At 65.6% G+C, this 56,623-nt stretch carries 52 protein-coding genes (2 of these 52 running past the window's edge); 29 read left to right on the forward strand and 23 right to left on the reverse strand.

Annotated elements, in window-relative coordinates:
• On the reverse strand, window positions 1–41 hold the 5' portion of the coding sequence (locus tag ACO055_RS12520; protein WP_422059215.1) for a CoA-acylating methylmalonate-semialdehyde dehydrogenase. Its footprint begins 1,453 nt before the window's first position; only the first 41 of its 1,494 coding nucleotides appear in the window; its start codon is at window positions 39–41; the stop codon falls past the left edge of the window.
• Window positions 42–138: 97 nt separating this feature from the next.
• On the opposite strand from ACO055_RS12520, the gene ACO055_RS12525 reads away from it, so the two are divergent.
• Window positions 139–1,026 (forward strand): LysR family transcriptional regulator, encoded by an 888-nt coding sequence (locus tag ACO055_RS12525; RefSeq protein ID WP_422062461.1) that lies wholly within the window; start codon window positions 139–141, stop codon window positions 1,024–1,026.
• Window positions 1,027–1,138: 112 nt separating this feature from the next.
• On the opposite strand, the gene ACO055_RS12530 is transcribed toward ACO055_RS12525, so the two are convergent.
• The 4 genes from ACO055_RS12530 to ACO055_RS12545 are packed head-to-tail and all read right to left on the reverse strand — an operon-like array spanning window position 1,139 to window position 5,991.
• Complete coding sequence (locus tag ACO055_RS12530; RefSeq protein WP_422059216.1) at window positions 1,139–2,461, reverse strand: mannitol dehydrogenase family protein; 1,323 nt, start codon at window positions 2,459–2,461, stop codon at window positions 1,139–1,141.
• Window positions 2,458–3,870: a glucuronate isomerase gene (gene uxaC, locus ACO055_RS12535; protein ID WP_422059217.1), complete on the reverse strand. Its 1,413-nt coding sequence runs from the start codon at window positions 3,868–3,870 to the stop codon at window positions 2,458–2,460. Before uxaC ends, ACO055_RS12530 begins: the two co-directional genes overlap by 4 nt.
• Before the next feature lie 5 nt (window positions 3,871–3,875).
• The gene (locus ACO055_RS12540; RefSeq protein WP_422059218.1) at window positions 3,876–5,183 is read right to left on the reverse strand and encodes an MFS transporter; all 1,308 of its coding nucleotides are present in this window, start codon (window positions 5,181–5,183) and stop codon (window positions 3,876–3,878) included.
• 19 nt (window positions 5,184–5,202) lie between these two features.
• Complete coding sequence (locus ACO055_RS12545; RefSeq protein WP_422059219.1) at window positions 5,203–5,991, reverse strand: 2-keto-4-pentenoate hydratase; 789 nt, start codon at window positions 5,989–5,991, stop codon at window positions 5,203–5,205.
• 173 nt (window positions 5,992–6,164) lie between these two features.
• On the opposite strand from ACO055_RS12545, the gene ACO055_RS12550 reads away from it, so the two are divergent.
• A complete protein-coding gene (locus tag ACO055_RS12550) occupies window positions 6,165–7,217 on the forward strand; it encodes a LacI family DNA-binding transcriptional regulator (protein ID WP_422059220.1) in 1,053 nt (350 codons plus the stop codon).
• Window positions 7,218–7,221: 4 nt separating this feature from the next.
• Complete coding sequence (locus tag ACO055_RS12555; protein WP_422059221.1) at window positions 7,222–8,751, forward strand: UxaA family hydrolase; 1,530 nt, start codon at window positions 7,222–7,224, stop codon at window positions 8,749–8,751.
• 7 nt (window positions 8,752–8,758) lie between these two features.
• On the opposite strand, the gene ACO055_RS12560 is transcribed toward ACO055_RS12555, so the two are convergent.
• Both ACO055_RS12560 and ACO055_RS12565 read right to left on the reverse strand, forming a co-directional pair.
• Window positions 8,759–10,336 carry a family 43 glycosylhydrolase gene (locus ACO055_RS12560; RefSeq protein ID WP_422062462.1) on the reverse strand — a complete coding sequence of 526 codons (1,578 nt, stop codon included), beginning with the start codon at window positions 10,334–10,336 and terminating at the stop codon, window positions 8,759–8,761.
• Between the two features lie 110 nt (window positions 10,337–10,446).
• Window positions 10,447–13,296 carry a TonB-dependent receptor gene (locus tag ACO055_RS12565; RefSeq protein WP_422059222.1) on the reverse strand — a complete coding sequence of 950 codons (2,850 nt, stop codon included), beginning with the start codon at window positions 13,294–13,296 and terminating at the stop codon, window positions 10,447–10,449.
• 254 nt (window positions 13,297–13,550) lie between these two features.
• Between ACO055_RS12565 and ACO055_RS12570 the strand changes: the two genes are divergently transcribed.
• The 3 genes from ACO055_RS12570 to ACO055_RS12580 are packed head-to-tail and all read left to right on the forward strand — an operon-like array spanning window position 13,551 to window position 16,320.
• Window positions 13,551–14,930, forward strand: a complete 1,380-nt coding sequence (locus ACO055_RS12570; protein WP_422059223.1) for a pectate lyase family protein — start codon at window positions 13,551–13,553, stop codon at window positions 14,928–14,930.
• Entirely contained in the window at window positions 14,927–15,352 is a 426-nt protein-coding gene (locus ACO055_RS12575; RefSeq protein WP_422059224.1) for a cupin domain-containing protein, read from the forward strand. Before ACO055_RS12570 ends, ACO055_RS12575 begins: the two co-directional genes overlap by 4 nt.
• Window positions 15,349–16,320, forward strand: coding sequence for an alpha/beta hydrolase (locus tag ACO055_RS12580; RefSeq protein ID WP_422059225.1), 972 nt, complete (start codon window positions 15,349–15,351; stop codon window positions 16,318–16,320). The genes ACO055_RS12575 and ACO055_RS12580 overlap by 4 nt, the downstream gene beginning before the upstream one ends.
• Here ACO055_RS12580 and ACO055_RS12585 read toward each other — a convergent pair.
• The 4 genes from ACO055_RS12585 to kduI form a co-directional block, all read right to left on the reverse strand.
• Window positions 16,317–17,888 carry a carboxylesterase/lipase family protein gene (locus ACO055_RS12585; RefSeq protein WP_422059226.1) on the reverse strand — a complete coding sequence of 524 codons (1,572 nt, stop codon included), beginning with the start codon at window positions 17,886–17,888 and terminating at the stop codon, window positions 16,317–16,319. The genes ACO055_RS12580 and ACO055_RS12585 overlap by 4 nt on opposite strands.
• The gene (locus ACO055_RS12590; protein ID WP_422059227.1) at window positions 17,875–18,885 is read right to left on the reverse strand and encodes a sugar kinase; all 1,011 of its coding nucleotides are present in this window, start codon (window positions 18,883–18,885) and stop codon (window positions 17,875–17,877) included. Before ACO055_RS12590 ends, ACO055_RS12585 begins: the two co-directional genes overlap by 14 nt.
• Window positions 18,886–18,894: 9 nt before the next feature.
• Window positions 18,895–19,647 (reverse strand): 2-dehydro-3-deoxy-D-gluconate 5-dehydrogenase KduD, encoded by a 753-nt coding sequence (gene kduD, locus ACO055_RS12595; RefSeq protein ID WP_422059228.1) that lies wholly within the window; start codon window positions 19,645–19,647, stop codon window positions 18,895–18,897.
• A gap of 117 nt (window positions 19,648–19,764) precedes the next feature.
• Window positions 19,765–20,601 carry a 5-dehydro-4-deoxy-D-glucuronate isomerase gene (gene kduI / locus ACO055_RS12600; RefSeq protein ID WP_422059229.1) on the reverse strand — a complete coding sequence of 279 codons (837 nt, stop codon included), beginning with the start codon at window positions 20,599–20,601 and terminating at the stop codon, window positions 19,765–19,767.
• A gap of 217 nt (window positions 20,602–20,818) precedes the next feature.
• Between kduI and ACO055_RS12605 the strand changes: the two genes are divergently transcribed.
• From ACO055_RS12605 to ACO055_RS12630, 6 genes are all read left to right on the forward strand, one after another.
• Window positions 20,819–21,997: an efflux RND transporter periplasmic adaptor subunit gene (locus tag ACO055_RS12605; protein WP_422059230.1), complete on the forward strand. Its 1,179-nt coding sequence runs from the start codon at window positions 20,819–20,821 to the stop codon at window positions 21,995–21,997.
• Between the two features lie 6 nt (window positions 21,998–22,003).
• Entirely contained in the window at window positions 22,004–25,201 is a 3,198-nt protein-coding gene (locus ACO055_RS12610; RefSeq protein WP_422059231.1) for an efflux RND transporter permease subunit, read from the forward strand.
• Complete coding sequence (locus ACO055_RS12615) at window positions 25,198–26,607, forward strand: efflux transporter outer membrane subunit (RefSeq protein ID WP_422059232.1); 1,410 nt, start codon at window positions 25,198–25,200, stop codon at window positions 26,605–26,607. Before ACO055_RS12610 ends, ACO055_RS12615 begins: the two co-directional genes overlap by 4 nt.
• 229 nt (window positions 26,608–26,836) lie before the next feature.
• Window positions 26,837–27,637 carry an ImuA family protein gene (locus tag ACO055_RS12620; RefSeq protein ID WP_422059233.1) on the forward strand — a complete coding sequence of 267 codons (801 nt, stop codon included), beginning with the start codon at window positions 26,837–26,839 and terminating at the stop codon, window positions 27,635–27,637.
• A complete protein-coding gene (locus ACO055_RS12625; protein WP_422059234.1) occupies window positions 27,528–29,090 on the forward strand; it encodes a Y-family DNA polymerase in 1,563 nt (520 codons plus the stop codon). Before ACO055_RS12620 ends, ACO055_RS12625 begins: the two co-directional genes overlap by 110 nt.
• The gene (locus ACO055_RS12630) at window positions 29,087–32,392 is read left to right on the forward strand and encodes an error-prone DNA polymerase (protein WP_422059235.1); all 3,306 of its coding nucleotides are present in this window, start codon (window positions 29,087–29,089) and stop codon (window positions 32,390–32,392) included. The genes ACO055_RS12625 and ACO055_RS12630 overlap by 4 nt, the downstream gene beginning before the upstream one ends.
• Window positions 32,393–32,570: 178 nt before the next feature.
• Here ACO055_RS12630 and ACO055_RS12635 read toward each other — a convergent pair whose 3' ends face one another.
• Entirely contained in the window at window positions 32,571–33,392 is an 822-nt protein-coding gene (locus tag ACO055_RS12635; protein WP_422059236.1) for a flagellin, read from the reverse strand.
• Between the two features lie 247 nt (window positions 33,393–33,639).
• Between ACO055_RS12635 and fliE the strand changes: the two genes are divergently transcribed.
• From fliE to ACO055_RS12720, 17 genes are read left to right on the forward strand one after another with little or no spacing between them, the layout of a single operon-like run.
• The gene (gene fliE, locus ACO055_RS12640; protein WP_422059237.1) at window positions 33,640–33,981 is read left to right on the forward strand and encodes a flagellar hook-basal body complex protein FliE; all 342 of its coding nucleotides are present in this window, start codon (window positions 33,640–33,642) and stop codon (window positions 33,979–33,981) included.
• A 3-nt stretch (window positions 33,982–33,984) separates the two neighbouring features.
• The gene (fliF, locus tag ACO055_RS12645) at window positions 33,985–35,643 is read left to right on the forward strand and encodes a flagellar basal-body MS-ring/collar protein FliF (RefSeq protein WP_422059238.1); all 1,659 of its coding nucleotides are present in this window, start codon (window positions 33,985–33,987) and stop codon (window positions 35,641–35,643) included.
• Entirely contained in the window at window positions 35,636–36,679 is a 1,044-nt protein-coding gene (gene fliG, locus ACO055_RS12650; RefSeq protein ID WP_422059239.1) for a flagellar motor switch protein FliG, read from the forward strand. The genes fliF and fliG overlap by 8 nt, the downstream gene beginning before the upstream one ends.
• A complete protein-coding gene (locus ACO055_RS12655; RefSeq protein ID WP_422059240.1) occupies window positions 36,672–37,268 on the forward strand; it encodes a FliH/SctL family protein in 597 nt (198 codons plus the stop codon). The genes fliG and ACO055_RS12655 overlap by 8 nt, the downstream gene beginning before the upstream one ends.
• The gene (locus tag ACO055_RS12660; RefSeq protein WP_422059241.1) at window positions 37,265–38,596 is read left to right on the forward strand and encodes a FliI/YscN family ATPase; all 1,332 of its coding nucleotides are present in this window, start codon (window positions 37,265–37,267) and stop codon (window positions 38,594–38,596) included. The genes ACO055_RS12655 and ACO055_RS12660 overlap by 4 nt, the downstream gene beginning before the upstream one ends.
• Window positions 38,593–39,036, forward strand: coding sequence for a hypothetical protein (locus tag ACO055_RS12665; RefSeq protein WP_422059242.1), 444 nt, complete (start codon window positions 38,593–38,595; stop codon window positions 39,034–39,036). Before ACO055_RS12660 ends, ACO055_RS12665 begins: the two co-directional genes overlap by 4 nt.
• Entirely contained in the window at window positions 39,036–40,349 is a 1,314-nt protein-coding gene (locus tag ACO055_RS12670) for a flagellar hook-length control protein FliK (RefSeq protein ID WP_422059243.1), read from the forward strand. Before ACO055_RS12665 ends, ACO055_RS12670 begins: the two co-directional genes overlap by 1 nt.
• A 17-nt stretch (window positions 40,350–40,366) precedes the next feature.
• Window positions 40,367–40,987: a flagellar basal body-associated FliL family protein gene (locus ACO055_RS12675; protein ID WP_422059244.1), complete on the forward strand. Its 621-nt coding sequence runs from the start codon at window positions 40,367–40,369 to the stop codon at window positions 40,985–40,987.
• Window positions 40,984–41,898: a flagellar motor switch protein FliM gene (locus ACO055_RS12680; RefSeq protein ID WP_422059245.1), complete on the forward strand. Its 915-nt coding sequence runs from the start codon at window positions 40,984–40,986 to the stop codon at window positions 41,896–41,898. The genes ACO055_RS12675 and ACO055_RS12680 overlap by 4 nt, the downstream gene beginning before the upstream one ends.
• Window positions 41,891–42,220, forward strand: a complete 330-nt coding sequence (fliN, locus tag ACO055_RS12685) for a flagellar motor switch protein FliN (protein ID WP_422059246.1) — start codon at window positions 41,891–41,893, stop codon at window positions 42,218–42,220. Before ACO055_RS12680 ends, fliN begins: the two co-directional genes overlap by 8 nt.
• On the forward strand, window positions 42,220–42,501 hold the full coding sequence (locus ACO055_RS12690; protein WP_422059247.1) for a flagellar biosynthetic protein FliO: 282 nt from the start codon (window positions 42,220–42,222) through the stop codon (window positions 42,499–42,501). The genes fliN and ACO055_RS12690 overlap by 1 nt, the downstream gene beginning before the upstream one ends.
• Window positions 42,491–43,279 (forward strand): flagellar type III secretion system pore protein FliP, encoded by a 789-nt coding sequence (fliP, locus tag ACO055_RS12695; protein ID WP_422059248.1) that lies wholly within the window; start codon window positions 42,491–42,493, stop codon window positions 43,277–43,279. The genes ACO055_RS12690 and fliP overlap by 11 nt, the downstream gene beginning before the upstream one ends.
• 3 nt (window positions 43,280–43,282) lie before the next feature.
• Window positions 43,283–43,552, forward strand: a complete 270-nt coding sequence (locus ACO055_RS12700; RefSeq protein ID WP_237836001.1) for a flagellar biosynthetic protein FliQ — start codon at window positions 43,283–43,285, stop codon at window positions 43,550–43,552.
• Window positions 43,553–43,559: 7 nt separating this feature from the next.
• On the forward strand, window positions 43,560–44,342 hold the full coding sequence (gene fliR, locus ACO055_RS12705) for a flagellar biosynthetic protein FliR (RefSeq protein ID WP_422059250.1): 783 nt from the start codon (window positions 43,560–43,562) through the stop codon (window positions 44,340–44,342).
• 3 nt (window positions 44,343–44,345) lie between these two features.
• The gene (gene flhB, locus ACO055_RS12710) at window positions 44,346–45,485 is read left to right on the forward strand and encodes a flagellar type III secretion system protein FlhB (RefSeq protein WP_422059251.1); all 1,140 of its coding nucleotides are present in this window, start codon (window positions 44,346–44,348) and stop codon (window positions 45,483–45,485) included.
• 59 nt (window positions 45,486–45,544) lie between these two features.
• On the forward strand, window positions 45,545–46,915 hold the full coding sequence (gene fliD / locus ACO055_RS12715) for a flagellar filament capping protein FliD (RefSeq protein ID WP_422059252.1): 1,371 nt from the start codon (window positions 45,545–45,547) through the stop codon (window positions 46,913–46,915).
• Between the two features lie 2 nt (window positions 46,916–46,917).
• A complete protein-coding gene (locus tag ACO055_RS12720) occupies window positions 46,918–47,319 on the forward strand; it encodes a flagellar protein FliS (RefSeq protein ID WP_422059253.1) in 402 nt (133 codons plus the stop codon).
• A 127-nt stretch (window positions 47,320–47,446) separates the two neighbouring features.
• Here the strand turns inward: ACO055_RS12720 and ACO055_RS12725 are convergent, their stop codons facing one another.
• The 11 genes from ACO055_RS12725 to ACO055_RS12775 all read right to left on the reverse strand — a co-directional run.
• Complete coding sequence (locus tag ACO055_RS12725; protein ID WP_422059254.1) at window positions 47,447–48,511, reverse strand: sigma-54 interaction domain-containing protein; 1,065 nt, start codon at window positions 48,509–48,511, stop codon at window positions 47,447–47,449.
• Between the two features lie 179 nt (window positions 48,512–48,690).
• Entirely contained in the window at window positions 48,691–49,548 is an 858-nt protein-coding gene (locus ACO055_RS12730; RefSeq protein WP_422059255.1) for a flagellar motor protein MotB, read from the reverse strand.
• Window positions 49,549–50,412 (reverse strand): flagellar motor stator protein MotA, encoded by an 864-nt coding sequence (gene motA / locus ACO055_RS12735; RefSeq protein WP_422059256.1) that lies wholly within the window; start codon window positions 50,410–50,412, stop codon window positions 49,549–49,551.
• A gap of 90 nt (window positions 50,413–50,502) precedes the next feature.
• The gene (locus tag ACO055_RS12740; RefSeq protein ID WP_422059257.1) at window positions 50,503–51,333 is read right to left on the reverse strand and encodes a flagellin; all 831 of its coding nucleotides are present in this window, start codon (window positions 51,331–51,333) and stop codon (window positions 50,503–50,505) included.
• 16 nt (window positions 51,334–51,349) lie between these two features.
• Window positions 51,350–52,675 (reverse strand): flagellar hook-associated protein FlgK, encoded by a 1,326-nt coding sequence (gene flgK / locus ACO055_RS12745; protein WP_422059258.1) that lies wholly within the window; start codon window positions 52,673–52,675, stop codon window positions 51,350–51,352.
• Window positions 52,672–52,977, reverse strand: a complete 306-nt coding sequence (locus tag ACO055_RS12750) for a rod-binding protein (RefSeq protein WP_422059259.1) — start codon at window positions 52,975–52,977, stop codon at window positions 52,672–52,674. The genes flgK and ACO055_RS12750 overlap by 4 nt, the downstream gene beginning before the upstream one ends.
• On the reverse strand, window positions 52,974–54,083 hold the full coding sequence (locus ACO055_RS12755) for a flagellar basal body P-ring protein FlgI (protein ID WP_422059260.1): 1,110 nt from the start codon (window positions 54,081–54,083) through the stop codon (window positions 52,974–52,976). The genes ACO055_RS12750 and ACO055_RS12755 overlap by 4 nt, the downstream gene beginning before the upstream one ends.
• A 13-nt stretch (window positions 54,084–54,096) precedes the next feature.
• Entirely contained in the window at window positions 54,097–54,756 is a 660-nt protein-coding gene (locus ACO055_RS12760; RefSeq protein ID WP_422059261.1) for a flagellar basal body L-ring protein FlgH, read from the reverse strand.
• Window positions 54,737–55,522, reverse strand: coding sequence for a flagellar basal-body rod protein FlgG (gene flgG / locus ACO055_RS12765; protein WP_422059262.1), 786 nt, complete (start codon window positions 55,520–55,522; stop codon window positions 54,737–54,739). Before flgG ends, ACO055_RS12760 begins: the two co-directional genes overlap by 20 nt.
• 12 nt (window positions 55,523–55,534) lie before the next feature.
• Window positions 55,535–56,278 (reverse strand): flagellar basal body rod protein FlgF, encoded by a 744-nt coding sequence (locus ACO055_RS12770; RefSeq protein WP_422059263.1) that lies wholly within the window; start codon window positions 56,276–56,278, stop codon window positions 55,535–55,537.
• A gap of 34 nt (window positions 56,279–56,312) precedes the next feature.
• Window positions 56,313–56,623 carry the end of a flagellar hook-basal body complex protein gene (locus tag ACO055_RS12775; RefSeq protein ID WP_422059264.1) on the reverse strand. 520 nt of this gene lie beyond the right edge of the window, so only the last 311 of its 831 coding nucleotides appear in the window; its start codon lies beyond the right edge, outside the window; its stop codon occupies window positions 56,313–56,315.

Genomic DNA, 56,623 nt, shown 5'->3' on the forward strand with positions numbered 1-56,623 from the left:
CCGCCGGCACCGCCGACGATAAGATGGTCGATCTGTCGCATGTTCGAGTCTCCCGTAAAATCTTGCCGATGCCACAGACCAGTTGCAGCCTGATTGCAAGGGATAGACTTGCAGTCCGATCCTGCATATTTGCAGCTTATGGACTGGGACAAGCTGCAATATTTCCTGTTCGTCGCACGCCATGGCACGCTCGCGCGCGCCGGTGCGGCGCTGCATGTGGATGCGACGACGGTCAGCCGCCGGGTGAGTGCGCTCGAAGCTGCGCTGGGCCAGACATTGTTCGAACGCGCGCCGTCGGGTTTCGTTCTGACCGCGGCGGGCCGGGCGCTCGTTCCGCACGCCGAAGCGATGGCGGCCGCCGCGGCGCGGATCCATTCGGCGCGCGAGGGCGGTTCGGCGCTGTCGGGGCAATTGCGCGTCAGCGTCTCCGAAGGCTTTGGCTACAGCTTTATCGCGCCGCGCGTCGAAGGCTTTGCGGCGGCGCACCCCGAGCTGGAGATCGACCTTGTCGCGTCGTCGGGCTTCCTCAATCCGTCGCGGCGCGAAGCCGACATGGCGGTGCTGCTCGCACGGCCGCGCAAGGGCCCGCTGATCACGCGCAAGCTGTCGGACTACAGCTTGGGCCTTTATGCCCCCACCGACCGGCCCGACTGGCAGGAAGCGGTCGCGAGCGTTCCGCTGTCGCGCGCGGGAATCCCGGTGATCGGCTATATGCCCGACATCCTCTATGCCCCCGAACTCGATTATCTGGGCGAGATCGAACCGGGGCTGCGCGCGACGATCCGATCGTCGTCGATCCTCGCGCAGCGGCGGATGATCGCGGGCGGAGCCGGCGTCGGCGTGCTGCCCTGCTTTTTGGCGGCGGGCGATCCGGGGCTGGTGCGCGTGCGGCCCGAACAGACCGTCGCGCGCGCCTTCTGGCTCGCGCTGCACCGCGACGTCGCGCCGCAGCCGCGCATCCGGGCGTTCATCGACTGGCTCGACGCCGAGGTGCGGGAGAGTCGGGAGTTGCTGGTTCCGGGGTGACGTCCGCGCGCATTACAGATCTCCGTTTCCCCGCGAAGGCAGCGACCCATCTCCGGTCCGCGCAATCTTGAACCGTCAGGTGATGGCCCCCTGCCTTCGCAGGGGTGCAGGATCAGATTTCCGGCCGCCAGTCCGATGCGATCAAACCGCCCTCACCGAACAGCCTTTCGACCGCGTCGGGCCCCGCCACCGCCCCGCGCAACCGGTCGGCGAGCGGATCGTCGATCGGGCAGTCGCTGCGCAAGAAGGCAATCCATGCGGCTATCGCGGCTTCCAGCGATGGACAGCGCCCTCCGCGCGCCTGATGCCATGCGAGCGTTTCGAGCCAGCGCTGGGGAATCTTCTGGCTGCCGTCCATCGCGATCTGGAGCAGCCGGTGGTGCAGCGCCGGGTTGGCGAAACGCGCGATCAGCGCATCGGCATAAAGCGCCAGATCCTGACCCGGTGCCGCATCGATCGTCGGCGCGGCTTCGTCGCGCATCAACCGGTCGATCAGCGGCCGGATCGCGCGATCGGCGATCGCCTGATGCACGAAGACATGACCGGCGCCGAGGCCGATATAGGCAAGCGCCGAATGCGCGCCGTTGAGCATGCGCAGTTTCGCGGTCTCATAGGGCGCGACATCGGACACGAGTTCGGCGCCGACTGCTTCCCAGCGCGGGCGCGGGCCGGCGAAATCATTCTCGACCACCCATTGGCTGAAGCCTTCGGTGACCACCGCACCTTCGTCGCGCGCGCCGAGCGCGGCTTCGACGGCCGCGCGGTCGGCCTCGGTCGTCGCGGGGACGATGCGGTCGATCATCGTCGCGGGGCAACGGCATGCCGCGTCGAACCAGCCGACGAGACCGGGATGCTCGGCGGCCAGATATTGACGCATCAGCGCCTTCAGCGCCGCGCCATTGCCCGCAAGATTGTCACAGCTGAGCAAGGTCAGCCCGGGCAGCCCGGCCGCCTTTCGCGCGGCGAGTCCGGCGCCGACGAAGCGATAGAGGCTGGGCGATTCCCTGGCGGCCGCCAGATCGAGCGCGCCGTCGGGGCCTCGCAAATAGCCCTTTTCGGTCACCGTAAAGCTGATGATATGCGTCGTCGGCGCGGCGATCGCATCGATCACCGCCTGCGGATCGTCGGGCGCGACCAGCACGCGTTGCACCGCACCGATCAGCCGCAGTTCGCTGCCCGCTGCGCTGCGCACGCCGACCGTGTAAAGCCCGTCCTGCGCGTTCAGTTGCGCCGCGACATCGCCCGACCGCAGCGACACGCCGACGATCCTCCAGTCGCGGTCCCCCGCCCCCATCGCATCGTCGGTGTAAACCGCCTGATGCGCGCGGTGGAAAGCGCCGATACCGATGTGGACGATCCCCGCGGCCTGCGCCGAGCGGTCGTAGGCCGGCTGCGGGATCGACGATGGAAGCGGCGTTTCCGCGGTCAGCCTCACAGCCGGTAGGCCGCCTTGGCGAGCGTATAGCTGAGGTCGGTCGCAAGCTCGGCGGCTTCCCATTCCTCGAGCCTGTGCTCGGCGACGAGCTGCGCAAGAAAGCCGCAGTCGATGCGCCGCGCGACATCGTGGCGCGCAGGGATCGACAGAAAGGCGCGCGTGTCGTCGTTGAAGCCGACACTGTTGTAGAAGCCCGCCGTCTCGGTCATTGACCCGCGAAAGCGCCGCATCCCTTCGGGGCTGTCGTGGAACCACCAGGCGGGCCCGAGCTTCAGCGCCGGATAATGGCCCGCGAGCGGCGCCAGCTCCCTCGCATAGCTCGTCTCGTCGAGCGTGAAGAGGATGATCGTCAGCCCCGCCTGATTGCCATAGCGCGCGAGCAGCGGGCGGAGCGCGTGGACATAGTCGGTGCTCATGGGAATATCCGCGCCCTTGTCGCGGCCATAATGGTCGAACAGCCAGGGGTTGTGATTGCGGAAGGCGCCGGGGTGAATCTGCATGACGAGCCCGTCGTCCAGGCTCATCCCCGCCATCACGGTCAGCATATGCGCGCGGAACAGCTCGGCATCGGCGGCGGCGACGTCGCCGCGGGTGACGCGCGCAAACAGCGCCTCGGCTTCGGTCCTGGTCAGGTCGGCGGTCGCGGCAGTCGGATGGCCATGATCGGTCGAGGTCGCACCCATTTCGGCGAAGAAGGCGCGGCGGTTGCGGTGCGCGGCCAGATAGCCGGCATAGCTGTACGCATCCTCGCCCGACAGATCGGAGAAGCGTGCAAGATTGGCATAAAAGCCTTCGAACTCGGGATCGACGACGGGGTCGGGGCGATAGGCGGTGATCACCCGCCCGCTCCATTCGCCGCTTTCGTTCGCGGTGCGGATCACGCGATGATGCTCGAGCGTATCGAGCGGGCTTTCGGTCGTCGCGATCACTTCGATCCCGAAACGGTCGAACAGCGCACGCGGGCGGAACGCATCGCTCGCCAGCTTTTCGGTGATCCGGTCATAATAAAGATCCGAGGTCGCAGCCTCGAACTGCACGTCGATCCCGAACGCCTCGGCGAACACCCAATCCATCCACATCCGCGACGGGGTGCCACGGAACAGATGGTAATTCTGTGCAAACAGCCGCCAGCTTGCCCGGGGATCGGCGTCGGGGTTGCGGATGCCGAGCGCATCGAGCGACACGCCCTGCGAATAGAGCATCCGGAACACATAATGGTCGGGATGCAGCAACATCTCGGTCGCGTTGCCGAACGGCTGATTGTCCGCGAACCAGCGGGGGTCGGTATGGCCGTGCGGGCTGATGATCGGCAGGCCTGCCACGCCCGCGTAAAGTCGGCGCGCGATGTCGCGCTGCGCCGGGTCGGAGGGAAAGAGCCGGTCGGGGGAGAGCCGCAACGGACGCGTCATGGGATTCAGGCTTCGCTTTCTACGGTCACCGGCGCGAGGCGCGGGCTCAACAGGTGGATCGCCAGAACGGCGAGGAAATAGGTGGTCGTGCACACCGCGAAGATGATCGTGTAATTGCCGCCGGTCGCGTCGAGGACGAGCCCGGTCGACTTCGCCATGATCATGCCGCCGATGCCGCCCATGAAGCCGCCGAGCCCGATCACCGAACCGACCGCGCGCTTCGGAAACATATCGGGCGGGATCGACAGGATCGTCGACGAAAAGGCCTGATGCCCGGCGAGCGCGATGCCGATGAGCACCACCGCGAGCCACATATTCTCCAGGCCGGTGACGAACAGCAAGGGCAGCACGCAACAGCCCGCACCCAGCATCGTCGCCTTGCGCGCGAAATTGACGCTGCGGCCGCTCTGGATCAGCTTCGACGACACCCAGCCACCCGCGATGCTGCCGACGTCGGAGAGCAGATACATGATGATCATCGGCAGCAGCACGATCTTGAGATCGACGTCATAGGTCGAGCTGAAATATTTCGGCAGCCAGAAAAGCATCAGGAACCAGACGGGGTCGGTCAGGAACTTGCCGACGGCAAAGGCCCAGGCCTCGCGCTTGGTGACGATCTTCGCCCAACCGAGGCGCTCGACCTGTTCGGGTGGATCATGTTCGATCCACGCGAGTTCGGCCTCGCTGACCTTCCCGCTTTCGCGCGGATTGCTATAGAGCCAGAGCCATAGCGTGAGCAGCACGACGCCGAACGCGCCGGTGTAGAAAAAGGTATCGCGCCAGTCCAGGCCGAGCACGCGCATGAACAGCGCCACCGTCGGTGCGGTCAGGATCACGCCGATCGTCGTCGCACTGTTGACCCAGCCGATCGCATAGGATCGCTCTTTCTGCGGAAACCATTCGCTCGCCGCGCGGACGACCGAGGGGAAATGCCCCGCCTCGCCGACGCCCAGGATCGACCGTGCCACCATGAACGAGGCGACCGAACCCGCGAAACCGTGCGCGACATGGCCGATCGTCCAGATCGTGATTGCCACCGCATAGCCGATCTTCGGCCCGAAACGGTCGATCAGCCAGCCCATGAACAGAAAGCCGAGCGCATAGGCCGCCTGGAATGCCGTGACGATATTGCCATAGTCATTCTCGCTCCACCGCATCTCGTCGCCGAGCACGGGCGCGAGCAGGCCAAGCATGGTGCGGTCGATATAATTGACCGTCGTCGCGGCAAACAGCAGCGCGATGATCAGCCAGCGGTAACGACCCGCCCGCGGCACGGGCGATGTCGCACCGTCCCCCGCAATTGCCTGCGCCATAGCTCTCTCCCGTATCCGTCTAATAACCCGATATTGTACAGCCGACGCGGATTTTTCCGTCGAAGAGCGCGTCTGCGCGCTGGCTGGGGCGAATTTCGTGAATGCCGGTGATCGCACCGGTCGACACCCAGGTGCCGGGCGCGATCGCGATGCCGCGCGCGCGCAAGGTGCGGATCAGAAACTGTGCGGCGCCGAACGGACCGTCGAGCATCGTTTCCATCGTCGCCGCGCCGACACTGGCGCCGTCGATGAACACCTCGACCGGCATCCGGATCAGGTCGATGTCCTGCCAGCCGACAATGGCGGGGCCAAGCACCAGCCCCTTGTTGTTGCCATAGTCCGACGCGGTAACCGCGGGGCCGTTCTGGTTGATCGCGACGAAGGGTGAACTGGCGATCTCGATCCCGGTACGCACTTCGGTGATGCACGCGCGAACGCTGTCGATGTCGTAATCGCGCGTACCGACGTCGCCGAGGCACAGCAGCACCTCGGCTTCGGCCGCAGCGAAGCCATCGGCATAGACAGGCATTGCAGGGCGCTCGCCCATGCTGGCGTCGAAAATCTCGTCGGTGAAGATCGGTCCGGCCAGGCGATTGTCGCCAAAATGGTCGACCAGGTCGGCAGCGATTCGCCCGACCTTCCATCCACCGATGCGGCGCCCGTCGAGCGCGATGGCGGCATCCTGGATCGCATAGGCGTCGGCCATCGTCTGCGGCATCACGCCGGGATAGGAGGTAAGCGGTGTCTTTTCGGTGCGCGCCGTGATCAGCGCGCGGGCCACATTTTCCTGTTCGTTCGTCGGTGGCATCTTTGTCGTTTCCCTCTTCCGCGGAATGCTCTAAAAGACACCGGTGTCAAAAGCAAGCGAATAGCCGTCGCCGGAGTTGATTTTGCCGGACCAAGTCCTCACTAGGGGCTTGACCGGCCGAACGGAGGGCATGGCGTTTCGGGCACGCGGCGCGGTGGATAGAAAGCGATAAGATGGCGGCACGCACGGGCGGACAGAGTGGCAAGCAGCCGACGATCAACGACGTCGCTGCGCTCGCGGGGGTGTCGAAGAAGACGGTCAGCCGCGTGATCAACCGATCCGAGTTCATCAGCGAAAAGACGCGCGTCGCGGTCCAGCAGGCGATCGAGACGCTGGGCTTTGTTCCCAACCCACAGGCACGCGCGCTCGCCTTTCGGCGCAATTTCCTGATCGCGCTGCTCCACGACAATCCGAACGCGCAGACGGTACTGAATTTTCAGCAGGGTGTGCTCGACGCGATCAAGGACAGCGATCTGGCGCTGCTCGTCCGTCCGGTCGACCGCGGGTCGGACAAGATGCTCGACGACGTCCGCACCTTTCTGGAAAAACAGCGGCCGATCGGCGCGATGCTGTTGCCGCCGATTTCGGAAAATGACGATCTCGCCAAACTCTGCGAGGACCTGGGCGTGCGCTATGTCCGCGTCGGCTCGGCGCCGCTCGACGATGCGGCGCATTGCGTCTCGTCGAACGACCGCGAAGTCGTTGCCGAGGCGGTCGGCAAGCTGATCGGCCTTGGCCACCGCCGCATCGGATTTGTGCGCGGCCCCGTCGGCTTCCGCTCCGCCGCCGAGCGCGAACAGGGATTCCGCGAAGCGCTGGCCGAAGCGGGGCTGTCGCTCGCCGACGAACTCTATGCGCCGGGCAATTACCGCTACACCGCAGGGGTCGAAGCCGGCGAAGCGTTGCTGTCGCTGAAGGAGCCGCCGACGGCGGTCTTTGTGTCGAACGACGAAATGGCCGCCGGCGTGATGAGCGTCGCACACGGCAAGGGCATCGCCGTGCCCGCCGACCTGTCGATCATCGGCTTCGACGATTCGCCGACCGCGACGCATATCTGGCCCGCGCTCAGTACGGTGCGCTGGCCGATCCGCGAGATGGGATCGCGCGCCGCCCGCGCGCTCGTCTCCGACTTCCTCGGTCCCAATGCCAAGCTGGCCGACGACGAGAGCCCGGTGATGCCGTCGACCTTCATCGAGCGCCAGTCGGTCGCGCCGCCGGGGCGCTGAAACGATGACCGACCACGCCGAAACAGCGCCATCGACGACACCGGTAGCGGCGGTCCGGATCCATCCGGCGGATACGGTCGCCACCGCTATCGCCGACCTTGCGGCGGGCGAACTGCTGGCGATTGGCGGAACCGGAGTCCGCCCGATCGAACCGGTCGCGCGCGGGCATAAGGTCGCGCTCGCGCCGATCGCGCGCGGCGCGGCGGTGATCAAATATGGCTTTCCGATCGGCGTCGCGACGGCCGACATCGCGGCGGGCGCGCATGTGCACAGCCATAATCTGGCGACGGCGCTGAGCGGTGCCGGCGACTATCATTATGCACCGCCAGCCCCGGCCCCGGCACCGGCACCGGCACCCGCCGCCAGCGCGCGCAGTTTCCGGGGCTATGTCCGCGCCGACGGGCGCGTCGGGACGCGCAACGAGATCTGGATCATTCCGACCGTCGGCTGCGTCGGCAACCTGGCCGCGCGCGTGGCGCGGATCGCGGGCGCGCGCCACGCGGGGCGGGTCGACGGCGTCCATGCCTTCAAGCACCCCTTCGGCTGTTCGCAACTCGGCGACGACCTGGGCCATACCCGCGCCCTGCTCGCGGCGCTGGCGCAGCATCCCAATGCGGGCGGCGTGCTGATCGTCGGGCTGGGGTGCGAAAGCAACCAGCTCGGCCCGTTGCTGGACGGCATCGCGCCCGCGCGCCGCGCGCATATTCGCACGCTGTCGGCGCAGGCTGTCGAGGACGACGAAGCTGCGTGCCTTGCGCTGGTCGACGATCTGGTCGCGGCGTGCGCCGACATGGCGCGCACCGAGGTGCCGCTGTCCAGGCTGGTGCTCGGCGTCAAGTGCGGCGGCTCCGACGGTCTGTCGGGCCTGACCGCCAACCCGCTTGTCGGGCGGATGGCCGATGCCGTCGCGGCGGTCGGCGGCAAGGTGGTGCTGACCGAAATCCCGGAGATTTTCGCCGCCGAGCAGATGCTGATGGACCGCGCGGTATCGCGCGAGGTGTTCGACGAGACAGCGCGGCTGGTGCGCGACTTCAAGGACTATTTCATCCGCAACGGCGAGCCGGTGAGCGAAAACCCGTCACCCGGCAATATCGCCGGAGGCATCACGACGCTCGAGGAAAAATCGCTCGGCGCCGTGCAGAAGGGCGGCAAGGTGCCGGTCGTCGATGTCCGGCGCTATGGCGGCGAAGCCACGATCCCGGGCCTGACCTTGCTCGAAGCGCCGGGCAACGACGCGGTGTCTTCGACCGCGCTGACCGCGGCGGGCGCGACGATCATCCTGTTCACCACCGGCCGCGGCACCCCGCTCGGCTTTCCGGCGCCGACGCTGAAGATCGCGTCGAACAGCCCGCTCGCGGCGCGCAAGTCGGGCTGGATCGATTTCGACGCGGGGCAGGTTCTGGAAGCCGGTTTCGACAGCGCAGCCGACGCGTTGCTCGGCCTGATCACGGCCACCGCCTCGGGCGGGGAGACCAAGGCCGAGACGAACGAGGAGCGCGATATCGCGATCTGGAAATCGGGCGTCACGCTCTGAAAAGTATCTAAGCGAGCGCCTCGAACCTAAAGTTACGGAAGCGCGCCTCGCGCGCCCCGGCCGAATAGAGCCCGGGCCGCAGCATCAGGAATCCGCCGCGGACATTGTGGTGATACCCCGACACCTCCATCCCGCGGTCGAAGCGGCGCCAGCTTTTTCCGCCGTCGCTGCTGGTGTCATAGGTGACGATATGCCGGTCGTTGGTGACGCGCATGCGCAGCACGCGGCCATGCGGATTTGCGGGACGGCCGCGCTCGATGCCATATTGATGCGTCACGAAATGCGTCTCGTCGAAGCCGAGCCCGCAATAGAGCCTCTCGTCATAGAAGAGGATCAGCCCCGCGGTGCCGCCGGGCGCAATCTCGATATCGCATTCGAACCGATAGGCCTGATCGCCGGCGATCAGCAGCAAGGGCGATGAATCGACCGGAGCCACCCCGCGCGCCTTCAGCACCAGCGTGCCGTCCTCGGCGCGAGCCCGGCTGCGCTCGTCGGGCGCGGGCTTGAAGAAGTTCCATTTGGCGCCGAGCGCGAGCGTCGCGAAATCGTCCGACAGCGCCATGCCGTGCGGCCCGGCCAGCCCGCCCTTCGGCTTGGCGATCGGATGCGACAGGTCGCCGCCCGTCATCTTGAACCAGCCGTCGTCGGTCCACTCGACCGGATCGAGCAATGTCTGCCGCCCGAGCGTCCAATAGCCATTCTCGAAGCCGTGATAGACGCTCCACCAGTCGCCCGCCGGACCTTCGACAAGCGTCGCATGGCCGCGCGACCACCATTTTTCGGCGATCGAGGTCGTGCGCACGATCGGGTTCGCGGGACAATTTTCCCACGGCCCGTGGATCGACTTCGACCGCGCCGCGATCACCATATGCCCGGTCGGCGGCCCCGCCGTGCCCCCCACCGCAGTGATCATGTAGAAATAGGCGCCGCGGCGGAGAATCTTGGGCCCTTCGGGAGAAAAGCCTTCGGCCACCCAGTCGGCGGGATAGCGCCACGGGTCATAGACATGCTCGGGCTCGCCGATCCGTTGCAGGCCGTCGTCCGACAATCGCACGCGGTCGCCGCCCGACAGGAACAGCCAGCGCGATCCGTCTTCGCCGACCGCATGGCCGGGGTCGATATGGCTGGGAAGCCCCAGATCGATCGGTTCGCTCCACGGCCCCTCGATCCTGTCGGCCCAGATGACCCAGCTGGTGTTCGGGCCCTTGGTCGGGATGTAGAGGAAATAGCGTCCCTGATGCTTGCAAAGCTCGGGCGCCCACACCGATCCGATATTCTTCGTGAGCGCAGGGCCGACCGGCCGCCAGTTCACCAGATCGCGCGAATGCCAGATGACCAGCCCCGGATAGGAATCGAAGGTCGAGAAGGTCATGTAATAATCGCCCCCGTCCTTCAGGATCGACGGGTCGGGATGGTCGCCCGCCATGATCGGGTTGAGGAAGCGCCCGTCGCCGAGATCGGCCTTGCGCTGGCCGTCGAGGCCTTTCGCCCACGCCGTCGGCGGCGCGGGAGGTTCGGCTGCGATGGCGCGCGGCGCGGCAGGCAGGCCGCTCGCGAACAGGCCCGCGCCCGCCAGCTTCAGCATCTCGCGGCGATCGGTCACTTTTTTCTCCTCGGGCAAAGAAAAGGCCCGGCCCTCGCATGGAAGACCGGGCCTTTTCCGGGACTGACTTCAGGGTAACACCCCCTCAGCGATCACATCTTGAAGCGCGCGCCGAACAATATGGTGCGGCCGAAATGGTTATTCTCGTAGCTGCGGTCGGCATCGAAATCGGTGAAGCGATAGCGATAGGTGTCGAGCAGATTATTGCCCTCGACCGACAGTTCGACCCACTCGGTCAGCTTGTAACGGACCGACGCATCGAGATTCCAGGTCGCGCCATAGCCTTCGAAGACGTTGCCGGTGCCGCTGTTGGCATCGATGTACCGGCTGCGATAGCTGGCCGAGACACGCGAGCTGAACGCGCCGTCGTCATAATAGAGCGTGCCGTTGTACGCCCGCTTCGAGACGCCGAACAAAGTGGCCGAACGCACCGCGTTGACCAGCGCGCCGCCCGGTAGGATCGCCGGACCCTGCACATTATAATCGGCGTCGGACTTGATGAACGTCGCATTGGCGAGGATGCCGAAGTGGCTGAAGAAGCCCTGATCGAGGAACGCCGTGAACGGGATCTGCGCCGCGAGCTCGACCCCCTTCAGCGTCGCCCCCGCGCCGTTGATGTTCGCGGTGATCGTATAGAGCTGGTTCGGATCGAAGTTGATGAAGGCCGGCGAGCTCGGCGGCAGCGCCTCCTTCGGCAGCCCCGTCGATGCGAAGGTCGCGGTAAAGGCCTGGCTGATCGGGAAGCTTTCGACCTTCTTCACGAAGGCTGCGGCCGACAGCACCGCCCCCGGCGCGAAATACCATTCGACGCCCAGGTCGAAGTTGGTCGCACGATAGGGGTCGAGCTGCGGATTGCCGTAGCTGACGCGATAGTTGAAGCCGTCGATCGTCCCGCCGGGCGTCAGGTTGCCGAGCGTCGGACGCGTGATCACCTTTGCGATCGCGCCGCGGATGATGACATCTTCCTGCGGATAGAGCGCGACGTTGAACGAAGGCAGCCAGTCGTCATAGCTGCGCTTCACGGTCACGACGCTGCCCGACAATACGCCGGTCGATGCCTGCGCGGTATGCGCGTAACGGATGCCCGCATTCCCGGCATATTCCATGCCGAACAGCTCGCCCTTGACGTCGAACTGGAGATAGCCGCCCGAGGTCGTTTCCTGAACCGCGCGGGTGTTGCCGGTGTCGGGGTTTGCGGTGCGGCTATAGAGCCGGGTGAAGTCGGTCGCGGCCGGGAAGGACGGGATCAGCCACTGGGTCGTCGTCCCCGTCGGCTGGCCGGCTTTGCCCAGCGTGAACAGTTCGGACAGCGCCGCGGTGACGGGGAAACCATAGACCGCCGTCGGGCCGAACAGGCTCGTCGCCGAACAGGCGATCGTTCCCGAGGTGCTGGTGACCAGGCTGGTGCCGCCGTTGCCGCACACGGCACTGTCGCGGGTGAAGGCGACCGAGTCGAAGTTGAAGCGGCGCCACATGCCGCCCAGCTTGACCTGGAAACCGTCGGTGACGTCCCATTCGGTGCGCAGCTGCGCCGTCTTGAACTTGTTCGTCACGTTCGACGGGCGGTCGCGGATTTCGGCGAGCTGGAACACCGCCGGATCGCTGACGCTGGTGCCGAACGTCAGCAGCGGGCTCTTCATGTCGGTATAGTCGTAGCGATAGCCCTGCGCGTCGCGGTCGTCGAAGACGATCGTCGTTTCGACAGGGATGTCGGCTTTCGATTTCGACATGCCGCCGAGCAGCGTGAAGCGGAAACTGTCGCTGATATCCTGATCCCAGGTGCCGCCGAACTGGGTGAACTGGGTTTCCGACTTGCGCAGATAATGCTCGGTGCGGACCCAGGCGTCGTTGAGCGTTGCCGAGATCATATTGTTGTTCGCGTCATAGACCGGATTGACGACATTGATCGATCGCTCGTTCGAGCGCAGCAACACTTCGCCCCACTTTTCCTCACGATCCTCGCGGAAGCGCGAGAAGAGCGCATCGAACGAGAAGCGCGTGCTCTCGGTCGGCTCGAACTGGATCGAGCCCGTCACGCCAAGACGTTCGCGGCGATGCTCGATCTCGCCATAACGGGGGATACGCGGATGAAAGGCAAGCGCGGCCTGGTTGCACGCGGTGCCGGGTACATAGGTGCCGCCGCTGTTGGCGGTGGTCCAGCAGTTTGTGCCGTTCACCGAATCGAACCGCGCCTGCGCCCAGCGCACGCTGTTGTTGCCGAGTTCGAGGGTGGTTCCCTTCGAATAGGCGGCCGATACCGAAGCGCCGAACGTTCCGGCGTCGTTACGCCAGCTGAGCAGGCCCGCGACGCGCGGCCCCAGATCCTTCGACAGGTCGTTATAGGATCCGACGACCGACACCGCGCCGCGAAGGCCCGACTTGCCGCCCAGCGGATTGCCGGTGTTGAGATCGACGACCGCACCGAGTGAGCCCTCGTCGAGCGAGGCTTCGGCGGTCTTGTGGACGACGATGCTGCTGAACAGTTCGGACGCAAAGACGTTGAAGTCGAAGGCACGGTCGCGGTTCGACGACGCGCCGTCGGTCGAGGTCGCAACGGTTTCGAGGCCGTTCAGGCGAACGCGGGTGAATTGCGCGCCCAGACCGCGCACGGTGATCGCGCGGCCCTCGCCGCCGTCGCGCTGGATCGAAATGCCGGGAATGCGCTGAAGCGATTCGGCCAGATTCTGGTCGGGAAATTTGGCGATATCTTCCGCGACGATCGCATCGACGGCCGCGACCGAGTCGCGCTTCACGTTGAGCGCCGCCTGCAGCGAGGCGCGGAAGCCGGTGACGACAATCTCGCCCTCCACCGGTGCGGCTTCGTCGGTCGCGACCTCGGCCGCATCCTGCGCCCAGACCGGCGATACCGTCAGCACCGCGAGCGACGCGCCGCAAGCGAGTCTGGTCAGCGTGCTCAAGCCCCGCGCGTTATGAATAGCCATCATCATCCTCCCTTATCGCAGTGCCTTCCCGCCTCTGGCAAGGAATGACACCGGTTACCTTTGCTGGACAGGCAAATCGCTCGATCGGCTGTCCCAAAAATTTCAGAGAGTACGCTGGCGGCCGTCGCTCTTGCGACTGGCAGGGCGCCCTCTCCCCCATGCTTGTGTCGTTGACCGGTTTAGGTAACCGGTGTCAAAAAGGATTGAAGGATTGTGGCGTCTATGTCAAGACCCCAATCACAAGGAGAGACTGGATGCTGAAAAAGCTTTGGCTGGCGGCGCTTTTGATCGCGCCGACGGTTCCCGCAGGCCCCGTATTCGCTGCCGATTCGGCGCCGATCGCCTTCCCCGGCGCTGTCGGCCCCGCAGCCCAGACGCCCGGCGGGCGCGGCGGCCAGATCATCCGCGTCACGACGCTTGCACCCGACGGCCCCGGCTCGTTCAAGGCCGCGGTCGAAGCCGCCGGGCCCAGGATCGTGGTGTTCGAGGTGGGCGGCGTGATCGACCTGGGGCGCACGACGATCACCATAGAGCATCCCTATCTGACCATCGCCGGCCAGACGGCGCCCGGACCCGGCATCACGCTGATCCGCACCGGCATCGACGTGAAGACGCACGACGTCGTGATGCGGCACTTGCGCGTCTATACCGGCGTCGACGGCCAGCCGAAGCGCAGCGGCTGGGAAGCCGACGCCTTTTCGACCGTCGGCGCGCATGATGTCGTGGTCGACCATTGCACCTTCCTGTGGGCGCTCGACGAGAATATGTCGGCGTCGGGCCCGCGCTTCAACGGCAAGGATGTCGCCGAATGGCGCGAGGGGACGAGCAAGAACGTCACCTTCTCGAACAATCTGGCCGCCGAAGGGCTCGCCGACGCGAGCCACCCGAAGGGCGAGCACAGCAAAGGCTCGCTCGTTCACGACAACACGTCGGGCATCGTCTTTTACCGCAACATCTGGGCGCATAATGTCGAGCGCGCGCCGCTGGTGAAGGGCGGCGCGCAGGTGCTGATGATCAACAATCTGATCTACAATCCCAAGCACCGCGCGGTGCACTATAATCTGATGAACCTTGAATGGGTCGGCCATCGCTATGCGACCGGACAGATCACCGCGATCGGCAATGTCATGCGCGGCGGCAACGACACCGACGAAGGCCTGCCCTTCCTGATGCTCGGCGGCGACGGCGACCTCGAATATTATGGCAAGGACAATCTGGCGGTCGACCGCCACGGCAATCCGCTGCCCGAATTCGGCCGGTATGGCGAGACGCAGGCCAAGCTGATCCGCGCCAAGGCGCCGCTCGCGCCGCTCGCGAGCTATCGCATCCTGCCGGTGCGCGATGTCGAGACGTCGGTCCTTTCGACCGCGGGCGCGCGGCCATGGGCGCGCGATGCCGAGGAAATCCGCATCCTGTTTTTCGTCGCCGAAGGCCGCGGTCAGGTGATCGACGACGAAAAGCAGGTGAGCGCCTATCCGAAGGTCGCAGCGCCGGTGCGCGCGCCGTTCGTCGACGGCGACTGGGACCTGGCGACGATGGAACCGAAATCGGGAACCTATCCGGCGCAGACCGCCCCGATGCCGCAGGAACATCTGTCGGCGCGCGACCTCGATTCGCGCGGCGGTGTAAAGTGAGCGCGCTTCTGGCGCTGCTGCTGAGCGGCGCCGCCGCGCCCGCGACTGCTCCAGCGCCTGCACCCGCGATGGTGGTCATCGACGAAGCCGCGACGGTGCGCGAGGAAGCGCCGCCGCACGGCGCGATCGGCATGTCGACCGCGTACCGGATCAGCGACAGCGTGCCCGCACCACGCAGCTTTGAATTCCGCAAGCGCGCGCTGCACGTCGGCGCCGCGATCGGTATCCACCCGATCGACCATGACGAAATCTATTATGTCCTGTCGGGCACCGGCGTCATCCATTCGGACGGCGGGGAACAGGCGCTGAAGGCGGGCACCGCGGCGTGGCTGTACAAGGGCGCGAATGTCGGCATTCGCCAGACCGGCGACGTGCCTCTGGTGCTGATCATCGCTTATCCGAACAAGGCCGCGACGCCATGACCGTCGGGCGCCGCGAACTGCTGGCGGCCAGCCTGGTCGTTCCTTTTGCGAGCGCTGCGGCGCAGTCGGCGTGGACGCGGCCTGCCGGGCTGGCGCCCGATGCGAGCATCGCCCTGTGGCCCAAAGGTCATCTCGAGCCCCCGCCGGGCCTCGTCGAGCAGGTCGTCCAGCGCAGCGACGATCCGGATGCGAGCGACCGGATGCTCCAGGGCATCACGCGTCCGCGCCTCGACATCTTCCGTCCCGCCAGGCCCAACGGCGCGGCGGTGATTCTCGCGCCGGGTGGCGGCTATCGCTATGTCGTGATCGACAAGGAAGGTTATGAGCTCGCGCGCTGGCTGAGTGCGCGCGGGGTCACCGTCTATGTGCTCTTCTATCGCCTTCCGGGTGACGGCTGGACGAACGGAGCCGACGTCCCGCTAAGCGATGCGCAGCGTGCGGTGCGGTTGGTGCGCAGCCGCGCGAAGATCGACGGCATTGATCCCGCGCGCGTCGCGTTTGGCGGCTTTTCGGCGGGCGGACAGGTTGCGACGAGCCTGCTCACGCGGTTCGATGCAACAGTGTATGACGCCGTCGATCCCGTCGATGCGCTGTCGGCGCGCCCCGATGTGTCGGCGGGCTTCTATCCGGTCGTGTCGATGGACCCGGCGATCGCGCATGCGGTGAGCCGCGAGAAACTGATCGGCACGAACCCCGACGCGGCGCGCGAGGCGCTCTATTCGCCCGAGCGCAACGTCCGCGCCGACATGCCGCCGCTGTTCCTGCTCCATGCCGAAGATGACAGCGTCGTGAAGATCGACAACAGCCTGCGGCTGCACGAGGCGACGCGCAGAATCGGCGTTTCGTGCGAGGCGCATTATTTCGCCGAGGGCGAGCATGGCTTTGGAATCCTGAAGGCAGCGGGGCTGCCCGTTGCGATCTGGCCCGAGCTGCTGTGGAACTGGCTCGCAGCGCGGAAGATGGTCTAGCTGCCGGGCTGGATGTACGGCACCCGCGCGAACAATTCGCGCTCCCACCGGCGCGGATCATTCTCGACGCGGCTTTCGACATCAAAGATCATCGTCTGCCGCTTGGCCAGATCATAGGCGGGCCAGCCGGGATTTCCCGTGCGCGCGAAGCGGACGAAAGCATCCATCACCCGCTCGCTCATCGCCTGCTGCGCCGGCGTGACATCGGAGATCATTCCGAAGGAAAGCCCAATATCATCACCATGCCCCGCCCGCTCGAAATCGACTTGATAGACAAAGCCCGGACGGCCGGCCCGTGCCCGCGCCTCGGCTTCCTCGACCTGTCCGCGCCAGCTGCGTGCCGAGGTTACGATGCGGTGGAACAGATCGGTCGGATCGGCCTTGGGATAGCGTGCCCGAAATTCGCGGACGACCCACGACGGTTCGATGTCGATCCGCATTTCGGGCGCGATCCGTGCGGCGAGATTGTCGAAATTCAGCCCCGACAATTGCTTGCCGTCAGGCGCATAAAAGGCGCGCGTTTCCAGCACCGCATTGCCGAGCATCATCGGAATGCCGAGCGACTGCGGCGCCGCGTCGGGCCAGAAAGGGTGGCGCGACAGATGCGTCATATCGAGCACCGGTCCCATATAGACGCTGCCGCCGAGGATCGGATCGGTCGCAGAGAGCGCGGCGACGATCTGTTCGACGGGCGCGATCGCCGGATCGACGGCCGAACCGAGCTTGCCCAGAAACGCCTCCGCCCGCTTGGTCGCGTTGAGCGGGCCCGAGGCCGTGACCTGTTGCCCGCTCATCGTGATCGCCTTGTGGAAAAGGCCCTCGGCTTCGGGCATCGCCATCAGTGTCGCGATCTTTGCGCCGCCGCCCGACTGGCCGAAGACGGTGACATTGCCCGGATCGCCGCCGAAGGACGCAATATTGCGTCGGACCCATTGCAGCGCGGCGATCAGGTCGAGCTGCCCCGCATTGCCGCTGTCGGGAAAGCGCGGATCGAGCCGCGCGAGATAAAGATAGCCGAGCGCGTTGAGCCGGTGGTTCACCGTCACGACGACGACATCACCCCGCGCCGCGAGCTTGGCGCCGTCGTTGATCGGGTCGGTGACCGATCCGGCCGAATAGGCGCCGCCGTGGAAATAGACCATGACGGGCCGCTGCGCAGGCTTCCCCGTATCGGGAGTCCAGACGTTGAGAAACAGGCAATCCTCGGACTGCGGGTGGTAACGGTCGCCCGTTTGCGGACACGCGGGGCCAAAGGCCGGATCGGGCCGACGGTCCTTGTCGGCCTGCCGCGCTTCCTGGTGATCGGGTCCGAACTGCTCGGCCTTCAGAACCGGTATCGGGGCCGCGAACCGCGCCGCGCGGGCATAGCGGATACCGCGAAAAGGAAACGCCGGTGGATCGATCGCGCGGATTGCGGCGCTGCGATAAAGGCCATCGAGCGACAGCAATGTTTGCGCAGTCAGCACATGCGTCGGGGCTTGATAGCTGCGGGCCAGCGCCGCCGAACTGACCGCCAGGCCGAGGCCGCCCGCGAGCAGGCTGCGTCGCGTCAGGTCAGCGCCGGACATCGAGCCCGCCGCCGTGGAAGGCATCGATGTCGGCCTGTCCAAAGCGGCTCGCATCGCCCGGCAGCGAATGTTTGAGCGCGGTGAGCGCCAGACCGCTTTCGGCCATCGCCTTTGCGCCAGCGCCCGCCAGATGCGCGTGAAGCACCCCGGCGGCAAAGGCATCGCCCGCGCCGATCCGGTCGACGATCCCGGTGACGTCGACGTCGGGCGTCTGGTGGGAGCTGCCGCGCAGGTCGACGCGCGCGGCAATGCGATGATGATCGGCGGTGACCGTATGGCGCGCGGTCGAGGCGATCAGCTTGAGGTCCGGGAAAGCGGCAAAACCCGCTTCGGCCGCCTCGCGCCGCCGGTCTTCGCCTTCGCCGCTGAAGTCCTGTCCCAATACCAGCGACAGGTCGCGGTGGTTGCCGAAGAGGATATCGGCGCTGCCGATCAGTTCGGACAGGATCGCGCGCGGATCGCTGTCCCACGCGTCCCACAGCAGCGCGCGGTAATTGCCGTCGAAACTGACCGGAATGTCGAGCCGCTTCGCCGCGCGCGCCGCCGCACGCGCCGCCTCCGCCGATCGCGGCCCGAGCGCGGGCGTGATGCCCGACAGATGGAGCAGGCCGGCGCCGGCCAGCAGCGCGTCCCAGTCATAATCGTCCGCGCCGGTCGCCGCGAAGCTCGACCCCGCGCGGTCGTAAACGATTTCGGACGAGCGCAGTCCCGCCCCGACGCTGAGGAAATAGAGCCCCATGCGCCCCGGGCCGCTGGTGACGGCGGTGCAATCGACGCCTGCGCCGCGCACCGCCGCCACTGCTCCGCGACCCAGAGCATTCGAAGGGACCGCGCTGATCATCGCGCAGTCGTGACCAAGATGCGCGAGCCCGATCGCGACATTCGCCTCGGCACCGCCGACATGCAGCGTCAGCGACGGAGACTGCATCAACAGTTCGTTGCCCGGTGCGGTGAGGCGGATCAGCAGTTCGCCGAAAAAGACAAGGCGTCCGGTCATCGCGCGATGCTAGCGCGCGAGCCAGCCGCCGTCGACGGCGAGGATATGGCCCTGAACATAGTCCGACGCGGACGAGGCAAGAAAGACGGCAGCACCGCCGATATCGCCGGGGTCGCCCCAGCGACCGGCGGGAATACGATCCATGATCTGGCGGTTGCGCGTCTCGTCGCCCTGCAGCGCGGCGGTGTTGTTCGTCGCGATATAGCCCGGCGCGATAGCGTTGACCTGAACCCCTTTCGCCGCCCACTCGTTCGCGAGCAGCTTCGTCAGCCCGCCGACGCCCGATTTCGACGCGGTATAGCTCGGCACGCGGATGCCGCCCTGAAAGGTCAGCATCGATGCGATGTTGATGATCTTCCCCGACCCGCGCGCGATCATGTGGCGGCCGACGCTCTGGCAGAGAAAGAAGAGCGTCTTGAGATTGGTGTCCATCACCGCGTCCCAGTCGGCCTCGGTGAAGTCGACGGCGTCGGCGCGGCGGATGATCCCGGCGTTGTTGACGAGGATATCGATCCGCCCGAATTCGGCGAGCACGGCGTCGACAAGCGGCTGCACCGCGCCGACGCTCGACAGGTCGGCGGCGAAGTTGTTTGCCTTGCGGCCAAGCGCCCGTACCTTGTCGACCGTCTCGTCGGCGGGCGACCGGCCCGCCGCGGCGATATCGGCACCCGCTCCGGCGAGGGCGAGGGCGATCCCCTGCCCGATGCCCGTGTTCGCGCCGGTGACCAGCGCGACCTGTCCTGTCAGGTCGAACAATTGCATCGTTCGTCTATCCTCTCGTCGCCCCGGACTGGATCCGGGGTCCATGACTTGCAGCGACATCCTTTGCCAAATGGGTCCCGGATCACGTCCGGGATGACGAAGGACGCGATGATGGAATTACTTCAACTGGCAGATGTCGAGAACGTTCATGTCGGTATAGTCGAGATTCTCGCCGCCCATCGCCCAGATGAAAGCATATTTTTTCGTCCCCGATCCCATATGGATCGACCACGGCGGGCTGATCACCGCTTCCTCGTTGGCGATCACGATGTGCCGCATGCTGTCGGGTTCGCCCATATAATGGAAGATGCGGTCATTTTCTTCGGGCAGGTCGAAATAGAGATAGATTTCGCTGCGGCGGTCGTGGAGGTGCGGCGGCATCGTGTTCCAGACGCTGCCTTCCTCGAGCACAGTCAGCCCGAGCAGCAGCTGGGCGCTTTCGCAGACGCCCGGAATGACGAGCTGGTAAATCGTGCGCTGGTTCGAATTGGCGAGGTCGCCGCGGGCGAGCGGGTTCGCCTGGTCGAGCGTGATATGCTTGATCGGGCAGACCTTGTGTGCGGGAAGCGAGGCGAGATAGAAACGCGCGCCGTCGCCTTCGAACGTGACGTCTTTCGACCCCATGGATATGTATAGACATTCCTTGTTCTTCATCTCGAAGCGCTGGCCGTCGACCGTTATCGCGCCCGCGGTGCCGATGTTCACGGCAGCCAGTTCGCGCCGTTCCAGAAAGGGACGCCCCGCGGCCGACGCGGGGACGGTCTGGTCGGGGAGCTTCAGCGCGCGGCCCTTCGGCACCGCGCCGCCGATGACGAAGCGCTCGTTGTGCGAATAGTTGAGGTTGACCTTGCCATCCTCGAACATCCCCTCGACCAGATAGCGGTCACGCAGTGCGTCATTGTCGACGCATTCCATCATGTCGGGGTGCGTGGCGTGATAGGTCTTGGCAAACATCGGGGGCATCCTCGCTCGTCGAAATCTTGGGGTGTTTGTCCTTCGCTATCGTCAATGGTAACCGGTGTCAATATCGATGCAGAGCGCGGGGTTATCGCGGGCGACCAATTGTCGTACTTTGTCGCAAGCGGCTGAAAGCGCTTGCATGGCGCTTTCCAATGGTTTGAATAGCCCAACTCCCCAGCCGCCCGGCAAAACCCCGAGACGGATCTATCGAATGATGAAGACAAGGCCGCTGCTCCTGATCGGAGCTCTGTGCATCACGACGCTTTCGCTCGGCGCCTGCTCGGGCAAGGAGGACGAAGGCCGCGGCAACCGGACGCCGCAGGTCGGCTATGTTGCCGTGAAGATCGAGCCCGTCCCGCTCACGACCTCGCTCGGCGGGCGCACGGTCGCGTTCGAGACGAGCGAAGTGCGGCCGCAGGTCAACGGCATCGTCCGCCGCCGCCTGTTCACCGAGGGCGGCTTCGTCCGCGCCGGCCAGCCGCTCTATCAGATAGACGCAAGCCTCTATCAAGCGGCGGTCGATCAGGCGGCTGCCAATCTGGCCAGCGCGCGCGCCAGCGCGCAAGCCGCCGAGGAAAAAGCCAGGCGCTTCGAACCGCTCGCCAAGATTCAGGCGGTCGCACAGCAGGATTATAGCGACGCGCTCGCGCAGGCGCGCGCCGCCCGGGCCGCGGTCGCGCAGAACGCCGCCGCGCTGGAAACCGCGCGGATCAACCTGCGCTACACGACATTGTCGGCGCCGATCAGCGGGCGCATCGGGCGCTCGCTCGTCACCCCCGGCGGGCTGGCGAGCGCAGGCCAGGCGACCCCGCTCGCGGTGATCCAGCAGACCGATCCGATGTATGTCGACATGCAGCAGTCGAGCGCCGACCTGACCCGCCTGCGCCAGGCACTAGCCAGCGGCGGCGTCACCGCAGGCAGCACGTCGGTTCGGCTAAAGCTGGAGGATGGCAGCGATTACGGCTTCACTGGCACCGTCCAATTCTCCGAAGTCACGGTGAGCGAAGAGACCGGCACCGTCACATTGCGCGCGCGCTTCCCGAACCCGCAGGGATTGCTGTTGCCCGGCATGTTCGTCACAGCGCTCTTCGACCAGGTGATCAACCCGACCGCGATCCTGGTCCCGCAAGCCGCAGTGCAGCGCGATTTTGACGGGTCGGCTTTCGTCTATCTGGTCGGCAAGGATAATAAGGCCGCGCGGCGCAAGATCGTCGCCGAGCGCACGGTCGGCGCGAACTGGGTCGTAACCGGAGGCCTTAAGCCCGGCGACAAGGTGATCACGCAAGGGGTCGGCAACCTGAAGCAGGGCGCCCCGATCAAGCCGGTTCTGGCGAGCAGTCCGCAGCGGTTGGGGGCACCCGCAGGCAAGGCTTCAGAGAAGGGTAACTAACCCCCCATGTCGCGTCTCTTCATCGACCGGCCGATCTTTGCCTGGGTGCTGGCGATCATCGTCATGCTCGGCGGCATCGGCGCGCTGCGCGCGTTGCCGATCGAGCAATATCCCGACATTGCACCGGCGCAGGTCAATATCCGCGCGACCTATCCCGGCGCCTCGGCCGAAGCGATCGAGAACAGCGTCACGCAGGTGCTCGAACAACAGCTGACCGGGATCGACGGCCTGCTCTATTTCAGCTCGCAGTCGAGTTCGCGCGGGCAAGCGAACATCACCGCAATCTTTGCCAAGGGGACCGACCCCGACATCGCGCAGGTGCAGGTGCAGAACAAGATCGCGGCGGCGCTTTCGCGCCTGCCGCAGCAGGTGCAGCAGCAGGGCGTGCGCGTCACCAAGTCGAATTCGGACGCGCTGCTGCTCGTCGGCGTCTATGACACCACCGACACGCGTTCGTTCCAGGACGTGTCCGATTTCCTCTCCTCGAACATCCAGGATCCGCTGTCGCGCGTCGAGGGCGTCGGCGACGTCAATATCTTCGGGTCGCCGCACGCGATGCGGATCTGGCTCAATCCGCGGCGGCTCGCCGCGGTGTCGCTGATGCCCGGCGACGTCGTCACCGCGATCACCGCGCAAAATGCCGAGGTCGCGGCGGGCGAGGTCGGCGGCACGCCATCGCCGCAGGGGCAGATGCTCAACGCGACGGTCACGGCGCAATCGCGGCTCCAGACCGCCGAGCAGTTCGAGAATATCGTCCTCAAGACGCTTCCCGATGGGTCGACGGTGCGGATCAGGGACATCGCGCGCGTCGAGATCGGCGCCGAAAGCTATGCCACAGTCGTTCGCATCAACGGCCATCCGGGCGCCGGCATGTCGATTTCGCTGTCGCCGGGTTCGGACGCGCTCGAAACCGCCGACCGCGTCAAGACGCGAATGAAAGAACTCGCCGCCGACTTCCCCGACGGCCTGACCTACAGCTATGCCAATGATTCGACCGCTTTCATCAAGCTGTCGGTCAGCGAAGTGCAAAAGTCTCTGTTCGAGGCCATTTTGCTCGTCGTCCTCGTGATGTTCGTCTTCCTGCAAAGCTGGCGCGCGGTGCTGATCCCGGCGATCGCGGTACCCGTCGTGCTGCTCGGCACCTTTGCGGTCTTCTATATATTGGGTTTCAGCATCAACACGATGACGCTGTTCGGGCTGACGCTCGCGATCGGCCTGCTGGTCGACGACGCGATCGTCGTCGTCGAAAATGTCGAGCGATTGATGGAAGAACATCCCGACATGACGGCGCGCGAGGCGACGATCCAGTCGATGAAGGAATTGCAGGTCGCGTTGATCGCGATCGCGATGGTGCTGTCGGCGGTGTTCCTGCCGATGGCCTTTTTCGGCGGTTCGACCGGCGTCATCTATCGCCAGTTTTCGGTCACCATCGTCTCGGCCATGGCCTTGTCGGTGCTCGTCGCCCTGATCCTCAGCCCGGCGCTGACCTCGACCTTGCTCAAGCAGAAGACGCACGGCGCCGAAGGCGCGCGCCCGCATCGCTTCCCGCGCGCGCATACGCTGATGAAGCGCGCGCAGGACGGTTTCAACACCCGCTTCGACCATATTGTCGAGCGCTATGTCGGCAGCGTCACCAAGGTCGTCGACCGCAAATGGCTGTTCCTTGGCATCTATGCGCTGATCCTTGTCCTGCTCGCAGTCCTGTTCCTCCGCCTGCCGAGCGGCTTTCTGCCGAACGAAGATCAGGGACGGGTTCAGATCCAGTTCCGCCTGCCCGCCGGCGCCACGCAGGCGCGTACGCTTCAGGTGCGCGACCAGATCGAGAAATATCTGCTGACGCAGGAGAAAGCCAATGTCGGCGCGCTGTTCCTGGTCGCGGGCGGCGGGGGCGGCGGCGGCGCGGTCGGCCAGAACACCGGCCAGGGCTTCATCAACCTGATCGATTGGGACAGCCGGCCAGGCGAGGAAAATACCGCCGATGCGATCGCCGACCGGACGCGCAAGGCCTTGTCCGGAATCCGCGACGCGCAGGTGTTCGCGCTGGTGCCGGGCGCCGTGCGCGGGCTGGGCGACGCATCGGGCTTCACGATGGAGCTGCAGAACCGCAGCGGGATGAGCCGCGATGAATTTGTCGCGGCGCGCGAGAAGCTGCTCGCGGCGGCCAACGCCAATCCGAAACTGACGTCGGTGCGCCTGTCCGATCTGCCCGACGTCGCGACCTTGAAGATCGACATCGATACCCAGCGGCTCACCGCTTACGGCCTCACCAACAGCGATGTGAACACCACGCTCGCGACCGCGTGGGGCGGGCGCTATGTCAACGACTTCATCGACAAGGGGCGCGTCAAGCGCGTCTATGTCCAGGGCGACGCCCCCTATCGCGCCAAGCCCGAAGATCTTGGCCAATGGTATGTCCGCTCGTCGGATGGCCAGATGTCGCCCTTCTCGGCTTTCGCCGATATCGGCTGGTCGACGACGCCGAGCAGCACCTCGCGTTTCCAGGGCGTTCCAGCCTTTGAAATCTCGGGCCAGCCGTCGCCGGGCACCAGTTCGGGCGAAGCGATGGACGAGATGGAGCGGATGGCGGGTGAAATATCGGGCACCAGCGTCGCCTGGTCGGGATCCTCCTATCAGGAGCGGCTGTCGTCGGGGCAGGCGCCTTTGCTCTATGGCATTTCGCTGCTCGTCGTCTTTCTCTGCCTTGCCGCGCTGTACGAAAGCTGGTCGATCCCGCTCGCGGTATTGCTCGTCATCCCGCTCGGGCTCGTCGGCGCCATCTGCGCGGTGTCGCTGCGCGGGTTCGAAAACGACGTCTATCTGCAGATCGGCCTGCTCACGACGATGGGCCTCGCGGCCAAGAATGCGATCCTGATGATCGAGTTCGCCGAGCAGGAAGAAAAAAAGGGCAAGCGGGTGATCGAGGCGGCGGTCGAAGCGGCGCGGATTCGTCTCCGTCCGATCCTGATGACGAGCTTCGCTTTCATCTTCGGCGTGTTGCCGCTCGCGATCGCGACCGGCGCCGGTGCGAACAGCCGCGCCGCGATCGGTACCGCGGTGATCGGCGGCATGCTGACCGCGGCCTTCCTCGCGATCTTCTTCATCCCGCTGTTCTTCGTGCTGGTCCGCCGCGGCGTGCGCGACGGGCTTGCGGCGCTGCGCCACCGGTTCGGCAAGGCGAAGGACGCCGGGGAGGCGGCGGCATGAAACGCGCAGCGCTCGCCCTGATCGCCGCCCCGCTGCTTCTGGCGGGCTGCTCGCTCGCTCCCAGGACCGTGCTGCCTGCGCCGCCGGTGCCGCAAAGCTGGCCGGTCGGCGACGCCTATCTGCTGCAAAGCGAAGAAGCGCTGCCCATCCTGTCGTACAAGACGGTGTTCGCCGACGCGCGGCTGCAAAGCCTGGTCGAACAGGCGCTCGCGAACAATCGCGATCTGCGCGTCGCTTACGCCAATGTCGCCGCCGCGCGCGCGCAAGCGCGCGTCAGCCGTGCCGGACAATTGCCTTCCTTCGGCGTCAGCGCGGGCGCAGGCTATTCGGATTCGGGCGGCACCGGCGGCGGCGCGGGCGATTTCTCGCTGCGCGGCGGCGTGACCGCGTTCGAGCTCGACCTGTTCGGCCGCCTCGCCAACGCCGCCGAGTCCGACCGCAACAGCGCGCTCGCGACCGAAGCGGCCTCGCGCACGGTACGCGTCGCGCTGATCGCCGACCTTGCGAACATCTGGGCGACCTATGGCGCCGACCGCGATCTGCTGAAGATCGCCGGCGACACCGCCGCCAATGCGCGCGAAAGCGTGCGGTTGACCCAGGCACGGCTCGACGGCGGCGTCGCGCCGCGCACCGACCTGCGCCAGGCCGAACAGATTTTGGCGACCGCCGAGGATGCGATCGCTCAGCAGAAGACCGCGATCGCGCAGGACGAGAATCTGATGCGGCTGCTGGTAGGCGGCGACATCGACCGCGCGCTGCTCCCCGCGAGCCTGGGCGACGTTACGCCGGGCGTCGCGGCGCTCCCCGCCGGTGTCAATTCGCAGATCCTGCTTCGCCGCCCCGACGTGATCGAGGCGGAATATCGCTTGCGGGCGGCCAATGCCGACATCGGCGTCGCGCGCGCGCGGCTGTTCCCGGCGATCTCGCTCACCGGCCTGCTCGGCTTTGCGAGCGACGCGTTGGGGAGTCTCTTCGACAGCGGGGCGTTCAATTATTCGGTCGGCGGCGATACAACCGCGACGATCTTCGACTTCGGCGGTCGCCGCGCCGGCGTCGATGTGACCAAGGCGCAGCGCGATGCGGCCGTCGCCGGCTATGAAGGCGCGATCCAGACGGCGTTCCGCGAAGTCGCCGACGCGCTCGCGGTGCAAGGCACGATATCCGAGCGCGTCCGCGCGGCGACAGCGAACACCTCGGCCGCCGCTGACACCGCCATGCTGACCGACGCGCGCTACAAGGGCGGCGTCGACAGCTTCCTCGCCAGCCTTGACGCGCAGCGCAGCCTGTATGCAGCCCGGCGGAGCGAGATCGCGACGCAGCTGTTGCTGGTCCAGACGCGAATCGCGCTGTTCCGTGCCCTCGGCGGGGATAGCGGCGCCGGAGCCGAGGCAACGGCGACGCGCTGAAATATTTCACGCGAAGGCGCAAAGACGCGAAGAGGCCGCGTTTACCGGGAAGCGGCATTCTCTATCTGGCGCTGCGATCATCGCTATGTCGATCAAATATGGGGCCTTTCGGCCCGGACTTTCTTTTTCGCGCCTTCGCGTCTTCGCGTGAAACAGAATCTCCATAGCCCTCCGATCGCTTGACAAAGGCTGTCGCGAAAGCGCTAATAGAACAAATCAGGAACAAATGATGCGCGAGTCGTCTCCCTCTCTCGCCGGGCTGCGCAAGCGTATCGCCCGGCTGGCCGCCGATGGTGGTCCCGTAAGCCGTTCGGCCGAAGGCTGGCTGGCGAGCGGAGATGCGGGATTCGATACAGCGCTTGGCGGCGGGCTTGCGATCGGGCGCGTCCATGAATTTTTCGCCGCCGACGCGCTCGACGCGACGAGCGCGGCTGCTTTTGCCGCCCTGCTCGCGCTGCGCGCACCGGGGAAAGGCCCGTTGATCTGGTTGCGCACCGCCGATGCGGCAAACCGCACCGGCCACATCTATGCGCCGGGAATCGCCGAACTCGGCGGCGATCCCGACCAGCTGCTGATCGTCGAAACTCCCGACCCCAAGATGCTGCTCGCGTGCGCGAACGATGCGATCCGCTGTGCGGGCTCGGCGGCGGTGATCGTCGAAAGCTGGGGCAAATTCCCTTTGCTCGATCTCACTGCGGGGCGCCGGCTGACGCTCGGCGCGCGCGATGCCGGAACAACGCTGCTGATGCTGCGCCTCAATGCCGCGCCCGCACCGAGCGTCGCCGAAACGCGCTGGAGCGTCGGCGGCGCGTCGTCGCACGCGATCGAGGCCAATGCCCCCGGCGCGCCTGCCTTCGACCTCGAACTGCTGCGCTGGCGCGCTGGCCCTGCCGGCGGTCGCTGGCGACTGGACTGGAACCATGACGACAAAAGCTTTGGGCATGCCCTCGGGGAGCCGACGCTATCTGGCGCTCTTCTTCCCCTGGCTGCCCGCCGAGCGGCTCTGCCGCACGGCGCCGCAGCCGCCTGACGCGCCGCTCGTCTTTGCCGAGAAACAGCGCGGCGCGCTCCGCATCGCCAGTGTCGATGCGCAAGCGCAGGCCGTCGGGCTCCGCCCCGGCATGCCGCTCGCCGACGCGCGGGCGCAGCTGCCCAGGCTGATCGTCGTCACCCACGATCCGGTCGCCGATCATGGCTGGCTCGACCGGCTCGCGCTCGGCTGCAACCGCTACACGCCGCTGGTCGCGCTCGATGCCCCCGACGGACTGATCCTCGACATCGCGGGCGCCGTCCATTTGTTCGATGGCGAGGCAGCATTGATCGCCGACATCGAGATGCGCCTCGCGCGCCTCGGCATGAGCGTGCGCTCTGCGCTTGGCCCGACCGCCGACGCCGCGCGGGCGCTCGCGCGTTACCAGACGCGCCCCGCCGCCGACGAAGCGACCGCGATCCGCCGCCTGCCCGTCGCTGCGCTCGAACTCGAGGCCGATGCGACGACCGCGTTCGTCCGCGCCGGGCTGAAGACGATCGGCGATCTGGCGAGCCGCCCGATGGCGAATATCGCCGCACGCTTTGGCGCCGGCGCCGCGATGGCACTTCGCCGCATTCTTGGCGACGCGCCCAGCCCGCTTGACCCGCGGATCGCGCTGCCCCCGGTCGTCGCCGAGCGCCGTTTCGCCGAGCCGATTGCCAGCAGCGCGCATGCGGCCAGGATCCTCGCCGAACTTGCCGACGAAGCGATCGCGACATTGCTGGAACGTGGCAAGGGCGGGCGCCATTTCCGCGCGACTTTTTTTCGCAGCGACGGACTCGCGCGGAGCATCGAGGTCGAGACCGGCCATGCGACACGCGACACGCGCCTGGTCATGCGCCTGTTCGCCGAACGGATGGACGGGCTCGCCGATCCGCTCGATCCCGGCTTCGGCTTCGACATGATCCGCTTTGCGGTACCGCGGCTCGACCCGCTCGGCGCGACGCAGCTGAAGCTAGAGGGCGGCACGGTGCGCGCTTCGGACCGGGCGGCGGCGATGGACGAGCTCGTTGACCGGATGACGACGCGGCTTGGGCGGGCGCGCGTCAAAAGGCTGCTTGCCGCCGACACACATATCCCCGAACAGGCGCAGCTCGCGCTCCCCGCAATCGACGCGCCAACACCCCTGCCCTGGCCGACACCCGACCCCGGCGAGCCCCCGACGCGTCCGTTCCACCTCTTCGACCCGCCGCAGCCGATCGAAGTGATCGCCGAAGTCCCTGACGGCCCGCCGCACCAGTTCCGCTGGCGCCGCACGATGCATGCCGTCCGCCGCTACGAAGGTCCCGAACGCATCGCCGCCGAATGGTGGCGCCGCCGCGACAATGGCGGACTGACGCGCGACTATTACCGCGTCGAGGATGTCCAGGGCCGCCGCTACTGGCTGTTCCGCCACGGTCTGTACGAGGAAAAGCCCGATCCGCGCTGGTACATCCACGGTCTGTTTGCATGAGTGCCGGACCTGCCCCCGAACCCGGCTTCGCCGAACTGGTCGCCGCCACCAACTACAGCTTCCTCCGCGGCGCCTCGCACCCTGCCGAGATGGTGGCCGAGGCAATCGCCCTCGGCATGACCGGCATCGGCATCGCCGACCGGAATAGCGTTGCAGGGGTGGTGCGGGCGTGGGCGTTCCTGAAGGAGCTGCAGGTCAGGACCCCCGAGACGGTGCAGGAGTTCCGACTGGTGGTCGGCGCGCGGCTCGTCTTCGCTGACGGCACGCCCGATATCGTCGCCTATCCAGCCAACAGACATGGCTGGGGCCGGCTGACGCGCCTCCTTTCTATCGGCAATCTCCGCGCAACGAAGGGCGACTGCATTCTCGAATTGCAGGATCTGCTCGACCATTGCGAGGACCTCCTGCTGATCGCAACGGGCGGCGATGAAGCGCTGCTCCGGACACTGAAACAGGCGCGGCGAAAGTCGGTCTGGCTCGCTGCAACCATGGCGCGGTCGGGCGCCGATGCACGGCGGATGATCGGATTGGAGCGCTTGTCGGCGGCAACGGGCGTCCCGCTACTCGCGACCAACGACGCGCTTTATGCGACGATCGCGCAGCGTCCCTTGCACGATGTCATCACCAGCATCCGCGAAGGCACGACGGTCCAAAAGGCTGGCAAGCTGCTGCGCGCCAATGGTGAACGCCATCTGCGCGCACCCGCCGAAATGAAGCGATTGTTCCAGCATCATCCGAAAGCGGTCAAAGAGAGCATAAAGCTGCTCGAGCGCATCGATTTCCGGCTCGACGACCTGCGCTATGAATATCCCCACGAACCCGTGCCGGCAGGGTGGAAGCCGTTCGCCTATCTGCACCATCTGGTGAAGACGGCGGCGGAGGAGCGCTATGGCGCCCCACTGAAACCCAAAATCCGCCAGATGATCGGCAACGAACTGCGGCTGATCCGGAAGCGGAACTATGTCTACTATTTCCTGACCGTCCACGATCTCGTCCGTTTCGCGCGCGCGCAGGACCCGCCGATCCTGTGTCAGGGGCGCGGATCGGCCGCCAATTCGATCGTCTGCTTTCTGCTTGGAGTCACTTCGGTCGATCCGGATGAGCATAAGCTGTTGTTCTCCCGCTTCGTTTCGGCCGAGCGCGACGAGCCACCCGATATCGACGTCGATTTCGAACATGAGCGGCGCGAGGAGGTGATCCAATATATCTATGACCGCTACACGCGCGATCGCGCTGCGATCGCCGCGACCGTAATCCATTATCGCCCGCGCAGCACGATCCGCGAGGTCGGCAAGGCGCTGGGTTTCAGCGAGGATGTCACCGCGCGGCTCGCCGATACCAGCTGGGGGAGCTGGGGGGACGACGTGCCGGTCGAGCGGCTCGTCGAAGCCGGGCTCAACCCGCATAATGGCGAGATCGAACGGCTGCACCGCTTTGTCGGCGAATTATTGAAGGCGCCGCGCCACCTGTCGCAGCACGTCGGCGGCTTCGTACTCACCCAGGGACGGCTCGACGAGATGGTGCCGATCCACAATGCCGCGATGGACGACCGCACTTTCATCGAATGGGACAAGGACGACATCGACGCGCTCGGCCTGATGAAGGTCGATGTGCTCGCGCTCGGCATGCTCACCTGCATCCGCAAATGCTACGATCTGATGCGTACGCATGGGCTGGGCGATCACACGCTGGAACTCGACATCGATTCCAAAGATCCGGCGGTTTATGACATGCTGTGCAAGGGCGACAGCATCGGCGTCTTTCAGGTCGAGAGCCGCGCGCAGATCAACATGCTCCCGCGCTTGCGGCCTCGAAAGCTCTATGACCTTGTCGTACAGGTCGCGATCGTCCGTCCGGGGCCGATCGAGGGCGACATGGTCCATCCCTATCTGCGGCGGCGGAACAACGAGGAGGAGGTCGAATATCCCTCCCCCGCCCCGCCCCATGATCCGAACGAGCTTCGGGAGGTGCTCGGCCACACTTATGGCGTACCGCTCTTTCAAGAGCAGGCGATGAACCTCGCAATCACCGCAGCCGGCTTCACGCCCGAAGAAGCCAATGGCCTGCGCCGTGCGATGGCGACGTTTCGCAATGTCGGCACCATCGACAATTTTCGCGAGAAGATGGTCGGCGGCATGGTCGCGCGGGGATATGAAAAGGAATTCGCCGAACGCTGCTTCAAGCAGATCGAGGGCTTCGGCAGTTACGGCTTTCCCGAAAGCCACGCCCAATCCTTCGCGCGGCTCGTCTATGTTTCGTCATGGATCAAGCATTACCACCCCGCGGTCTTTGCCTGCGGGATCCTCAATTCGCAGCCGATGGGCTTTTATGCCCCTGCGCAGCTCGTGCGCGATGCGCAGGAGCATGGGGTCGAAGTGCGCGAGGTCGACGTCAATGCAAGCGGTTGGGACAACAGCCTCGAACGCCGCGACGACGGTGCGCTCGCCCTGCGGCTGGGCTTCCGGCAGGTCGACGGCTTTCGCGAGCAATGGGCGGAGCAGATCGTCGCGGCGCGCCAAATCGCCGAAACGCGGACGATGCCCTTCGCTTCGGTCGAGGAACTCGCGCGCCGCGCCAACCTGCCCTCGCGCGCGCTGCGCCTGCTGGCCGACGCCGATGCGTGCCGTTCGATGGGGCTCGAGCGGCGGCCCGCGCTCTGGGATGCGCGGCGCGTGCGACAGGGCGTGCTGCCGCTGTTCGGGGCGGCCGAAACGAATGAACTGGGTTTCGAGGAAGATGCCGAGCTGCCGCCGACCCCGATGGTCGAGCATGTGCTCACCGACTATCAGACGACGCGCCTCTCGCTGAAAGGCCATCCAATGGCCTTCCTGCGCGGCGATTTCGAACGCGAAGGCGTGCTGAGCGCGACGGAGGTCGCGGCGGCGAAGAACGGGTCGATCGTCCGCACTGCAGGCGTCGTGCTGATCCGCCAGCGGCCGGGCAAGGGCAATGCCATATTCATCACGCTCGAGGATGAGGGCGGGATCGTCAATATCCTGCTGTGGGCGCGCCATTTCGAACGCTATCGCCGTGCAGTGATGGCGTCGCGGCTGATGCTCGCCGAAGGCGAGATGCAGCGGAGCAAAGAGGGCGTGATCCATCTGATGGCGACGCGGATCGTCGACCGCACCGAAATGCTCGATACGCTGGGCAGCGACCGGCGCTTCGATCCCGATCTGTGCCGCGCCGACGAGGTCAAGCATCCGCAGGTCGCGCGTGGGCGATCGAAAGGCGAGCATGCCCAGCGCCACGGTCATCCGCGCAACGTTCGCATCCTGCCCAGGTCGCGCGATTTTCACTAGGGTCGGGGTTGCCTTGTCTTCGGTCTGACGCCGAACGCGGTACCGACCCGCTCCCCGCGTTTCAGCGCAGCGGAAGCAGATACAAAGATGCCCCGGCTGTGGGGAGCCGGGGCATCGAATCAGGCCGATAAAGGGACCAACCAAATATAGCCTGAAACTTGTTTGCGACTTTTAGGACTTAGCCGCGAAGCAGGTTCATCACGCCCTGTGCGCTCTGGTTCGCCTGAGCGAGCATCGCGGTCGATGCCTGCGACAGGATCTGAGCCGCGGCCAGCTTCGTCGATTCCGCCGAGAAGTCGGTGTCTTCGATGCGCGAGCGCGATTCGTCCAGGTTCGTGACACGGGCCGTCAAATTGTCGACAGCCGCGGTCAGGCGGTTCTGCTGCGCACCCAGGTTGGCGCGTTCGCCGGCAACCGTGGTGATCGCGGTGTCGAGCGTCGCCAGGGCACCCGTGGCGCCGGCAGCCGTAGCAACCGACAGAGCGTTGACGCCGAGCGTCGTGGCGGTGAGGCTGGTGACCGTGATGTTCACCTTTTCGCCGGTGTTGATACCGGTCTGGATGTCGAAGCCAGCAGCGACGCTGCCGTCGAGCAGCTTGTTGCCGTTGAAGGTCGTCTGCGTCGTGATGTCGCCGATCTGCGAAATCAGCGCGGTGACTTCCTTCTGCACCAGCGCGCGGTCGGCGTCGGCGAGCGTGCCGTTCGAGGCCTGCATGGCGAGGTCACGCATACGGACGAGAATGTCCGAGATGCTGGCGGCGCCGCTGTCGGCGGTCTGCGCGAGCGAAATGCCGTCGTTGGCGTTGCGGATCGCCTGCGTGAAACCACGCGAAGCAGCCTGCATGCGGGTCGCAACGGCGAGGCCGGCTGCGTCGTCCTTGGCGCTGTTGATGCGCTTGCCGCTCGACAGACGTTCCATCGCCTGCGACTGGGCGCGCTCGGCAACACGCGAGCTGTTCTGGGCGCGAAGCGCGCTCACATTGGTGTTGATGACAGTCATGTTGTTCCTTTCCGGCCTCGATGGCCATTCCCGTGATGTGAGGGCTCGAGGAGCGGTCACGGAAGCAGTAACGGCGCACGGCGGCGCCACTTAAGCCGCCGCGTCAAAAAAATGCCGAAGGTGACGTTAAGCCTCGGCCCCTGCCCCGCATATCGTTGGAAAAGCGCCAGTAAATTTTTTGGCACGCGCTTTGCATTACTCTTTGGGCGTGCGGTCGACCGCTACGCACCAGGACGGATGAGAGCTTATGAGCACGATTGACCCGAGCCGACTGCTGCAGATGCGCAGTACGATCCTCAATCAGAACCAGGCGCTGCAACGCGCCGCGGGCCGGGGTGCGGCGGGCGGCATAGAAAATGCGGGCGACACGCCCGACTTCGGCGCCGCGATCAGCAATGCGCTGCAACAGGTGAATGCCCAGCAGCAGAAGGCCAGCGACCTCAGCGAATCCTATGAACGCGGCGACACGCACGACATCGTCAGCGTGATGATCGAACGGCAGAAGGCCTCGCTCGGCTTTGAAACGACCCTTCAGGTCCGCAACAAGCTGCTCTCCGCGTATCGCGACATCATGAACATGCCGGTGTAACCCATGGCCGAAACCCAGATCCTTTCCCCCGTCGATGACAGCAACCGCCTGCCGGTCCCCGGCATGGGCAACCGCTTTGCGCCGGTGCAGCATTTCGTCCGCCAGCCTGCCGTCCAGCGGGCGCTGCCGATGATTGCAACCACCGCCGCGATCGGCATCGCTGCGCTCGCCTATGTCATGACCACCACCGCACCACAGGCGCCGCTGTTCGCGGGTCTGGAGGATAGCGACAAGGCCGCTGTTGCCGACGCGCTGCAATCGCAGGGCATCGCGCACACTATCGATCCCACGACCGGCGCACTGACCGTCGATGCCGACAAGCTGTATCAGGCGCGCATCGCGCTAGCCGGACAGGGCCTGCCGAAAGCGCAGCCGAGCGGCGACAGCCTGATCGCTTCGCTGCCGATGGGATCAAGCCGTGCAATCGAGGGCGAGACGCTGCGCTCGGCGCGCGAAGCCGATCTGTCGCGCACGATCGAAACGATCGACGCCGTGAAAGTCGCGCGCGTCCATATCGCCGCCGCCGAGCCCAGCCTCTTCGTCCGCGACGACAAGCCCGCAACCGCTTCGGTCATGCTGACGCTTCAGAACGGCCGCTCGCTCAGCGACGGCCAGGTGCAGGCGATCCGTTTCCTCGTCGCCTCTTCGGTGCCCGGCATGAATGCCGACGAAGTCCAGGTGATCGACCAGCGCGGTTCGCTGCTCAGCGACGGTGTGTCGAACGCCGACATGAAATCCTTCCAGCTGCAGACGCAGATGGAAGAACGCTATCGTCGCGCGCTCGACACCTTGCTCGGCCCGATGCTCGGCGCCGGCAACTATAGCGTCGAGGTTCACGCCGACGTCGACATGTCCGAAAGCCAAGCGACACGCGAAAGCTTCCCCAAGGACGATCGCGCGCTGACCAGCGAACAGGTCACCCGCACCGTGAACGGCGAAAGCACTGCTCCTGCGGTCGGCATTCCCGGTGCGCTGTCGAACCAGCCGCCGCAGGCCTCGACCGTCACCGACATCGCGCCCGTCCCCTCGGCGCCCGGCGCCCCGCCGGCCGCGCAGACGAACAGCAATGAAAATGCGACCCGCGCCTATGAAGTCGGCCGCGAGATTTCGGTCACGCACCAACCGCAGGGCCAGCTTCGCCGCATCTCGGTCGCGGTTGCGCTCAACCAGGGCAAGAAAGCGTTGACCCAGGCCGACATCGGAAAGATCGACGCGCTGGTCAAAGGCGCGGTCGGATACGACGCGACCCGCGGCGACCAGGTTGCGATCAGCCAGCGCCCCTTCGCCAAGGTCGAAGACGCCGCCGCCGCTTTCTACGACGCCCCGTGGTTCATGCCGCTCCTCAAACAGATCGGCGCCGTGTTCGCCGCCATTCTCGCTTTCTTCTTCATCGGCCGCCCACTGATCAAGGCCGCGAAACAGCGCAGTGCCCAGCGCGCAGAGCGCGACGCCCAGATCGAGGAGAGCCTGCTCGCCGTCGCCGGTCGGCAGTCGCTCGCCGCGCCTAGTGCGGGGGGCAGCCGCGAAATCACACTCGAAATGATCGAAGCCGCGCCGAGCTACGAAGCGCGCGCCAACCTCGTCCGCGCCTTCGTCCGCCAGGACTCGGCGCGCGCTGCGCTCGTCGTCCGTCAGCTGATGCAGGAGGGCGCCCGTGGCTGACGATCTCGACATGGAAATGGAAATCGAAACCCCGCGCGCCAAGCCCGCGCTTGGCGGATCGTCCGCCGCCGCTATTCTGCTGATGCTGCTCGAAGAAGAAGAAGCCGCGACAATCCTCAAGCATCTCGACGCTGACGAAGTCCGTCAGCTCGCCAAATCGATGTTCGACAGCGCCAATGCGAGCGAAGGCCAGATCGACCAGGCGCTCGAACAATTCGTCACGCAGAGCCGCGGCGTCAGCGCGCTTGCGGTCGGCGCCGATACGCGCATCCGCACCGTGATTCACCAAGCCGTGGGCAATGTCCGCGCCGACAATATTCTCGCCGCGGTGGCGCCGCAGTCAAGCGCCGCCTCGCTGGAGATGCTGCGCTGGATGGACATCGATGCGATCAGCGCGCTGCTCGCGAACGAACATCCGCAGGTCGGTGCGCTGATCCTTTCGGTGCTCGTCCCCGACGTCGCCGCGCGCGCGATCGAAACGCTCGACGAAATACTGCAGAGCGAACTGGTACTGCGCGCCGCGCAGCTCACATCGGTCCCCGCCGCCGCGATCGAAGACCTAGAAGCCGTGCTCGCTTCGGCGAATGTCGGCGGACAGCGCGTCGCCAAACAGCCGATCGGTGGACCGAGCGATGTCGCCAAGATCATGAAGAAGATGCCGAAGCAGCTGTCGGAACGCACGATCCGCGCGCTCAAGAAGCACGACAAGGTTCTGGCGCAGTTGATCGAGGAAGAAATGTTCATCTTCGAAAATCTGCGTGACCTCGATGCCAAGAGCCTCGGCACTGTGCTTCGTTCGGTCGATGCAGCGCAGCTCGCGATCGCGCTCAAGGGCACCGACGCCGACATGGTCGATCGCTGCCTCGCCACCATGTCGAAGCGCGCGTCGGAAACGATCCGCGACGAAATGACCGAGATGACGATGGTCAAGCGTGTCGATGTCGATGACGCCCAGAAGTCGATCATGCAGGTCGTCCGCCAGATGGCGTCGTCGGGCGAGATCATGATTGCTGGCGCGGGCGACGATTATGTCTGATCGTTCGGCCGAAATATCCGCCATCTCGCTCGCGCATGTCATGGCCGAAGCCCGCGGCTTTCGCCCGCTGCACTTCACGGGGTCGCCCGCGCGCGCAATGCCCGCGGCCGGTTCCGAATTCCACACCGAAACCGACGATCCCTTCGCGCTCGGTCTCGCCGAGGGCCAGCGCGTCGCCGAAGCCGCTTTCGCGGTCGAGCGCCAGCATCTGCTCGCTCTCGCCGCCAGCGCCGAAATACTGCAGGACGAACCGAGCGAAGAACTGGCGCAGCTGATCGCCGAGACGGTCGAGCGGCTCGTTCGCCAGATCGTCGACAGCGCGCCGATCGACGCCGAATGGCTGCACGCGCAGGCCGCAACTGCTGCCGCGATGGTCGCCGAAGCCGACAAGGCGCGCACCCTGTGGGTCAATCCCGCCGACGCCGTGCTGCTGATGGACTCGGCCATCGCGCTGCCGATCGAGGCCGATCCGGCGATGGCGCGCGGCACCGTGCGCATCGAAACCTCGGCCGGCTGGATCGAGCATGGCCGCGCCGTCTATCTGAACGAACTGCGCGCTGCGCTCGGCAGCGAAGGCATCGCCGCATGACGCGCCGCCTCGCCCTGTCCGCGCAGCAGCTGCTCGCGCCGGTCGATCTGTCGGACGCGTCGCCGCGCCGCATCGGTACGCTCGTCGCGCACGAAGGCATCATGCTTGAAGTGTCAGGCTTTCCCCAGCCGCTCGGCAGCAATGTCCGCATCAAATCGGCGACGGGCGACTATGTCTATGGTGAAGTCGTCGGGTTCCGCGGCCACCGCAGCCTGGTTCTCCCCTTCGATACCAACATGCCCCTGGTCACCGGCGCGCCGGTCGAGCCGCATGGCGCCAGCTCGATGGTTCCCGTTGGCAAGGCACTGCTCGGCCGCATCATCGACGCGCAGGGCAATCCGCTCGACGGCCGCCCGGCAGTCCAGTCGCAGTTTCAGTGGCCGCTCGCCGGCCGCAAGGTCAATCCGCTCCGCCGGGGCCGCGTCACCCGGCCGCTCAACATGGGCGTGCGCGCAATCAACGGCCTCCTCACCGTCGGCGAAGGCCAGCGCGTCGCGATCATCGCGGGGTCGGGCGTCGGCAAGTCGGTGCTGATGGGCCAGATGATCGCCGGCACCGAATGCGACGTGATCGTCGTCGGCCTGATCGGCGAGCGCAGTCGCGAAGTCAGCGACTTCGTCGAAACCAAGCTGCCCCCCGAAGTTCGCAAGAAAGCGGTCGTCGTTGCGGTTCCCGCCGACCATCCGCCGCTGCTCCGCCTGCGCGCCGCGATGCGCGCCACCGCGATCGCCGAAGCGTTTCGCGCCGACGGCAAGAAGGTGCTTCTGCTGATCGACAGCCTGACCCGCGTCGCGCATGCGCAGCGCGAGATCGGCCTGACGCTCGGCGAACCGCCGACAATGAAGGGCTATCCGCCTTCGGTCTTTGCGCTGATTCCTTCGCTGGTCGAACGCGCCGGCAACGACAATCTGACCGGCGGCTCGATCACCGCGCTTTACACGGTGCTTGCCGACGGCGGCGACATCGACGATCCCGTCGTCGACAGCGCGCGCGCGATCGTCGACGGCCATATCATCCTCTCGCGCACGCTCGCCGAACAGGGCGTCTATCCCGCGATCGACGTCGCGCGATCGCTATCGCGCACGATGGTCGATTCGGTTGATCCCGAGCATGCCGCCGCCGCCGCACGCTTTCGCCAGCTCTGGTCGGCCTATGAAGAGAATCGCGACCTGATGTTGATGGGCGCCTATGTCGCCGGCGCCGATCCCGTGCTCGACGAAGCGATCGCGCTGCGCGCCCACCAGCTTGCTTTCGTCGCGCAGCCCGCCGCTGCGCAGGTCGATTTCGCCTCCTCCCGCAACGCCCTGATCGAAGGATATTTTGCATGAACGCCCGCACCGCACGCCGTAAACGCATCATCCGCGTGCGCACCGTAGAACATCAGATGGCGGAGGCCAATCTGGCGCGCGCCACGGGCGAACTGGCCAGCCTGGTCGAACTGTCGAAGCGCCTCGAAGCGCTGCGCGCCGACCTGGCCGTCGCGAAAGGCGCAGTCGCGGGCCGTGCGCTCAACACGATCGGCGAACTTGGCGTCCGGCTCGACATGGCAAAGGAAAATCTGGCCGCACCGCTCGTCAATGCAAGCGTCCGCCGCGACGAAGCCGGCATGGTCGCGCAGAGCGCGATGGTGAAGGAAGAATCGGCGGTTCGCCTGTATGAGCGCAGCCGCAAATCGGCCGAAGCCGAAATGGAGCGCCGCACCGACGCCAACCGTCCGCATCGTCGCCGCGCGATGAGCCTCCGCCTGCTCGACGGTGGCGCGGCATGATGGCGTCGCTTCCCCAGACGCCGGCGCAGACCGGCCTCGCATCGATCCTCGCCGCGCTTGGTCAGGCTGCGCCCGCGGGTGCCGCCACCGAAACGCCGGGCTTTGAACAGCTGTTCGCAAATCTGCCCGCAACCGCGACCAACGCGCCGACCGCCGCAAATCTCTTCGGCACGCCGGGCGCAGCACAAACTGTTGTTCCGTCAACCGACGCCGCGGCGCTTGCCACGCCGGTGACGGCGCCCACGCCGCCAGCGGCCGCGCTCTTCGGTCTGCCCCAGCCCGTCGCCGAGATCGCTGTCGATGCGGCCGTCCCTGCCGGCGCCCCGGCCGAAATCGCCGCCGAAAGCATCGTCAAAGTTTCGACTGCATCGACCGCCGAAGCCCTTCCGGCCGATAGGGCCGCAGCCGCTGCCAGCCTGTTGATCACGGTCGCGACCCCCTTCAAAGGTGCGGTGGCGGCGAACGACAAAGCACCGCCTGCCGCCGAAGCCGAAACCGAAACCGAAACGCCGAACGACGGCGAAGCGACCGCCCCGGTCGTCGCGGCTCTGATTATCCAGCCTGCGACGGTCATCGCGGAAACGCCGGCAGCGGCGGGCGTCATCGCGTCCGCGATGCCGACGGCCGACAAACCCGTCACCGAAAAGGCGCCCAAGACCGCCGCGCTGACTTCGGCGCAGCGCCAGACCGATCCCGCGCTGCTGACGCCCGCCACCAAGCCCGCCGAGACCGCGCAACCACAACCGGTCGCTGTTGCCGCCGCCGAACCCAAGACCGGAAAGCTAGCGATCGACGTCGGCGCCTCGATGACCATTCTCTTCGCGCAGCCCGATCTTCAGGGCGCCGCGCCGCTCGCCGAAGCCGCAAAGGCCGCAACAGTTGCCGAGCGCGTGCTCGATCTGGCGAGCGACGACCAGTGGATCGCACAGCTCGCCGCCGACATCGCCGCGACCAAATCGGACAAGGGCGACATCAGCTTTCGTCTGATGCCGCGCCACCTCGGCCGTCTCGATGTCTCGATGCTGACGGGCGACGAAGGCGTGACGCTGAAGCTCGACGCTCAGCATGAAGCGACCGCGACGATCGTCTCGGCCGCGCAGCCGCGCCTCGTCGAAGATCTTCGGCAGCAGGGCGTGCGCGTCGCCGAAACGCAGGTGACCCATACGCCGGCCGAAACTGGCCGCCAGCCACAGAACCCTGGCCAAGGTCGCGGCCATTCGCCCGATGCCAGCCATTTGATCGAAACCGCTGCCGACCAGGCGGACCCCACCACTGACGAACGCACCGCGGACCGCCGCGGCCGCTTTGCCTGACCAGGAAGGACCTGACGATGAGCAAGGAAAAAACACCCGAAGGCGCCGAACCCAAAAAGGGCGGCAAGATGAAGAAACTGCTGGTGCTCGGTATCGGCGGCACCGCGCTGATCAGCGCGGGTGCCGGCGCGGGCATCTATCTGGGCGGTGGCCTCGGCGGCCATGAAGCAAAGCCCGAGGATCACTTCCCGAAGCTTGTCGCGCGCAGCACGGGCGGCGAGGAAGAGGCCCCTGCCGAAGGCGGCAAGGAAGGCGAAGCCGCACCGAAAGTCGGCACCGTTTCGGTCCCGAACGACCGGTTCAAGGTCGATCCGCGCAAGTTCGAGATCACCTATTATCCGATGACCGATGCCTTCACGACGAACCTCGCCGACGGGTCGGGCTTCCTGCAGGTCGGGATCAGCCTTTCGACCTTTTACGACGGCAAGGTGATCAACAACATCAAGCGCCAGCAGGTACCGATCCGATCGGCCGTGCTGATGGTGCTCGCCGAACAGGACCCGGCATTGCTCTCGACCTCGCAAGGCAAGCAGCAGCTCCAGCGTCAGCTCACCAACGCGATCAACGATGTGCTGCGCGACAAGGAAGGCTTTGGCGGCGTCGACAATGTCTATTTCACCAGCCTGGTGATCCAGTGAGCCTCGAGCCGAAACCCGTTGACGCCTCGGCCAAGCAGGCCGCCGATGCGAAAGCGTCGTTGCTTCTGCGCAAGTCCGAAGACAGCTATGCTTTCCCAGTGCTCGACAGTGTCGGCAACCAGTTCGCGCGCTCGCTCCGCGATCTCGTCCGCGCCCTTGGTGCACCGACGGTCCAGATCGAACGCGCGCCGGCGGTGCAGATGCGCTTTGCCGACTGGTGCGCCGAAGTCGCCCCGGGCCTGTTCTGGCGCTATCATGCGCAGCCGCTCAAGGGTCCGGTGCTGCTTGCCGCAACGCGCCCGCTCGTCCTCCAACTTGTCGACATCTTCTATGGCGGCAAAGGCCAGAATGTTGCGGAGCGCGAAGATCTGACCGACGCCGAAGAGCGGTTCGCCGCGCGTCTCGGCCGCGACATGGGGATGCAACTCGCCGCGGCGTGGAAGTCGGGGATCGAACCCGAACTCGATTGCGTCACCAGCGATCCGGCCAAGCTCGCCGCGGTTCGCGCCGACGACGAACTGCTCGTCCAGCGCTTCACGTTGCGCGGTGGCGTGTTCGAAGGCCGGACGATCCTGTGCGCCTATCCGCAGGCCGCGCTGCGCGGAATCGCCGGCGCCGACCCCGCCCCCGACATGCGCGATTCGCCGTCGATCGACCCCGTGTGGACCGCGACGCTCAACAAGGCGCTGAAGAATGTCCGCATGCCCGTCCGCTCGGTGCTCGCGCGCCCCGAAATTTCTTTGGTGAAACTGCTCTCTTTGGAGGTCGGTGATATCATTCCGTTAACCATTCCGCGCAATGTTCCAGTAACCGTCGCCGGCCGCAATTTTGCGTCCGGCAGCATCGGTGAAGCCAATGGAAATGCCGCGATCATGATCGAACGCATCGAAGAAGGACCCGACAATGACTGACATGGCCGAAGCACCCGCCCGGGCCGACCGGCGTGATAAGAGCATCGCCGCGGCGCCGAATTTCGATCTGCTCGCGGGCGTGTCGCTGCGCGTGTCGGTCGAAGTCGGTTCGACGACGATGACGCTTGCCGAATTGCTCGCGCTGTCCGAGGGCAGCGTCGTCGAACTCGACCGCGCCGCGAACGAGTTGCTCGATATCTATGCCAACGGGACATTGATCGCGAAGGGCGAGATCGTCAGCGTCGATGGTCGCTATGGCATCCAGGTCGCCGAAGTCGTCGCGCCCGAACGCGGCATCGCCGGTTTCGACCGGAGGGCCTGATGCTCGAATATATTCTCCGCCTGCTCATCCTGCTGCCGCTCGTCGGCGGCATGGCGTGGGGCAGCCTGTGGCTGTGGAAGCGCGTCCAGATGGGCGTTCCGCTCACCGGCGGCGGTGCCAAACAGCAACGTCCGGTCGAGATGATCGGTGTCCTGCCGCTCGGTCCCGGCACCAAACTCGCCGTGGTCGAATTCGCCGGCCAGCAGATATTGCTGTCGGTTTCGCGCGGCAATGTCACGCGCCTCGCCGACAACAGCCAGGGCGATTTCCATGCCGGCTGACAGCCTGTCTCCGCGCTCGCGCTGGCTGCGCCGCGCCGCGCTGGTTGGAGGCATCGCGTTGCTCGCGGTCGCAACACCGGCGCTCGCGCAGGAGGCTGACGCCAGCGGATTGACGCGTGCCGTGAGCGAAATCGGCGGCAACGGCCGCCCGCTGACGCTGTCGCTGCAAATCCTGATCCTGATGAGCCTGCTGACGGTCCTGCCGTCGCTGCTGCTGATGATGACCAGCTTCACGCGGATCATCATCGTGCTGTCGATCCTGCGCCATGCGCTCGGGCTTCAGCAGACGCCGCCGAACCAGGTGCTCGTCGGCTTGAGCCTCTTTCTCTCGCTGTTCGTGATGCAGCCCGTGATCAGCGAAGTGAACCGCGTCGCGATCGAACCCTATGGTCAGGAACAGATCGACATCGGCACCGCGGTCTCGCGCTCGGGCGATGCGCTCCACAGGTTCATGATGACGCAGACGCGCAAGTCGGACCTGATGATGTTCGCGAAGATCGCCAAAGCTCCCAATTACGCGAGCCCGAAGGATGTTCCTTTCTCGATCGTGCTGCCCGCTTTCGTCACCAGCGAACTCAAGACGGCGTTTCAGATCGGCTTCCTGATCTTTCTGCCCTTCCTCATCATCGACCTGATCGTCGCATCGTCGCTGATGTCGCTGGGCATGATGATGCTGTCGCCGAACATCATATCGATGCCCTTCAAGCTGCTGCTGTTCGTCCTTGTCGACGGCTGGGCACTGACGATGGGTTCGCTCGCTTCCTCGTTCGGGACATAGCCGATGGAAGCCGACTATTTCGTCGGGGTCGCACAGCAGTCGCTGTGGGTCCTCGCTCTCGCCTCGGCGCCGATCCTGATCCCGATCCTGGTGGTCGGCGTGCTGCTCGGCATGGTTCAGGCCGCGACCTCGATCAACGAACAGACGTTGAGCTTTGTGCCCAAGCTGATCGTGACCGCCATCTGCCTGGCGATCTTCGGCAGCAGCATCCTCGTGCTGCTCACCGATTTTACGCAGGATATTTTCGCGCAGATCCCGAACCTGGTGCGCTAGGGGCGAAATGGACCCCGCCGACATTCCGAATATCGAGGCTATGCTCCAGCTATGGATGCTGGGGATGATCCGGCCCGGCGCCGCCTTTCTGGCTGCACCGGTGTTCGGCGCTGCGAATGTTCCCGTCCAGCTGCGGCTGGTCATCGCGCTCGCCGTCGGCGTGCCGGCGGTCGCGGCGTCGGGAATGACGCTGCCCGTCGACGGGATCGTCTCGGTTCCGGGCCTGCTGATGGTCATCGGCGAGGTCGTCATCGGCCTGGCGATCGGCTTCGTCCTCCAGATGGGTCTCGCCGCCGCACTGCTTGCGGGCGAAGCGATCAGCAACGCGATGGGGCTTGGCTTCGCCGCGATGGTCGATCCGTTGAGCGGCCAGTCGAGCACCGTGATCGGGCAATTCCTTTCGATGCTCGCAACCGCGCTGTTTCTCGCCGCGAACGGGCATCTGCTGCTGATCGAGATCATTGTCGATAGTTATCAGGCGCTGCCCCCCGGCAATGCCTTTCCGTCCTTCACCGCGATTGGCGGCATCTTGCGTTTCGCGAGCCTGATGTTCGCGGCCGGCCTGACGATCGCGCTCCCTGTCGGCTTCGTCCTGATCCTGGTCCAGATGATCATGGGCGTGATTGGCCGCTCGGCACCGGCAATGAACCTGTTCGCGGTCGGCCTGCCTGCCACCTTGCTCGCGGGCGTCGTCCTGCTCGGCATGGCGACGCCGGCGATGGCCGACGCCATCGCGCACTTCCTTGGCGAAGCGCTCGACATGGCGCGTACGATCGCGGCGGGGCGCTGAGCGATGGCGGCAACGACCGACCGCGACCAGAAGACCGAACAGCCAACGGCCAAGAAGCTCGCCGATTCGGCGCGCGAAGGCGATGTGCTGATGTCGCGCGAGCTCGCGACGGCGCTGATGATGCTCGCGGGCGCCGGTTGGCTGCTCGCTGCGGGTGGCTGGCTCGTCCAGTCGGCCGGCAAATTGCTGAAGCGCGGCCTGACGCTCGATGCCGACGATGTCGCGCATTTTGCACCCGGCGAGGCGCTGATGCGCAATGGCACCGAAATCCTCCTGCCGCTTGCGGCGCTGTTCGGGCTCGCGATTGCCGCGAGCATAGCGGCGCCCGCGATGCTCGGATCGCTCGGCTGGCGCGGCAAGGCGCTGGGCTTCAAGGGCAACCGCATGAACCCGCTGAGCGGGCTCAAGCGCATGTTCGGGCCGCAAGGCCTGATCGAGCTGTTCAAGTCGCTCGCCAAGGTGCTGCTGCTCGGTGCCATCGGCTATTGGATCGTCTCGGACAGCATGCCTGCGATCATGACGATGGCGCAGGCCGACCTGCAGGGCGCGGTCGGACTCGCCGGCAAGGCGATCGGCCATGCGATGCTCGCGATGGCGGGCGGGCTCGTCATCATCGCGCTGATCGACGTCCCGGCGCAATGGTATCAACGCAACCGCCGCCTGATGATGAGCAAGCAGGAAGTGAAGGAAGAGTCGCGCGAATCCGACGGTGCGCCCGAACTCAAGCAGGCACAGCGCCAGCGCGCGCATGAAATTCTCAGCGGCTCGGCGCGCAAGGCGGTGTCCGACGCCACTGTCATCCTGACCAACCCGACCCATTTCTCGGTCGCGCTGCGCTATCGCCCCGGTGTCGATGCCGCGCCGGTCGTCGTTGCGCGCGGCCGCGGCGATGTAGCGCTGTCGATCCGCGAGCTGGCACGCACGGCCGACGTTCCGATCCTCGAATATCCGCAGCTCGCGCGTGCCATCTACTTCACCGCGCGCGCTGGCCGCGTGATTCCGGAAGAATTGTTCGTCGCGGTCGCCACCGTCCTGGCGTTCGTCTTCCAGCTCGAACGCGCGGTCGCCGAAGGGCTCAGCAAGCCTTTGGTCGATGTGCCGCCGTCGCACCGTTTCGACCCCGAAGGCCGCCGACAAAATTGACGATCCGGCACTTAATGCGCGGAAAATCGGGCCGTTAAGGGTGTCGAAGGATATTTGCCATGGTTACGTCAATCGTCAACGCGCTCGGCGCCGGGTCGGGAATCGACATCAAGGGGCTGGTCACCGACCTGGCCGCCGCGTCGCGCGAACCGAAGGTCACCCGCATCAGCGCCCTCGTCACCGCGAACCAGGCGCGGATCAGCGCCGTCGCGCAGGCTCGATCGGACCTGGTCGGATTTGCCGATTCGCTCGAACAGATGATTTCGGACGGCTCGCTCCGCAGCACGCCGACGGTGTCGGACGAAAGCGTCCTCGCCGCGACCGCGCGTGCCGGTTTGCAGGCCGATAAATTCGCCGCGACGATCGTCGTGAACAGCCTTGCCCGAGCGCAGAGCAGCTATTCGGGCATTATCGCCGACAAGACCGCTGCGATCGGCACGGGCACGATGACGCTGACCGTCAACGGCGTGGCAAAGACGATCACCGTGGGCGCGACGAACAACAGCCTCGAAGGCCTTGCCGCCGCGATCAACGCGAGCGGTGCGGGCGTTACCGCATCACTCATCGCCGATCAGGGCGGCAGCCGCCTGATCGTGAAAGGCGCGACTGGTGCCGCCAACGCTTTCACGCTGACCGCCGATGCCGGCGCCGATCCGGCACTCGCCGCCTTTGCTACCGATGGCGGCCTGGCGGTCGGCCAGAGCGCTGCCAACGCCGAATTCACGCTCGACGGCATCGCGTTCAGCCGCGCGTCGAATACGATCGACGACGTCGTTCCTGGCGTCTCGCTGACGCTGAAGAAGGCGGCGCCCGGCCAGCCGGTCGACATCGGCGCGAACCGCCCGCTCGACCTGATCAAGCAGACCGTCAGCGACTTCGTCGACGTTTATAACCAGCTCAAGAAGAGCCTGCAGGCCGCATCGAAGATGTCGGGCCCGACGACGGGCCTGCGCGAACTCGAACGCGAACTTCAGGGTCTGGCCAGCAAGGTTCTGACCAGCCACGGCAGCATCAACAAGCTGGCCGACATCGGCGTCTCGTCGACCAAGGACGGGCTGTTGTCGGTCGACAAGACCAAGCTCGATGCGGTTCTTGCATCCGACGCCGGCGCGGTCGAGGGGCTGTTCAATCCGCTCCGCGACGGCACGCACAACACGACGACCGATCCCGGTATCGCCGGCATTCTCGACGCGATCCGCGACAAGGCGGTCGCGACCGATGGGGCCATCGGCCGCGTCGAAAAATCGCTGACCGACAAGAACAAGACCCTCGTCGACGAGCTTGCGAAGGTCGAAACGCGCGAAGCCGCCTATAAGGCAAGGCTCGAAAAGCAGTACAGCACGCTCGACGTCAAGCTGAACGCCTTCAAGGCAACGCAGGCCTATCTCGAACAGCAGATCAAGCTGTGGAACAATTCGAATAACGATTGATGGTGACGACCGTGCCCGCAACCGCCTCGACCGTCCGCGCTGCCGGACTTTACCGCCGCTTGCAGAACGAGAGCCGCGCGGTCGCGTCGGATCCGATCGAGCTTGTCACCATGCTCTATGACGAGCTGGAGACCGCAGTCGGCGTGCTGGCGTCGATGGTGCGCCAGGGGCAGCGCGTGTCCGCGACCGACCCGGCCCACCGCGCGCGATCAATCCTGATCGGGCTCGACGTCGGCCTCGACCATGACCAGGGCGGCGATGTCGCGATCGCATTGTCGCGCGTCTATCGCAGCATGCGCCGCAAGCTGGACGACGCGGTCGCGGCGAACGATGCCGACGATCTCGACCAACTGCTCGGCGGCATCGTCACCGTCAGCTCGGCCTGGCGCCAGCTCCGCCAGTAAAATCCTTCATTCCTGAAAAAGGTTCGGCACCGGCCGCTTCCCTACGGCCGCCAAGTGGGGACAGGCGACAGAGGGAAAAGTGCGACCGGTGCCGAATTCAGCGGCGCCGAAACTGGTGGGGTAGTTATCAGGCTGCCTGCTGCTGAACTCCATATTTGCGCATCTTTTCGATCAGCGTCGTCCGCTTCAATGTCAGCAGACGCGCCGCCTCGGAGATGATCCCGTCGGCCAGATCGAGCGCATTGTGAATCTGTTCGAGTTCGATCGTTTCGATCTCACGCTTGAGATCGATCGGGCGGCCCGGCGCCGGCGTCTTCGCGAAGGGCGTCGGCGCGGGCTGGTCATCACCGCTGGCGGGCACCGCGGCGAAGCTGCTGGGGACAGCTTGCCGCGGCGCCAGCGCTGCGGTGGGGTTCAAAAGCATGATGACGTCTTCGGCACTCAGCGTCTCGCCGCTGTGCAGCACGCTGGCGCGTTCGACGAAGTTGCGAAGCTCGCGGACGTTGCCGGGCCAGCCATGCTGCATGAGCAACGCCATTGCGGCATCGTCATAGCGGCATTTGGCGTCAGCCGGCATCTTGCGCTGGAAGTGGCGGATCAGCGCCGGAATATCTTCGACCCGATCGGCAAGGTTCGGAACCTGCACCACGACGACACCGAGACGGAAGAACAGGTCTTCGCGGAAGCGGCCATCGGCAATCGCGGCGCCCAAATCCTGGTGCGTCGCCGAAATCACACGGACATCGACCGCCTTCATCTCGCTGCTGCCGACGCGGACGATCGTCCGGTCTTCGAGCACGCGGAGGAGCTTGACCTGCATGTCAAAGCGCATGTCGCCAATTTCGTCGAGGAAGAGCGTGCCGCCCTCGCTCGCTTCGAAATGGCCGATGCGACGGGCATGGGCCCCGGTGAAGCTGCCCTTTTCATGGCCGAACAATTCGGATTCGATGAGCTCGCCGGGAATGGCGCCGCAGTTGATTGCGGAGAAAGCCTTGCCCGAACGGGCGCCTTCGTCGTGAATGGCGCGGGCGACTAGTTCCTTGCCCGATCCCGAGGGACCGCACAGCATGACCGAAGCGTTCGAGCGGGCCACCCGCCGGATCATTTCGCGCAAGCGGACCACCGCCGGGCTGTGCCCGATGATCAGCGCCTCGAGCGCTGCCTGATCCTTATTCTGCCCCACCACAGTCATGTTCGTCTCCACCGCGCCCCCCAATTGGCGCTTCCGATGGCGACAGAGATTGATGAAAATGGTAAACGAAACCTTAGTTACGTTAACTCAAAGCATTGAAAACAAAGCATTATTGCCATATTGGCTGTAATGCTCCAGTAATTTCCCCGTTAACGATTTTCAATGCTGCCAGATTGGTTCTAAATTCCGTCATCGACACGCCAGCCAAGCGTGATCGAAATGCGGCGGTTGCGCGGATCGAGGCGATCGGAAGGATTATAAGGCTCGCGATCGGCGACCCCTTCGATGCGGGCATAACGCTTTCCGTCGATCCCGCGATACTCCAGGAAGTTGCGCACGACCTCGGCGCGGTCGACCGACAGTCGCCAATTGTTCATGCCCGTTTTGGCCGACCAGGGCGCAGCATCGGTATGGCCGCGGATCATCAGCTGGTTCGGCGTACCGGCGATCGGCTTCGCAATTTCACTGAACAGCTTTGCGCCCGCCGGCGTCAGTTGGCTGGTGCCCATGACGAACATCGAAAAGTCGGCATCGTCGACGACGTCGATCCGCATGCCCTCGGTCGTGACGGTGAAACGCAAGTTGCGCGCGAGCCGCTTGAGATCACCCTGTTTCTGAACGCGATCCATCATCGACTTGGCGACCTGGGCGAATTTCTCTTTCTGACTCTCGCGGCCCGCAGCTTCCTTGGGCCCGCCGACGGCGTCCTTGGGGATGGTGAGCGAACGCGTACCCGTCTGCCCTGCGCGATGCGGATAGCGGTCCGCCGCGACGATCGAATCGCCGCCGAACAGCCCCGAGCCGCCGGCTGCATCGGTTTTGGTCTTGATCAGCGTCGGCGCGAAATAATCCGCCAGAGCCTTGCGCTGCTTCTCGGTCGTCGCCCCCAAAAGCCACATCAGCAGAAAGAAAGCCATCATGGCGGTCACGAAGTCGGCATAGGCGACTTTCCACGCGCCGCCGTGGTGACCGCCGTGTGGCGCCTCGATGATCTTTTTGACGATGATCGGTCGAACCATGTTCGGACGCGCAGCCATTTAACGCCCCCGCATCCCGTCAAAGACTTCGGCGAAGCTTGGCTGGTTGTGATGGTCGACACCCGAACGCGCGGCCTCGATCACCAGCGGCTGCGGGTGGCCATGGAGCGACGCGACGATGAGCTGCTTCACCGTATGATAGATCGCAGAGTCGCTTTCGATCACCGTCTTCGCGCGTGCCGCGAAGGGGCCGACCAGGCCGTAGGCGAGCAACACGCCAAGGAAGGTGCCGACGAGCGCCGACCCGATCATCGCGCCCAGAATCTCGGGCGGCTTGTCGATCGAGCCCATCGTCTTCACGACGCCAAGCACCGCCGCAACGATACCAAGCGCGGGCAGCGCATCGGCAAGGCTTTGCAGCCCATCGGCCGGCTTGATCGCGTGGTGACGGTGGCTCTTCAGCGCATTGTCCATCACATCCTCGACCGCATGCGGATCGAGCGTGCCCGACGACACGACGACAAGGCGCAGCGTGTCGCAGATCAGGTGGATCAGCGTGTCGTCCTTCAACAGCTTGGGATATTGCTGGAAGATCGGCGAGCTTTTGGGATCCTCGATATGCGGCTCGACCGCGACAGGGCCGTCGGTGCGCATCATCTTCATCAGGGTCGAGACAAGCAGGATGCAATCGAGATAGTCCTGCTTCTTGTATGCCGGACCCTTGAACACTTTGCCGAGCCCGCCGCCCAGCGCTTTCAGGTCTGCGCCCGAATTGCCGATGATCAGCGAGCCGATCGCGGCGCCGCCGATGATCAGCATTTCGTGGGGAAGCGCATGCAGGACGGGTTCGAGGTTACCGCCGGTCAGCGCGAAACCCCCGAACACCAGCAGGATCAGTACGACAATGCCGATTACGGGAAACATGCGCGATCAACTCCACTCGGGGCGGTACCCCGCAAAAATCAAGGGACGTCTTTATGCTTAACGGCAGCAGTCGGCAGATATTGAGGCGGCTCAGTTCAAAAGATCGAACAATGTCTGCCGGTTGATCTTGGCAAAGGCCGCCTGCGCCGCGTTGAGCGTCAGGTCCTGTGCGTTGAGCTGGGCAATCGCGGTCTGCAGATCGACTTCTTCGACCGACTGGCGCTCGTCGGCGATCTCGATCCCGCGTGACGACAAGCTGTCGCCGATGCGTTCGAGACGCCCGGCCGACAGGCCGAGCGCGGCATTCTGGTCGGCGATATGCGAAATTGCGCCGGTGATATTGGTGAGCGCCGCATCGATCCCTGCCTGGTTTCCGGCAGCCACCGCGGTCGCTGCGTCGCGTAGCCCCGTCGACAGCGCATTGCCGCCGACGACGAACGCCGACGCGGCCGATTGCACCGGCGCGAAGCTGACGTCCGAATCGAAACGGACGACGCGCGCATTGCCCGCTGCGAACAGCGGCTCGCCGTTCGAATCGCGCGTTGCAGCAAGGCCGTCGATCTCGTCGGCGATCGCGTTGAGTTCGGCCGCGATCGTCGCGAGGTCGGTCGGGCTCATCGTGCCGCTCGCCGCCGACAGCGTCAGTTCGCGTGCGCGGGCGAGCATGTCGCTCGTCGAGCCCAGCACGTCACTGGCCTGCGCGACCTGCGCCTGCGCCGATTTGATGTTCGCCTGCCAGCTCGTCATGCTCGCCTGCGTCGTGCCGATCGTCAGGATGCGGCGCGCGGCGACGGGGTCGTCGGACATGCGCTGGATGCGCTTGCCCGTCGAAAGCTGGATCTGGGTGCGCTCGAGCGCGTCGGCGAGCTTGCCCTGGCGCGCGATCTCTCGCGTCATGCGATTGCCTACGGCATTAATCATCGTTCCAGCCCCTCAATCAAATCGAGCTCAACAGCGTCTGCATCGTCTCGCGCGCGACCTGGATCGTGCGCGCGGCCGCCGAATAGGCTTGCTGAAAACGCAGCAGTTCGGCCGCCTCATTGTCGAGATTAACCTCGCTCACCGAATCGCGAGCAGCAGCAGCGCCGTCGGCGCGCGTCGTGGCGGCGGCATCCTGTGCACGGGCCGACGCGGTCGTTTGCGCCTGCCCGGCGAGATGCCCCGACCATTTGGCTTCGGGATCGTTCGCGCCGCGCATTGTGCCGAGCGCGAGCATATTGCCATTGGTCGATGTCGGCGTCGCGGCGGCAACCTGGCTCGCCGTAAGCGGCGATGCGGTCAACGTCGCGGCGCTCGTGCCGGCAAAGAGCGCCTGGCCGGGATTGCCATTGGCGTCGATCCCTGCCTGATGGGCGGTGTTGAGCTGGCCAGCGAATTGCGTCGCCATCGTATCGAGCCCGGCACGCTGGTCGGCGATATGGTTCGACGCCTCGGCAAAGCCCGCGAGCGAACCCGTTGCATTCGGGAAAGGCGCGCCGCCAATCGTATAAGAGACGCGTCCGTCGGCCGCCGTCGCCATGCCGATCGGCGTCACGACGCCGCCGCCGACGAGCAGGTCGCCGCTGCCGGTCGCGCGCAGCGTCACCGCGCCATGCGTATCGAAAGTCGCACTGACGCCGGCCTGCGACGAAAGTTGGTCGAGCAGCCGGTCACGCTCGTCGAGCAGCGCCGCCTGGTTGGTCGAACCGTCGCGCGCCTTGCGCAGCCCGACGTTGATCTGTTCGAGCGCATTCAAATTGGTGTTGAACTGCGAAACCTCGGCCGTTGCCGCGCCTGCGGTGCCGTCGGAAAGGCTCGACAAGCGGTTCGCGGCCGTCTGGAAGCCTGCAGCGACGTCGCTCGCAGCCTGCAGGAACTGTGCGCGCAGCGTCGGGTTCGACGGATCGGCAGTCAACTGGTCGGCGGTGGTGTAAAGTTTGGTGAGCGCAGTCTTGATGCCGTTGGTATCGTCGCTCAAAGCGCTCTCGACGCGGTTCATCCATTCGAGCTTTGTCGCGGCGCGTTCAGAATCGCCCGACGATATGCGCGCGTCGTTGATCAGCCACTGATCGACCGAGCGCACGACGCCCTTGACGTCGACCCCGCCCGGCGTGACGGACCCGCGATACAGCACCATGTTGCTGCCGGCTGGCACTTCGCCAAGGTCGAGCCGTCGGCGCGCATAGCCCGGCGTCTGCGCGTTGGCGATATTGTCGCCGACCGTCGACAGCGCGCGCGAATAGGCGCGCAGCCCCGTATAGCCAATGCTGAGAAGATCGCTCACTGGAGGGCTCCGGACGCCGCCGCGCGGCCGCGCAGCTGCGCCTCGACCATGTCGGCAATTCCGAACTGGCGGAGCGAGGCCATCGAGTCGGCGGTCTTGGCGTCCGCCATTTCACGGAAATTGTCGGTCGCGCTCGATCCGAAGATGTCGTCGCCGAGCTTCGCCTGCCGCATCGACGCCATCAACTGGCGCAAAATCACAGCCTCGAAAGCTTCAGCGGCCTTGCGCAGCCCGCCGTCGCCGCCGCCCGCCGCCGCGGGCGTCGGGGCGGGACCAAAGGAGGAGGAGATGGGCGTCGTCATATGATCACCAGTTCCGCAGTCAGCGCGCCAGCCTGGCTCAGCGCTTCAAGGATGGCGACAAGGTCGCCGGGAGGGACGCCCATGCGGTTGATCGCATCGACGAGCTGCGACAGCGATGCGGTGGACTTCACCAGCATCATCGGACGATATTCCTGGTCGACGCCGATATCGCTCGACTGCTCGACCGCCGTTTCGCCGCGACTGAACGGCGTCGGCTGCACCACCGTGGGCGATTCCTTGATCGAGACGGTGAGCTTGCCCTGCGACACCGCCGCGGTGCCGACGCGGACCGCGCCGTTGATAACGACCGTACCGGTGCGCGCATTAACAATGACCCGCGCCGGAGGTTCGGATCGGATGACCTCCAGATTCTCGATCCGCGACATCAGCCGCATGCGTTCGTCGCCGCCAATCGCCGCGCGGATAGCGATGCTGGCACCGTCAAGCATCACTGCCGAGCCAGGCAGCGACTTGTTGATCGCATCGGCAACGCGCTGAGCATTGGTTGCATCGAACTGGTGGAGGTTGAAAGTCAGCTGGTCGGTCGTGGCAAACCCCGTGTCGACTGCGCGCTCGACTGTCGCACCGCCCGCGATCCGGCCGCTCGACGGCACATTGACCGTCAGCTTGGACCCGTCGGCGGCATCGACGCCCAGACCGCCAATGACGAGGTTGCCCTGCACCATCGCGTAAATTTGCCCGTCAGCGCCATAGAGCGGCGCGAGCACCAGCGTGCCGCCGCGCAGGCTCTTCGACTTGCCGATCGCCGATACGGTGACGTCGAGGCGCTGGCCGGGCTTCGCAAAGGGCGGCAGCTCGGCGGTGATCATCACCGCTGCGGCATTTTTGAGCGCCGGATTGACCCCGGCCGGCAACGTGAGACCAAAGCGCGACACGGCGCCCTTCAGCCCCAGCGTCGAATAGTCGAGGCTGTCATCGCCCGTACCTGCAAGCCCAACGACGATACCATAGCCCGTCAGCTGGTTGGCGCGAAGGCCCTGGAATTGGCCCATGTCCTTGATCCGTTCGGCATGAGCCGGCGCGGACAGGCCGAAGCTTGCCAGAAGCAGCAGCAGGAAGGTGACGAGGGTCGGACGCTTGGTCACTTCATTATCCTCTTCAGAACGGGCTCAGGATCGAGAAGAAGCGCTGCAGCCAGCCTTGCTTGCTGGCGCGCGCAATCTCGCCCTTGCCCACGTAACGGATGTTGGCGTTGGCGACGCGGGTCGACAGGACGCGGTTGTCGGGCCCGATGTCGATCGCGCGGACGATGCCGGAGATCTGGACGCGCTCGTCGCCGCGATTGAGCGTGAGCAATTTCTCGCCCTTCACCAGCATCGTGCCGTTCGGATAGACTGCGGCGATGGTCACGCTGACCTCGCCCGACAGCGCATTCGACTGCGAGGCATCGCCCTTGCCCTTGAACGCCTGGTTGCCGCCCATGGCGACATCGCTGGGGTTGAACAGCGACAGCGGACCGGTCGTCGGCGGCGTCAGGCCGATGTCGCCATCGCGCTGCATCGTCGCGGCATTGCTCTTCGTCGCGGCGGTGCGCTCGACGAGCTGGATCGTGATGATGTCGCCGACGGCACCGGCGCGTCCGCCCGAGGTCAACGGCGTGTAGCCGCTCTGGAAGATCGCACCATTGCTCGGCGGCGCCGGCGGCGGTGCGGGCATCGACACCGCAAAGGCATCGGGCGCAACCTTGTCCTTCGCGAAGGCCGGAGCCGACGCGAGCACAAGTGCCATCATTGCGAGCTTAGAGAGTTTGCGCGGCATTTTTCATCATCTCGTCGGTGGCCGAGATCATCTTGCTGTTGACCTCATAGGCGCGCTGCGTTTCGATCATGTCGACGAGTTCCTCGACGACATTGACGTTCGATCCCTCGAGCATCCCGCCACGAAGCGAGCCGCGGCCCTCTTCGCCGGCAGCGCCGACCTGCGGCGCCCCGGAGCCCTGCGTCTCGACGAGCAGGTTGTTGCCGATCGCCTGCAGCCCGGCCGGATTGGCAAAGCGGGCAAGCTCGATGCGACCAAGCTCGGTCAGCGTCCCGTCGGGGCCGGTTGCCGATACGGTGCCGTCGGCGCCGATCGAAACGCTTGCCGCATCTTCGGCGATCTGTATCTGCGGCTGGATCGGCTTGCCATCCGACGTCACGAGGACGCCTTCGGGCGAGCGGCCGAAATTGCCGGCGCGCGTATAGCCGATGCGCCCGTCGGGCATCTGGACCTGAAAATAGCCGGCACCGTCGATCGCGACATCCAGGCCGTTGCCTGTCGTGGCGAACGTGCCCTGCGTGTCGATGCGCGCGGTGCCCGAGATCGCGACGCCGGTGCCGAGGTTGAGCCCGGTCGCATAGCGGTTCTCCGCCGACGAGGGCGCTCCCGCCTGCGTCATCATCTGATAGCTCAGCGTCTCGAAACTCGCGCGGTCGCGCTTGAAGCCCGTCGTGTTGACGTTGGCGAGGTTGTTGGCGATCACCTGCATCCGGAAGCCCTGGGCATCCAGACCGGTTCGTGCGACGTGAAGGGCTCCGAAGCTCATCTCATATTCTCCTTAACGGGGCAGCTGCATCAGATTGGCGGTCGCGCTGTCCATGTCGCGCGCATCGGTGATCATCTTGAGCTGCGTATCCCAGCTCCGGCTCGCTTCGATCATCTCGACGAGCGCGGTGGTTGCGGCGACGTTCGATCCTTCGATCGAACGGGTAACAAGGCGTGCTTCGGGATCGTCGGGAAGAATCCCGCCGCCCTTGACGCGGAACAAGCCGTCGAGGCCCTTGACGATATTGGATCCTGTCGGGGTCGCGAGCCGCAACCGGTCGACTTCCTGCGGGCTGGCGGGATCGCCGCCCGACGGCACGACCCAGACTCGGCCTTCGGTATCGATGCTGATCGAATCCGCAGGCGGAATGGTCACCGGACCCTGCGCACCCTGGACGGGGCTGCCGTCACCGGTGGTCAGCAGACCGCTCGGCGACAATTGCAGGTCGCCGCGGCGCGTATAGGCTTCCTCGCCATTTTGCGCCTGGACGACGAGCAGCGCATCGCCCTGCACCGCGACATCGAGGTCGCGGCCGGTCGACGTAATCGTACCGGCACGCATGTCGGCGCCGAGCACTTCTTCCGACGACACCGCGCGGGTTTCGAAACCGCTGCCGTTGAGCCAGAGTGTCTGGGCCTCGGCCATGTCGGCGCGAAAGCCCGGCGTCTGCGCATTGGCAAGATTGTTCGCAATCGCCGTCTGCCGGGCCATGCTGCCCCGCATCGCGGTCAGGCTGGTATAGATGAGGCGGTCCATCTGGAAACTCCCGGCAGGCGGCTACGCGCGGTTCTTAGGTGCGCATGTTGATGACGGTCTGGGTCAGCGTCGACGCGCCCTCGATCGCCTTGGCATTCGCCTGGAAATTGCGCTGCGCGGCGATCAGCATCACCAGCTCTTCGGTGATGTCGACGTTCGAGCGTTCGAGCGTTCCCGACCGGATCGTGCCCATCGGGCCGTTGGTCGCGGCGTCGATGGTCGGCTGACCGCTTTCGCCGGTCGACTGCCAGTGCGCGTCGCCGATCGGGCGCAGCCCCTCCATCGCGGGGAAAGTTGCCATCGCGACCTTGCCGAGCACCTGGTCCTCGCCATTGGCGTAGGTTG

Origin of the sequence: Sphingopyxis sp. (genome assembly GCF_965227415.1) — a bacterium.
Classification (GTDB): Bacteria; Pseudomonadota; Alphaproteobacteria; order Sphingomonadales; family Sphingomonadaceae; genus Sphingopyxis.

What these genes read in the sequence shown, in the direction of transcription:
- ACO055_RS12525 (WP_422062461.1), top strand. Translation starts at nt 139, where the DNA reads ATGGACTGGGACAAGCTGCAATATTTCCTGTTCGTCGCACGCCATGGC.
- uxaC (WP_422059217.1), bottom strand. Translation starts at nt 3,870, where the DNA reads ATGACGCGTCCGTTGCGGCTCTCCCCCGACCGGCTCTTTCCCTCCGAC.
- ACO055_RS12540 (WP_422059218.1), bottom strand. Translation starts at nt 5,183, where the DNA reads ATGGCGCAGGCAATTGCGGGGGACGGTGCGACATCGCCCGTGCCGCGG.
- ACO055_RS12545 (WP_422059219.1), bottom strand. Translation starts at nt 5,991, where the DNA reads ATGCCACCGACGAACGAACAGGAAAATGTGGCCCGCGCGCTGATCACG.
- ACO055_RS12550 (WP_422059220.1), top strand. Translation starts at nt 6,165, where the DNA reads ATGGCGGCACGCACGGGCGGACAGAGTGGCAAGCAGCCGACGATCAAC.
- ACO055_RS12555 (WP_422059221.1), top strand. Translation starts at nt 7,222, where the DNA reads ATGACCGACCACGCCGAAACAGCGCCATCGACGACACCGGTAGCGGCG.
- ACO055_RS12560 (WP_422062462.1), bottom strand. Translation starts at nt 10,336, where the DNA reads ATGCTGAAGCTGGCGGGCGCGGGCCTGTTCGCGAGCGGCCTGCCTGCC.
- ACO055_RS12565 (WP_422059222.1), bottom strand. Translation starts at nt 13,296, where the DNA reads ATGGCTATTCATAACGCGCGGGGCTTGAGCACGCTGACCAGACTCGCT.
- ACO055_RS12570 (WP_422059223.1), top strand. Translation starts at nt 13,551, where the DNA reads ATGCTGAAAAAGCTTTGGCTGGCGGCGCTTTTGATCGCGCCGACGGTT.
- ACO055_RS12580 (WP_422059225.1), top strand. Translation starts at nt 15,349, where the DNA reads ATGACCGTCGGGCGCCGCGAACTGCTGGCGGCCAGCCTGGTCGTTCCT.
- ACO055_RS12585 (WP_422059226.1), bottom strand. Translation starts at nt 17,888, where the DNA reads ATGTCCGGCGCTGACCTGACGCGACGCAGCCTGCTCGCGGGCGGCCTC.
- ACO055_RS12590 (WP_422059227.1), bottom strand. Translation starts at nt 18,885, where the DNA reads ATGACCGGACGCCTTGTCTTTTTCGGCGAACTGCTGATCCGCCTCACC.
- kduD (WP_422059228.1), bottom strand. Translation starts at nt 19,647, where the DNA reads ATGCAATTGTTCGACCTGACAGGACAGGTCGCGCTGGTCACCGGCGCG.
- kduI (WP_422059229.1), bottom strand. Translation starts at nt 20,601, where the DNA reads ATGTTTGCCAAGACCTATCACGCCACGCACCCCGACATGATGGAATGC.
- ACO055_RS12605 (WP_422059230.1), top strand. Translation starts at nt 20,819, where the DNA reads ATGATGAAGACAAGGCCGCTGCTCCTGATCGGAGCTCTGTGCATCACG.
- ACO055_RS12610 (WP_422059231.1), top strand. Translation starts at nt 22,004, where the DNA reads ATGTCGCGTCTCTTCATCGACCGGCCGATCTTTGCCTGGGTGCTGGCG.
- ACO055_RS12615 (WP_422059232.1), top strand. Translation starts at nt 25,198, where the DNA reads ATGAAACGCGCAGCGCTCGCCCTGATCGCCGCCCCGCTGCTTCTGGCG.
- ACO055_RS12620 (WP_422059233.1), top strand. Translation starts at nt 26,837, where the DNA reads ATGCGCGAGTCGTCTCCCTCTCTCGCCGGGCTGCGCAAGCGTATCGCC.
- ACO055_RS12625 (WP_422059234.1), top strand. Translation starts at nt 27,528, where the DNA reads ATGACGACAAAAGCTTTGGGCATGCCCTCGGGGAGCCGACGCTATCTG.
- ACO055_RS12630 (WP_422059235.1), top strand. Translation starts at nt 29,087, where the DNA reads ATGAGTGCCGGACCTGCCCCCGAACCCGGCTTCGCCGAACTGGTCGCC.
- ACO055_RS12635 (WP_422059236.1), bottom strand. Translation starts at nt 33,392, where the DNA reads ATGACTGTCATCAACACCAATGTGAGCGCGCTTCGCGCCCAGAACAGC.
- fliE (WP_422059237.1), top strand. Translation starts at nt 33,640, where the DNA reads ATGAGCACGATTGACCCGAGCCGACTGCTGCAGATGCGCAGTACGATC.
- fliF (WP_422059238.1), top strand. Translation starts at nt 33,985, where the DNA reads ATGGCCGAAACCCAGATCCTTTCCCCCGTCGATGACAGCAACCGCCTG.
- ACO055_RS12655 (WP_422059240.1), top strand. Translation starts at nt 36,672, where the DNA reads ATGTCTGATCGTTCGGCCGAAATATCCGCCATCTCGCTCGCGCATGTC.
- ACO055_RS12660 (WP_422059241.1), top strand. Translation starts at nt 37,265, where the DNA reads ATGACGCGCCGCCTCGCCCTGTCCGCGCAGCAGCTGCTCGCGCCGGTC.
- ACO055_RS12665 (WP_422059242.1), top strand. Translation starts at nt 38,593, where the DNA reads ATGAACGCCCGCACCGCACGCCGTAAACGCATCATCCGCGTGCGCACC.
- ACO055_RS12670 (WP_422059243.1), top strand. Translation starts at nt 39,036, where the DNA reads ATGGCGTCGCTTCCCCAGACGCCGGCGCAGACCGGCCTCGCATCGATC.
- ACO055_RS12675 (WP_422059244.1), top strand. Translation starts at nt 40,367, where the DNA reads ATGAGCAAGGAAAAAACACCCGAAGGCGCCGAACCCAAAAAGGGCGGC.
- fliN (WP_422059246.1), top strand. Translation starts at nt 41,891, where the DNA reads ATGACTGACATGGCCGAAGCACCCGCCCGGGCCGACCGGCGTGATAAG.
- ACO055_RS12690 (WP_422059247.1), top strand. Translation starts at nt 42,220, where the DNA reads ATGCTCGAATATATTCTCCGCCTGCTCATCCTGCTGCCGCTCGTCGGC.
- fliP (WP_422059248.1), top strand. Translation starts at nt 42,491, where the DNA reads ATGCCGGCTGACAGCCTGTCTCCGCGCTCGCGCTGGCTGCGCCGCGCC.
- ACO055_RS12700 (WP_237836001.1), top strand. Translation starts at nt 43,283, where the DNA reads ATGGAAGCCGACTATTTCGTCGGGGTCGCACAGCAGTCGCTGTGGGTC.
- fliR (WP_422059250.1), top strand. Translation starts at nt 43,560, where the DNA reads ATGGACCCCGCCGACATTCCGAATATCGAGGCTATGCTCCAGCTATGG.
- flhB (WP_422059251.1), top strand. Translation starts at nt 44,346, where the DNA reads ATGGCGGCAACGACCGACCGCGACCAGAAGACCGAACAGCCAACGGCC.
- fliD (WP_422059252.1), top strand. Translation starts at nt 45,545, where the DNA reads ATGGTTACGTCAATCGTCAACGCGCTCGGCGCCGGGTCGGGAATCGAC.
- ACO055_RS12725 (WP_422059254.1), bottom strand. Translation starts at nt 48,511, where the DNA reads ATGACTGTGGTGGGGCAGAATAAGGATCAGGCAGCGCTCGAGGCGCTG.
- ACO055_RS12730 (WP_422059255.1), bottom strand. Translation starts at nt 49,548, where the DNA reads ATGGCTGCGCGTCCGAACATGGTTCGACCGATCATCGTCAAAAAGATC.
- motA (WP_422059256.1), bottom strand. Translation starts at nt 50,412, where the DNA reads ATGTTTCCCGTAATCGGCATTGTCGTACTGATCCTGCTGGTGTTCGGG.
- ACO055_RS12740 (WP_422059257.1), bottom strand. Translation starts at nt 51,333, where the DNA reads ATGATTAATGCCGTAGGCAATCGCATGACGCGAGAGATCGCGCGCCAG.
- ACO055_RS12750 (WP_422059259.1), bottom strand. Translation starts at nt 52,977, where the DNA reads ATGACGACGCCCATCTCCTCCTCCTTTGGTCCCGCCCCGACGCCCGCG.
- ACO055_RS12760 (WP_422059261.1), bottom strand. Translation starts at nt 54,756, where the DNA reads ATGCCGCGCAAACTCTCTAAGCTCGCAATGATGGCACTTGTGCTCGCG.
- flgG (WP_422059262.1), bottom strand. Translation starts at nt 55,522, where the DNA reads ATGAGCTTCGGAGCCCTTCACGTCGCACGAACCGGTCTGGATGCCCAG.
- ACO055_RS12770 (WP_422059263.1), bottom strand. Translation starts at nt 56,278, where the DNA reads ATGGACCGCCTCATCTATACCAGCCTGACCGCGATGCGGGGCAGCATG.